51 protein-coding genes and 1 tRNA gene are annotated in these 45,773 nt (G+C 57.4%); 51 read left to right on the top strand and 1 reads right to left on the bottom strand.

Annotated features, from left to right (window positions below):
* The 44 genes from ACO6VD_RS19670 to bfr form a co-directional block, all read left to right on the top strand.
* A partial coding sequence (locus ACO6VD_RS19670; protein ID WP_422421412.1) for an elongation factor Tu occupies positions 1-822 on the top strand: 822 nt, incomplete at its 5' end.
* Positions 823-875: 53 nt separating this feature from the next.
* Positions 876-951 (top strand) — tRNA-Trp (locus ACO6VD_RS19665).
* 45 nt (positions 952-996) lie between these two features.
* Entirely contained in the window at positions 997-1,365 is a 369-nt protein-coding gene (gene secE, locus ACO6VD_RS19660) for a preprotein translocase subunit SecE (protein WP_038606143.1), read from the top strand.
* Between the two features lie 9 nt (positions 1,366-1,374).
* A complete protein-coding gene (nusG, locus tag ACO6VD_RS19655) occupies positions 1,375-1,908 on the top strand; it encodes a transcription termination/antitermination protein NusG (RefSeq protein WP_010220294.1) in 534 nt (177 codons plus the stop codon).
* Between the two features lie 119 nt (positions 1,909-2,027).
* Entirely contained in the window at positions 2,028-2,459 is a 432-nt protein-coding gene (gene rplK / locus ACO6VD_RS19650) for a 50S ribosomal protein L11 (RefSeq protein WP_010220295.1), read from the top strand.
* Complete coding sequence (rplA, locus tag ACO6VD_RS19645; RefSeq protein ID WP_400171204.1) at positions 2,459-3,154, top strand: 50S ribosomal protein L1; 696 nt, start codon at positions 2,459-2,461, stop codon at positions 3,152-3,154. Before rplK ends, rplA begins: the two co-directional genes overlap by 1 nt.
* Before the next feature lie 200 nt (positions 3,155-3,354).
* A complete protein-coding gene (gene rplJ / locus ACO6VD_RS19640) occupies positions 3,355-3,855 on the top strand; it encodes a 50S ribosomal protein L10 (protein WP_045190247.1) in 501 nt (166 codons plus the stop codon).
* Positions 3,856-3,933: 78 nt separating this feature from the next.
* Positions 3,934-4,299: a 50S ribosomal protein L7/L12 gene (rplL, locus tag ACO6VD_RS19635; RefSeq protein ID WP_043861936.1), complete on the top strand. Its 366-nt coding sequence runs from the start codon at positions 3,934-3,936 to the stop codon at positions 4,297-4,299.
* Positions 4,300-4,518: 219 nt separating this feature from the next.
* Positions 4,519-8,592 carry a DNA-directed RNA polymerase subunit beta gene (gene rpoB, locus ACO6VD_RS19630; protein WP_422421408.1) on the top strand — a complete coding sequence of 1,358 codons (4,074 nt, stop codon included), beginning with the start codon at positions 4,519-4,521 and terminating at the stop codon, positions 8,590-8,592.
* Positions 8,593-8,656: 64 nt separating this feature from the next.
* Complete coding sequence (gene rpoC / locus ACO6VD_RS19625; RefSeq protein ID WP_400171206.1) at positions 8,657-12,856, top strand: DNA-directed RNA polymerase subunit beta'; 4,200 nt, start codon at positions 8,657-8,659, stop codon at positions 12,854-12,856.
* A 210-nt stretch (positions 12,857-13,066) separates the two neighbouring features.
* Complete coding sequence (rpsL, locus tag ACO6VD_RS19620) at positions 13,067-13,438, top strand: 30S ribosomal protein S12 (protein WP_003186084.1); 372 nt, start codon at positions 13,067-13,069, stop codon at positions 13,436-13,438.
* Between the two features lie 120 nt (positions 13,439-13,558).
* Positions 13,559-14,029, top strand: a complete 471-nt coding sequence (rpsG, locus tag ACO6VD_RS19615) for a 30S ribosomal protein S7 (protein WP_008089143.1) — start codon at positions 13,559-13,561, stop codon at positions 14,027-14,029.
* Between the two features lie 30 nt (positions 14,030-14,059).
* A complete protein-coding gene (gene fusA / locus ACO6VD_RS19610) occupies positions 14,060-16,207 on the top strand; it encodes an elongation factor G (RefSeq protein ID WP_422421405.1) in 2,148 nt (715 codons plus the stop codon).
* Positions 16,208-16,237: 30 nt separating this feature from the next.
* Positions 16,238-17,431 (top strand): elongation factor Tu, encoded by a 1,194-nt coding sequence (gene tuf / locus ACO6VD_RS19605; RefSeq protein WP_422417083.1) that lies wholly within the window; start codon positions 16,238-16,240, stop codon positions 17,429-17,431.
* Positions 17,432-17,574: 143 nt separating this feature from the next.
* Complete coding sequence (gene rpsJ, locus ACO6VD_RS19600) at positions 17,575-17,886, top strand: 30S ribosomal protein S10 (protein WP_003186070.1); 312 nt, start codon at positions 17,575-17,577, stop codon at positions 17,884-17,886.
* 80 nt (positions 17,887-17,966) lie between these two features.
* Positions 17,967-18,602 (top strand): 50S ribosomal protein L3, encoded by a 636-nt coding sequence (gene rplC / locus ACO6VD_RS19595; RefSeq protein ID WP_043861931.1) that lies wholly within the window; start codon positions 17,967-17,969, stop codon positions 18,600-18,602.
* A 12-nt stretch (positions 18,603-18,614) separates the two neighbouring features.
* Positions 18,615-19,217 (top strand): 50S ribosomal protein L4, encoded by a 603-nt coding sequence (gene rplD / locus ACO6VD_RS19590; protein ID WP_010220305.1) that lies wholly within the window; start codon positions 18,615-18,617, stop codon positions 19,215-19,217.
* Positions 19,214-19,513 carry a 50S ribosomal protein L23 gene (gene rplW / locus ACO6VD_RS19585; RefSeq protein WP_010220306.1) on the top strand — a complete coding sequence of 100 codons (300 nt, stop codon included), beginning with the start codon at positions 19,214-19,216 and terminating at the stop codon, positions 19,511-19,513. Before rplD ends, rplW begins: the two co-directional genes overlap by 4 nt.
* Positions 19,514-19,527: 14 nt before the next feature.
* Complete coding sequence (gene rplB / locus ACO6VD_RS19580) at positions 19,528-20,352, top strand: 50S ribosomal protein L2 (RefSeq protein WP_400171208.1); 825 nt, start codon at positions 19,528-19,530, stop codon at positions 20,350-20,352.
* A gap of 16 nt (positions 20,353-20,368) precedes the next feature.
* Positions 20,369-20,644 carry a 30S ribosomal protein S19 gene (rpsS, locus tag ACO6VD_RS19575; RefSeq protein WP_002555486.1) on the top strand — a complete coding sequence of 92 codons (276 nt, stop codon included), beginning with the start codon at positions 20,369-20,371 and terminating at the stop codon, positions 20,642-20,644.
* Positions 20,645-20,655: 11 nt separating this feature from the next.
* Entirely contained in the window at positions 20,656-20,988 is a 333-nt protein-coding gene (gene rplV / locus ACO6VD_RS19570; protein ID WP_003103908.1) for a 50S ribosomal protein L22, read from the top strand.
* A 13-nt stretch (positions 20,989-21,001) separates the two neighbouring features.
* Complete coding sequence (gene rpsC / locus ACO6VD_RS19565) at positions 21,002-21,688, top strand: 30S ribosomal protein S3 (protein ID WP_010220308.1); 687 nt, start codon at positions 21,002-21,004, stop codon at positions 21,686-21,688.
* Between the two features lie 12 nt (positions 21,689-21,700).
* Positions 21,701-22,114, top strand: coding sequence for a 50S ribosomal protein L16 (gene rplP, locus ACO6VD_RS19560; protein WP_003255479.1), 414 nt, complete (start codon positions 21,701-21,703; stop codon positions 22,112-22,114).
* The gene (gene rpmC, locus ACO6VD_RS19555) at positions 22,114-22,305 is read left to right on the top strand and encodes a 50S ribosomal protein L29 (protein WP_002555481.1); all 192 of its coding nucleotides are present in this window, start codon (positions 22,114-22,116) and stop codon (positions 22,303-22,305) included. The genes rplP and rpmC overlap by 1 nt, the downstream gene beginning before the upstream one ends.
* Positions 22,306-22,307: 2 nt before the next feature.
* On the top strand, positions 22,308-22,574 hold the full coding sequence (gene rpsQ / locus ACO6VD_RS19550; RefSeq protein ID WP_028944481.1) for a 30S ribosomal protein S17: 267 nt from the start codon (positions 22,308-22,310) through the stop codon (positions 22,572-22,574).
* 23 nt (positions 22,575-22,597) lie between these two features.
* Complete coding sequence (rplN, locus tag ACO6VD_RS19545) at positions 22,598-22,966, top strand: 50S ribosomal protein L14 (protein ID WP_002555479.1); 369 nt, start codon at positions 22,598-22,600, stop codon at positions 22,964-22,966.
* Between the two features lie 11 nt (positions 22,967-22,977).
* Positions 22,978-23,292 carry a 50S ribosomal protein L24 gene (gene rplX, locus ACO6VD_RS19540; RefSeq protein ID WP_009397501.1) on the top strand — a complete coding sequence of 105 codons (315 nt, stop codon included), beginning with the start codon at positions 22,978-22,980 and terminating at the stop codon, positions 23,290-23,292.
* 20 nt (positions 23,293-23,312) lie between these two features.
* On the top strand, positions 23,313-23,852 hold the full coding sequence (rplE, locus tag ACO6VD_RS19535; RefSeq protein WP_028944480.1) for a 50S ribosomal protein L5: 540 nt from the start codon (positions 23,313-23,315) through the stop codon (positions 23,850-23,852).
* 13 nt (positions 23,853-23,865) lie between these two features.
* Positions 23,866-24,171: a 30S ribosomal protein S14 gene (rpsN, locus tag ACO6VD_RS19530; RefSeq protein ID WP_203479709.1), complete on the top strand. Its 306-nt coding sequence runs from the start codon at positions 23,866-23,868 to the stop codon at positions 24,169-24,171.
* 209 nt (positions 24,172-24,380) lie between these two features.
* A complete protein-coding gene (gene rpsH, locus ACO6VD_RS19525) occupies positions 24,381-24,773 on the top strand; it encodes a 30S ribosomal protein S8 (protein ID WP_010220313.1) in 393 nt (130 codons plus the stop codon).
* 12 nt (positions 24,774-24,785) lie between these two features.
* Positions 24,786-25,319, top strand: a complete 534-nt coding sequence (gene rplF / locus ACO6VD_RS19520; RefSeq protein WP_038606175.1) for a 50S ribosomal protein L6 — start codon at positions 24,786-24,788, stop codon at positions 25,317-25,319.
* Positions 25,320-25,329: 10 nt separating this feature from the next.
* Positions 25,330-25,680, top strand: coding sequence for a 50S ribosomal protein L18 (rplR, locus tag ACO6VD_RS19515; protein ID WP_038606178.1), 351 nt, complete (start codon positions 25,330-25,332; stop codon positions 25,678-25,680).
* A gap of 3 nt (positions 25,681-25,683) precedes the next feature.
* Positions 25,684-26,184, top strand: a complete 501-nt coding sequence (rpsE, locus tag ACO6VD_RS19510; RefSeq protein WP_010220316.1) for a 30S ribosomal protein S5 — start codon at positions 25,684-25,686, stop codon at positions 26,182-26,184.
* Positions 26,185-26,186: 2 nt separating this feature from the next.
* A complete protein-coding gene (gene rpmD, locus ACO6VD_RS19505; RefSeq protein WP_038606181.1) occupies positions 26,187-26,363 on the top strand; it encodes a 50S ribosomal protein L30 in 177 nt (58 codons plus the stop codon).
* Positions 26,364-26,366: 3 nt separating this feature from the next.
* Positions 26,367-26,801: a 50S ribosomal protein L15 gene (rplO, locus tag ACO6VD_RS19500; RefSeq protein ID WP_010220318.1), complete on the top strand. Its 435-nt coding sequence runs from the start codon at positions 26,367-26,369 to the stop codon at positions 26,799-26,801.
* Complete coding sequence (gene secY, locus ACO6VD_RS19495; RefSeq protein WP_010220319.1) at positions 26,802-28,133, top strand: preprotein translocase subunit SecY; 1,332 nt, start codon at positions 26,802-26,804, stop codon at positions 28,131-28,133.
* A 28-nt stretch (positions 28,134-28,161) separates the two neighbouring features.
* Positions 28,162-28,278 carry a 50S ribosomal protein L36 gene (rpmJ, locus tag ACO6VD_RS19490; protein WP_002555468.1) on the top strand — a complete coding sequence of 39 codons (117 nt, stop codon included), beginning with the start codon at positions 28,162-28,164 and terminating at the stop codon, positions 28,276-28,278.
* Positions 28,279-28,409: 131 nt separating this feature from the next.
* Complete coding sequence (rpsM, locus tag ACO6VD_RS19485) at positions 28,410-28,766, top strand: 30S ribosomal protein S13 (protein ID WP_010220320.1); 357 nt, start codon at positions 28,410-28,412, stop codon at positions 28,764-28,766.
* A gap of 30 nt (positions 28,767-28,796) precedes the next feature.
* Positions 28,797-29,186, top strand: a complete 390-nt coding sequence (rpsK, locus tag ACO6VD_RS19480; RefSeq protein WP_002555466.1) for a 30S ribosomal protein S11 — start codon at positions 28,797-28,799, stop codon at positions 29,184-29,186.
* Positions 29,187-29,201: 15 nt separating this feature from the next.
* On the top strand, positions 29,202-29,822 hold the full coding sequence (gene rpsD, locus ACO6VD_RS19475) for a 30S ribosomal protein S4 (RefSeq protein WP_400171209.1): 621 nt from the start codon (positions 29,202-29,204) through the stop codon (positions 29,820-29,822).
* Between the two features lie 22 nt (positions 29,823-29,844).
* A complete protein-coding gene (locus ACO6VD_RS19470) occupies positions 29,845-30,846 on the top strand; it encodes a DNA-directed RNA polymerase subunit alpha (protein ID WP_003186012.1) in 1,002 nt (333 codons plus the stop codon).
* Between the two features lie 42 nt (positions 30,847-30,888).
* Positions 30,889-31,275 (top strand): 50S ribosomal protein L17, encoded by a 387-nt coding sequence (rplQ, locus tag ACO6VD_RS19465; protein ID WP_002555463.1) that lies wholly within the window; start codon positions 30,889-30,891, stop codon positions 31,273-31,275.
* Between the two features lie 182 nt (positions 31,276-31,457).
* Positions 31,458-32,906 carry a catalase gene (locus ACO6VD_RS19460; RefSeq protein WP_422421396.1) on the top strand — a complete coding sequence of 483 codons (1,449 nt, stop codon included), beginning with the start codon at positions 31,458-31,460 and terminating at the stop codon, positions 32,904-32,906.
* A 155-nt stretch (positions 32,907-33,061) separates the two neighbouring features.
* Positions 33,062-33,526 carry a bacterioferritin gene (gene bfr / locus ACO6VD_RS19455; protein ID WP_400171211.1) on the top strand — a complete coding sequence of 155 codons (465 nt, stop codon included), beginning with the start codon at positions 33,062-33,064 and terminating at the stop codon, positions 33,524-33,526.
* A 139-nt stretch (positions 33,527-33,665) separates the two neighbouring features.
* Here bfr and uvrA read toward each other — a convergent pair whose 3' ends face one another.
* A complete protein-coding gene (gene uvrA, locus ACO6VD_RS19450) occupies positions 33,666-36,500 on the bottom strand; it encodes an excinuclease ABC subunit UvrA (protein WP_400171212.1) in 2,835 nt (944 codons plus the stop codon).
* Between the two features lie 129 nt (positions 36,501-36,629).
* On the opposite strand from uvrA, the gene ACO6VD_RS19445 reads away from it, so the two are divergent.
* From ACO6VD_RS19445 to fdhE, 7 genes are all read left to right on the top strand, one after another.
* On the top strand, positions 36,630-38,024 hold the full coding sequence (locus tag ACO6VD_RS19445; RefSeq protein ID WP_422421394.1) for an MFS transporter: 1,395 nt from the start codon (positions 36,630-36,632) through the stop codon (positions 38,022-38,024).
* A 9-nt stretch (positions 38,025-38,033) separates the two neighbouring features.
* Positions 38,034-38,552, top strand: coding sequence for a single-stranded DNA-binding protein (locus ACO6VD_RS19440; RefSeq protein ID WP_038606199.1), 519 nt, complete (start codon positions 38,034-38,036; stop codon positions 38,550-38,552).
* A 366-nt stretch (positions 38,553-38,918) separates the two neighbouring features.
* The gene (locus ACO6VD_RS19435) at positions 38,919-39,365 is read left to right on the top strand and encodes a hypothetical protein (RefSeq protein ID WP_422421391.1); all 447 of its coding nucleotides are present in this window, start codon (positions 38,919-38,921) and stop codon (positions 39,363-39,365) included.
* A 705-nt stretch (positions 39,366-40,070) separates the two neighbouring features.
* A complete protein-coding gene (gene fdnG / locus ACO6VD_RS19430) occupies positions 40,071-43,136 on the top strand; it encodes a formate dehydrogenase-N subunit alpha (protein ID WP_422421390.1) in 3,066 nt (1,021 codons plus the stop codon).
* The gene (fdxH, locus tag ACO6VD_RS19425; RefSeq protein WP_422421388.1) at positions 43,136-44,086 is read left to right on the top strand and encodes a formate dehydrogenase subunit beta; all 951 of its coding nucleotides are present in this window, start codon (positions 43,136-43,138) and stop codon (positions 44,084-44,086) included. The genes fdnG and fdxH overlap by 1 nt, the downstream gene beginning before the upstream one ends.
* Positions 44,083-44,736, top strand: coding sequence for a formate dehydrogenase subunit gamma (locus ACO6VD_RS19420; protein ID WP_400171219.1), 654 nt, complete (start codon positions 44,083-44,085; stop codon positions 44,734-44,736). The genes fdxH and ACO6VD_RS19420 overlap by 4 nt, the downstream gene beginning before the upstream one ends.
* A gap of 4 nt (positions 44,737-44,740) precedes the next feature.
* Positions 44,741-45,667, top strand: a complete 927-nt coding sequence (gene fdhE, locus ACO6VD_RS19415; RefSeq protein ID WP_422421387.1) for a formate dehydrogenase accessory protein FdhE — start codon at positions 44,741-44,743, stop codon at positions 45,665-45,667.
* The last annotated feature ends 106 nt before the right edge of the window (positions 45,668-45,773 follow it).

Below are 45,773 nucleotides of genomic sequence, written 5' to 3'. Positions count from 1 at the left end.
CAGGTTGGCGTTCCGTACATCGTGGTCTTCCTGAACAAGGCTGACCTGGTAGACGACGCTGAGCTGCTGGAACTGGTCGAGATGGAAGTTCGCGACCTGCTGTCCACCTACGACTTCCCAGGCGACGACACCCCGATCATCATCGGTTCGGCTCGTATGGCGCTGGAAGGCAAAGACGACAACGAGATGGGCACCACTGCCGTCAAGAAACTGGTTGAAACTCTGGACAGCTACATCCCAGAGCCAGAGCGTGCTATCGACAAGCCGTTCCTGATGCCAATCGAAGACGTATTCTCGATCTCGGGTCGTGGTACCGTTGTTACCGGTCGTATCGAGCGTGGTATCGTCCGCGTTCAGGATCCGCTGGAAATCGTTGGTCTGCGTGACACCACCACCACTACCTGTACTGGTGTTGAGATGTTCCGCAAGCTGCTCGACGAAGGTCGTGCTGGCGAGAACTGCGGCGTTCTGCTGCGTGGCACCAAGCGTGACGACGTTGAGCGTGGTCAGGTTCTGGTCAAGCCAGGTTCGGTTAAGCCGCACACCAAGTTCACCGCAGAAGTTTACGTTCTGAGCAAAGAAGAAGGCGGCCGTCATACTCCGTTCTTCAAAGGCTACCGTCCACAGTTCTACTTCCGTACTACTGACGTGACCGGTAACTGCGAGCTGCCAGAAGGCGTTGAAATGGTAATGCCAGGTGACAACATCCAGATGACTGTCACTCTGATCAAAACCATCGCAATGGAAGATGGTCTGCGCTTCGCTATCCGTGAAGGCGGTCGTACCGTCGGTGCTGGTGTAGTAGCAAAGATTATCGAATAAGTAGTTGATTTCTCTCGATCAGGTCGGCATAATGGCCGGCCTGATAAGCTTTTAGGTCAGTAGCTCAATTGGCAGAGCGACGGTCTCCAAAACCGTAGGTTGGGGGTTCGATTCCCTCCTGACCTGCCAGATTCACCTCGTGTGTCTGGCTTTCTTTTCACAGGATCTTCCTAGATGACTCCCAAGGCTGAAGCCCAAGACTCTCGTTTTGATCTGCTCAAGTGGCTGGCTGTTGTCGCTTTGGTGGTCGTTGGTGTTGTAGGTAATCTTTATTACTCCGCTTCGCCGATTCTGTATCGCGTACTCGCGCTGCTGGTCCTGGCTGCTGTTGCTGGCTTCATCGCCCTGCAGACTGCTAAAGGCAAGTCGTTCTTTACGCTGGTAAAGGAAGCTCGCACCGAGATCCGTAAAGTCGTATGGCCAACCCGTCAAGAGACCATGCAAACCACGCTCATCGTAGTGGCGGTTGTGTTGGTGATGGCGCTGCTGCTGTGGGGTCTCGACTCCCTGCTCGGTTGGTTGATTTCCTTGATTGTTGGCTAAGGGTGTCCCGTGGCTAAGCGTTGGTATGTTGTGCATGCTTACTCGGGTTACGAGAAGCATGTAATGCGCTCGCTGATCGAGCGCGTAAAGCTGGCTGGCATGGAAGACGGCTTCGGCGAGATTCTGGTCCCCACTGAAGAAGTGGTTGAGATGCGCAATGGCCAGAAGCGCAAAAGCGAACGCAAGTTCTTCCCAGGCTATGTTCTGGTGCAGATGGACATGAACGAAGGTACTTGGCACTTGGTCAAGGATACCCCTCGCGTCATGGGCTTCATTGGTGGTACTGCAGACAAGCCTGCGCCGATCACCGATAAAGAAGCAGAAGCCATTCTGCGTCGCGTTGCCGATGGCAGCGACAAGCCTAAGCCGAAGACGTTGTTTGAACCAGGTGAAGTGGTTCGCGTCATCGATGGCCCGTTTGCTGATTTCAACGGTACCGTTGAAGAAGTTAACTACGAGAAGAGCCGGATCCAAGTGGCCGTGCTTATTTTCGGTCGCTCTACCCCGGTAGAGCTCGAGTTCAGCCAGGTCGAAAAGGTCTAGCCGAACAAAGCATCCCATACCCCGCAGCCCTATGTGCTGCGGGGTTTTGTCGTCACTGGGATAAAACGCAAGTAATCCGGGGAGCCTTCTGGCGTTCGTACCCGATATTGGAGTAGCTCATGGCTAAGAAGATTCAGGCTTACATCAAGCTGCAAGTAAAGGCCGGCCAGGCCAACCCAAGCCCACCCGTTGGTCCAGCACTGGGTCAACACGGTGTGAACATCATGGAATTCTGCAAGGCCTTCAACGCCCGTACTCAGGGTCAAGAAGCCGGCCTGCCGACTCCTGTGATCATCACTGTTTACAGTGACCGCAGCTTCACCTTCGAAACCAAAAGCACCCCTGCTTCGGTTCTGCTGAAGAAAGCAGCTGGCCTGACCAGCGGTTCTGCACGTCCGAACACCGTTAAAGTCGGTACTGTGACCCGTGCTCAGCTGGAAGAGATCGCAAAAACCAAAAATGCTGATCTGACCGCTGCTGACATGGATGCGGCCGTGCGTACCATCGCCGGTTCCGCTCGCAGCATGGGCCTCAACGTGGAGGGTGTGTAATGGCTAAGCTGACCAAGCGCCAAAAGGCCATTGCTTCGAAACTCGAAGCTGGCAAAGTCTACAACTTCGAAGAAGCAGCAGTGCTGCTGGCCGAACTGTCCACCGTGAAGTTCAGCGAATCCTTCGACGTTGCTGTCAACCTCGGTGTTGACCCACGTAAATCCGACCAGGTCGTTCGTAGCGCTACCGTGCTGCCTCACGGCACTGGCAAGACCGTACGTGTTGCTGTCTTCACCCAGGGTCCAGCTGCTGAGGCCGCTCTGGCTGCCGGCGCTGACCGTGTAGGTATGGACGATCTGGCTGCCGAAATGAAAGGCGGCGACCTGAACTATGACGTGGTTATTGCTTCCCCGGACGCAATGCGTGTTGTAGGTCAGCTGGGTCAGGTTCTGGGTCCTCGCGGCCTGATGCCTAACCCGAAAGTCGGTACCGTAACTCCAGACGTAGCCACCGCGGTTAAAAACGCCAAGGCTGGTCAGGTTCGTTATCGCACCGACAAAAACGGCATCATCCACACCTCCGTTGGCAAAGTTGGCTTTGAAGCTGGCAAGCTGAAGGAAAACGTTGAAGCCCTGATCGCTGATCTGAAGCGTATCAAGCCAGCTTCTTCGAAAGGTATCTACGTTAAGCGCGTTACCCTGAGCACCACTATGGGCCCAGGTCTGGTCATCGACCAAGGCTCGCTGAACGCGTAAGACAAAAGCCGACGCGAGTAATCGCGTCCGCTTGAAAAAATTGGGGTCCCTGCCTGGCGGGGGCTATCCAAGACCGTAGGCGACGCAAGTCTTAAACCACAAGCCTACGCAGATGGTGCCCCTGGTTCCTTGCCGAATCAGACACCAAAACGACATCCGGCTCCGGCTGGATGAAACGGTAACAAGCAGGAGTTTTACCCGTGGCAATTAAACTCGAAGACAAGAAGGCCATCGTCGCTGAAGTCAACGAGGCTGCCAAAGTCGCTCTGTCTGCTGTCGTGGCTGATGCCCGTGGCGTGACTGTAGGCGCAATGACCGGACTCCGTAAAGAGGCTCGTGAAGCTGGCGTTTACGTACGTGTTGTACGTAACACCCTGCTCAAGCGCGCTGTTGCTGACACTGAATTCAGTGTCCTCAACGACGCCTTCACCGGCCCTACCCTGATCGCGTTCTCCAACGAACACCCGGGCGCTGCTGCCCGTCTGTTCGCAGAATTCGCCAAGGGTCAGAGCAAGTTCGAGATCAAGGCAGCTGCGTTCGACGGCAAGTTCCTTGCCGCAAACCAGATCGACGTGTTGGCTTCCCTGCCGACCCGCGACGAGGCCATTGCAAAGCTGATGAGCGTGATCCAAGGCGCTACCAGCAAGCTGGCTCGTACTTTGGCAGCCGTTCGCGACCAGAAAGAAGCTGCTGCAGCCTAAGGCGCAGAAAGCACTTTCGAAATCATACGTTTAATTTGATGGCTGCGTAGGCTGTCACCCCAATACAGGATTTAAGTCATGTCTCTGACTAACGAGCAAATCATCGAAGCAATCGGCCAGAAAACCGTTCTGGAAGTTGTTGAGCTGATCAAAGCAATGGAAGAAACCTTCGGCGTTACCGCTGCTGTTGCCGCTGCTGGCCCAGCTGCTGCCGCTGCCGTTGTTGAAGAACAAACCGAGTTCAACGTTGTTCTGGTTGCCGCTGGCGACAAGAAAGTAAACGTGATCAAGGCTGTTCGTGAACTGACCGGCCTGGGCCTGAAAGAAGCCAAGGAAAAGGTTGATACCGCTCCTCAGGTTGTTGCTGAAGGCGTTTCGAAAGAAGCCGCTGACAAAGCTAAAGCTGACCTGGAAGCAGCAGGCGCTACCGTCGAACTGAAGTAATTTCGACTGTGCGTCTCCAGCCCGAGCGATAAGCGAAAGGCTGATGGCTGGTGGCTCTTGCCACCGGCCTTTTTCCGTTATTGGCGGCCGACCAGGTCGGCGCCGGTAACGAGCGGTAACCACCGATGACGGTGGCGCAAACCATGGGGTTTGCACGATTTTCTGGCTGCTCCCGTCGGGAGGAGCCAAACAAGCAGGTGACCAAGCTGGGGAACGCTGATGGCTTACTCATACACTGAGAAAAAACGTATCCGCAAGGACTTTAGCAAGTTGCCGGACGTCATGGATGTGCCTTACCTCCTGGCCATCCAGCTGGATTCGTATCGTGAATTCTTGCAAGCGGGAGCGACCAAAGATCAGTTCCGCGACGTGGGCCTGCATGCGGCCTTCAAATCGGTTTTCCCGATCATCAGCTACTCCGGCAATGCTGCCCTGGAGTACGTTGGCTATCGTCTGGGCGAACCGGCTTTTGATGTCAAAGAATGCGTACTGCGTGGCGTGACCTATGCGGTTCCGCTGCGGGTAAAAGTCCGCCTGATCATTTTCGACAAAGAATCGTCGAACAAAGCGATCAAGGACATCAAAGAGCAAGAAGTCTACATGGGTGAAATCCCCCTGATGACTGAAAACGGTACCTTCGTAATCAACGGTACCGAGCGTGTTATCGTTTCCCAGCTGCACCGTTCGCCGGGCGTGTTCTTCGACCACGACCGCGGCAAGACGCACAGCTCTGGCAAACTGCTGTACTCGGCGCGGATCATTCCTTACCGCGGCTCGTGGCTGGACTTCGAATTCGATCCGAAAGACTGTGTATTCGTCCGTATCGACCGTCGTCGCAAGCTGCCTGCTTCGGTACTGCTGCGCGCGCTGGGCTACAGCACTGAAGAAGTGCTCGACGCGTTCTACACCACCAACGTATTCCATGTCTCGGGCGAGAAGCTCAGCCTGGAGCTGGTGCCTCAGCGCCTGCGTGGTGAGATTGCAGTCATGGATATCCATGACGAAACCGGCAAAGTCATTGTCGAGCAAGGCCGCCGTATCACCGCTCGCCACATCAACCAGCTGGAAAAAGCTGGCGTCAAGCAGCTGGACGTTCCTATGGAATACGTCCTGGGCCGTACTACCGCCAAGGCGATCGTGCACCCAGCTACCGGCGAGATCCTGGCTGAGTGCAACACCGAGTTGAGCACCGACGTCCTGGTGAAAATTGCCAAGGCTCAGGTTGTTCGCATCGAAACGTTGTACACCAACGACATCGACTGCGGTCCGTTCATCTCTGACACCCTGAAGATCGACTCCACCAGCAACCAACTGGAAGCGCTGGTCGAGATCTATCGCATGATGCGTCCTGGCGAGCCGCCAACCAAGGATGCTGCCGAGACCCTGTTCAACAACCTGTTCTTCAGCGCCGAGCGGTACGACCTGTCCGCCGTGGGCCGCATGAAGTTCAACCGTCGTATCGGTCGTACCGAGATCGAAGGTTCGGGCGTGCTGAGCAAGGAAGATATCGTCGAGGTTCTCAAGACCCTGGTCGACATCCGTAACGGCAAAGGCATCGTCGACGACATCGACCACCTGGGTAACCGTCGCGTACGTTGCGTCGGCGAGATGGCCGAGAACCAGTTCCGCGTTGGCCTGGTGCGTGTTGAGCGCGCGGTCAAAGAGCGTCTGTCGATGGCTGAAAGCGAAGGCCTGATGCCGCAAGACCTGATCAACGCCAAGCCGGTTGCGGCGGCGGTGAAAGAGTTCTTCGGTTCCAGCCAGCTTTCCCAGTTCATGGACCAGAACAACCCGCTGTCCGAGATCACCCACAAGCGTCGTGTCTCCGCACTCGGCCCTGGTGGTCTGACCCGTGAGCGCGCCGGCTTCGAAGTCCGTGACGTACACCCGACCCACTACGGCCGTGTGTGCCCGATCGAGACCCCTGAAGGTCCGAACATCGGTCTGATCAACTCCCTGGCTGCGTACGCTCGCACCAACCAGTACGGCTTCCTGGAAAGCCCGTACCGCGTGGTGAAAGAGGGCGTGGTTACCGACGACATCGTGTTCCTGTCGGCGATCGAAGAAGCTGATCACGTCATCGCTCAGGCTTCGGCTACGATGGACGAGAAAAAGCACCTGATCGACGAGCTGGTAGCTGTTCGTCACCTGAACGAATTCACCGTCAAGGCGCCGGAAGACGTCACCCTGATGGACGTTTCGCCGAAGCAGGTAGTTTCGGTTGCAGCGTCGCTGATTCCGTTCCTCGAGCACGACGACGCCAACCGTGCGTTGATGGGTTCGAACATGCAGCGTCAGGCTGTACCAACCCTGCGTGCCGACAAGCCGCTGGTCGGTACCGGTATGGAGCGCAACGTTGCGCGTGACTCCGGCGTTTGCGTCGTGGCTCGCCGTGGCGGTGTGATCGACTCCGTCGATGCCAGCCGTATCGTTGTTCGCGTTGCCGATGACGAAGTTGAAACCGGTGAAGCCGGTGTCGACATCTACAACCTGACCAAGTACACCCGTTCGAACCAGAACACCTGCATCAACCAGCGTCCGCTGGTAAGCAAAGGTGATGTGGTTCAGCGTAGCGACATCATGGCCGACGGCCCGTCCACCGACATGGGTGAACTGGCGCTGGGTCAGAACATGCGCATCGCGTTCATGGCATGGAACGGCTTCAACTTCGAAGACTCCATCTGCCTGTCCGAGCGTGTGGTTCAGGAAGACCGCTTCACCACGATCCACATCCAGGAACTGACCTGTGTGGCTCGTGACACCAAGCTTGGCCCAGAAGAGATCACCGCGGACATTCCGAACGTCGGTGAAGCTGCGCTGAACAAGCTGGACGAAGCCGGTATCGTTTACGTTGGTGCTGAAGTTGGCGCTGGTGACATTCTGGTCGGCAAGGTCACGCCAAAAGGCGAAACCCAGCTGACTCCAGAAGAGAAGCTGCTGCGCGCGATCTTCGGTGAGAAGGCCAGCGACGTTAAAGACACTTCCCTGCGCGTGCCCACCGGCACTAAAGGTACTGTCATCGACGTACAGGTCTTCACCCGTGACGGCGTTGAGCGCGACAGCCGTGCGCTGTCCATCGAGAAGATGCAGCTCGACGAGATCCGCAAGGACCTGAACGAAGAGTTCCGTATCGTTGAAGGCGCAACCTTCGAACGTCTGCGTTCTGCCCTGAACGGCCAGGTCGTCGATGGTGGTGCAGGCCTGAAGAAAGGCACTGTGATCACCAACGAAGTGCTGGACGGTCTGGAGCACGGCCAGTGGTTCAAACTGCGCATGGCCGAAGACGCGCTGAACGAGCAACTCGAGAAGGCTCAGGCCTACATCGTTGATCGTCGCCGTCTGCTGGACGACAAGTTCGAAGACAAGAAGCGCAAGCTGCAGCAGGGCGATGACCTGGCACCGGGCGTACTGAAGATCGTCAAGGTCTACCTGGCAATCCGTCGCCGCATCCAGCCGGGCGACAAGATGGCCGGCCGTCACGGTAACAAAGGTGTGGTCTCGGTAATCATGCCGGTCGAAGACATGCCGCACGACGCCAACGGTACGCCGGTTGACGTGGTACTCAACCCACTGGGTGTACCATCGCGTATGAACGTCGGTCAGATCCTCGAAACCCACCTGGGCCTGGCGGCCAAAGGTCTGGGCGAGAAGATCAACCGCATGCTCGAAGAGCAGCGCAAGGTCATCGAGCTGCGCAAGTTCCTCACCGAGATCTACAACGAGATCGGTGGTCGTCAGGAAAGCCTGGAAGACTTCTCCGACCAGGAAATCCTGGATCTGGCGAAGAACCTCAAAGGCGGTGTGCCAATGGCCACTCCAGTCTTCGACGGCGCCAAGGAAAGCGAGATCAAGGCCATGCTGAAACTGGCAGACATGCCAGAAAGCGGTCAGATGCAGCTGTTCGACGGCCGTACCGGTAACAAGTTCGAGCGTCCAGTGACCGTTGGTTACATGTACATGCTCAAGCTGAACCACTTGGTGGACGACAAGATGCACGCGCGTTCCACTGGTTCTTACAGCCTGGTTACCCAGCAGCCGCTGGGTGGTAAGGCGCAGTTCGGTGGTCAGCGTTTCGGGGAGATGGAAGTGTGGGCGCTGGAAGCATACGGCGCGGCATACACCCTGCAAGAAATGCTCACAGTGAAGTCGGACGACGTGAACGGTCGGACCAAGATGTACAAAAACATCGTGGACGGCGATCACCGTATGGAGCCGGGCATGCCCGAGTCCTTCAACGTGTTGATCAAAGAGATCCGTTCGCTCGGTATCGATATCGATCTGGAAACCGAATAACACGTGACGCGAATCGGGAGCGTGGCTGAAAAGCCCGCTCCCTGCTCCGCCAGGAGGAAAGGCCTTGAAAGACCTACTGAATTTGCTGAAAAACCAGGGTCAAGTCGAAGAGTTCGACGCCATCCGTATCGGATTGGCCTCGCCTGAGATGATCCGTTCGTGGTCGTTCGGTGAAGTTAAAAAACCGGAAACCATCAACTACCGTACGTTCAAGCCTGAGCGTGACGGCCTGTTCTGCGCCAAGATCTTTGGCCCAGTCAAGGACTACGAGTGCCTGTGCGGTAAGTACAAGCGCCTGAAACACCGTGGCGTGATCTGTGAGAAGTGCGGCGTTGAAGTCGCCCTGGCCAAAGTTCGTCGTGAGCGCATGGCGCACATCGAACTGGCCTCTCCAGTTGCCCACATCTGGTTCCTGAAATCGCTGCCGTCCCGTATCGGCTTGCTGATGGACATGACCCTGCGTGATATCGAGCGCGTTCTCTACTTCGAGAGCTATGTCGTTATCGACCCAGGCATGACCACTCTGGAAAAAGGCCAGCTGCTCAACGACGAGCAGTACTTCGAAGCGCTGGAAGAGTTCGGCGATGACTTCGACGCCCGCATGGGTGCCGAGGCTGTCCGCGAGCTGCTGCACGCTATCGACCTGGAGCACGAGATTGGCCGCCTGCGCGAAGAGATTCCGCAGACCAACTCGGAAACCAAGATCAAGAAGCTGTCCAAGCGTCTGAAACTGATGGAAGCCTTCCAGGGCTCGGGCAACCTGCCTGAGTGGATGGTCCTGACCGTTCTGCCGGTTCTGCCGCCAGACCTGCGTCCGTTGGTTCCGCTGGACGGCGGTCGCTTCGCGACTTCCGACCTGAACGATCTGTATCGTCGGGTGATCAACCGTAACAACCGTCTGAAGCGCCTGCTCGACCTGTCCGCGCCGGACATCATCGTGCGCAACGAAAAGCGCATGCTGCAGGAAGCGGTCGACGCCTTGCTGGACAACGGCCGTCGCGGCCGTGCCATCACTGGTTCGAACAAGCGTCCTCTGAAGTCCCTGGCCGACATGATCAAGGGTAAGCAAGGTCGTTTCCGTCAGAACTTGCTCGGTAAGCGTGTTGACTACTCTGGCCGTTCGGTAATTACCGTAGGTCCGACCCTGCGTCTGCACCAGTGCGGTCTGCCGAAGAAGATGGCTCTAGAGCTGTTCAAGCCGTTCATTTTCGGCAAGCTGGAGATGCGTGGTCTGGCGACCACCATCAAGGCTGCCAAGAAGATGGTCGAGCGCGAGTTGCCAGAGGTGTGGGACGTTCTCGCCGAAGTGATTCGCGAACACCCCGTACTGCTCAACCGTGCGCCGACCCTTCACCGTCTGGGCATCCAGGCGTTTGAACCGGTACTGATCGAAGGTAAGGCTATCCAGCTGCACCCGCTGGTCTGTGCTGCGTACAACGCCGACTTCGACGGTGACCAAATGGCCGTTCACGTACCGCTGACGCTGGAAGCCCAGCTCGAAGCGCGTGCGCTGATGATGTCGACCAACAACATTCTGTCGCCAGCCAACGGTGAGCCAATCATCGTTCCGTCGCAGGACGTTGTACTGGGTCTGTACTACATGACCCGTGAAGCCATCAACGCCAAGGGCGAGGGTCGCGTATTCGCCGACCTGCAGGAAGTCGACCGCGTATTCCGCGCCGGCGAAGCTGCCCTGCATGCCAAGATCAAGGTTCGTATCAACGAAACCGTTAACGATCGTGATGGCGGCAGCGTCAAGAACACCCGTATCGTCGACACCACTGTCGGCCGTGCTCTGCTGTTCCAGGTTGTTCCACCAGGACTGTCGTACGACGTGGTCAACCAGCCAATGAAGAAAAAGGCGATCTCCAAGCTGATCAACCAGTGCTACCGCGTGGTTGGTCTGAAAGAGACCGTGATCTTCGCTGACCAGCTGATGTACACCGGTTTTGCCTACTCGACCATCTCCGGCGTTTCCATCGGTGTTAACGACTTCGTTATCCCGGATGAAAAAGCCCGCATCATCGGTGCTGCCACCGACGAAGTGAAAGAGATCGAGAGCCAGTACGCCTCCGGCCTGGTAACCCAGGGCGAGAAGTACAACAAAGTCATCGACTTGTGGTCCAAGGCGAACGACGAAGTGTCCAAGGCGATGATGACCAACCTCTCGAAAGAGAAGGTCATCGACCGCGAAGGCAACGAAGTCGAGCAAGAGTCCTTCAACTCGATGTACATGATGGCTGACTCCGGTGCCCGGGGTTCGGCAGCTCAGATTCGTCAGCTGGCCGGTATGCGTGGTCTGATGGCCAAGCCGGACGGCTCGATCATCGAGACGCCGATCACCGCGAACTTCCGTGAAGGTCTGAGCGTACTCCAGTACTTCATCTCGACTCACGGTGCTCGTAAAGGTCTTGCGGATACCGCGTTGAAAACCGCGAACTCCGGTTACCTGACCCGTCGTCTGGTTGACGTTGCCCAGGATCTGGTCGTTACCGAGATCGACTGCGGCACCGAGCAAGGCCTGCTGATGACGCCGCACATTGAAGGCGGCGACGTTGTAGAGCCACTGGGTGAGCGTGTACTGGGTCGTGTTATTGCCCGTGACGTGTTCAAGCCAGGCACCGACGACGTTATCGTTCCGGCCGGCACCCTGGTCGACGAGAAGTGGGTTGAATTCATCGAGCTGAACAGCATCGACGAAGTGATCGTACGTTCGCCGATCAGCTGCGAAACCCGCTACGGTATCTGCGCCAAGTGCTACGGTCGTGACCTGGCTCGCGGTCACCAGGTGAACATCGGTGAAGCTGTCGGCGTTATCGCTGCCCAGTCGATCGGTGAGCCGGGTACCCAGCTGACCATGCGTACGTTCCACATCGGTGGTGCTGCAAGCCGGACCTCGGCTGCCGACAGCGTCCAGGTGAAGAACGGCGGTATGGTACGTCTGCACAACCTGAAGCAGGTTGAGCGTGCCGACGGTAACCTGGTTGCCGTATCGCGTTCCGGTGAGTTGGCGATTGCCGACGAATTCGGTCGTGAGCGCGAGCGTTACAAGCTGCCGTACGGTGCTGTGATTTCGGTCAAGGAAGGCGACAAGGTCGACGCTGGCGCAATCGTCGCCAAGTGGGACCCGCACACCCACCCGATCGTTACCGAAATGAAAGGTACCGTGACCTTCGTGGGCATGGAAGAAGGCATCACCATCAAGCGTCAGACTGACGAATTGACTGGTTTGACCAACATTGAAGTTCTGGACGTTAAAGACCGTCCGGCTGCAGGTAAGGAAATCCGTCCTGCAATCAAGATGGTCGACGCCAATGGCAAGGATCTGCTGCTGCCAGGTACCGACGTACCGGCTCAGTACTTCCTGCCGGCTAACGCCCTGGTCGGCGTGGCCGACGGTGCACAGATCGGTGTTGGTGACGTTATCGCGCGTATCCCGCAAGAAACGTCGAAAACCCGTGACATCACCGGTGGTCTGCCACGGGTTGCCGACTTGTTCGAAGCCCGTCGTCCGAAAGAAGCCTCGATTCTGGCTGAAGTCAGCGGCACCATCGCGTTCGGTAAAGAGACCAAAGGCAAGCGCCGTCTGGTTATCACCCCGAACGACGGTAGCGATCCGTACGAAGAGCTGATTCCGAAGTGGCGCCACCTGAACGTCTTCGAAGGCGAACAAGTGAACCGCGGCGAAGTTATCTCCGACGGTCCAAGCGATCCGCACGACATCCTGCGTCTGCTGGGTGTAAGCGCGCTGGCCAAGTACATCGTCAACGAGATTCAGGACGTTTACCGTCTGCAAGGCGTGAAGATCAACGACAAGCACATCGAAACCATCCTGCGCCAGATGCTGCGCAAGGTCGAGATTGCCGAGTCGGGCGATTCCAGCTTCATCAAGGGCGACCAGATGGAACTGACTCACGTACTGGTAGAAAACGAGCGTCTGAACGCGGAAGACAAATTCGTCTCCAAATTCACTCGTGTGCTGCTGGGTATCACCAAGGCCTCGCTGTCCACCGAATCGTTCATCTCGGCGGCTTCCTTCCAGGAAACCACCCGCGTACTGACCGAAGCGGCGGTAACCGGCAAGCGCGATTACCTGCGCGGTCTGAAAGAAAACGTGGTCGTGGGTCGTCTGATCCCGGCCGGTACCGGTCTGGCCTACCACAGCGAGCGCAAGCGTCGCCGTGATGCCGACAAGCCGCTGCGCGTAAGTGCCAGTGAGGTGGAAGCCGCACTGACTGAAGCGCTGAACTCCAGCGGTAACTGAAAGTAGGACAGGGCCCTGGCTGACCCGATCCGGTCATTGGCGACATAAAATGTTGCCGATGACTGGAGGAGGGAGGCTGGGGCCTCGTCTTGACTGGGGACAAGATCCTCTTTAGACTCTTGTACCCCTAAATTTGGTGGGACTCCGTCCTGCCAATTTTTGCTTTTCTTGCAAGACAATAGCGTCGCAAGACAACAGTGGAGCTAGTAGATGGCAACTATCAACCAGCTGGTACGTCAGCCGCGTAAGCGTATCGTCGAGAAATCCGACGTTCCTGCGCTGCAGAACTGCCCGCAACGTCGTGGCGTGTGCACCCGTGTGTACACCACCACGCCGAAAAAACCTAACTCGGCACTGCGTAAAGTATGCCGTGTGCGTCTGACCAACGGTTTCGAGGTTTCCTCGTACATCGGCGGTGAAGGCCACAACCTGCAAGAGCACAGCGTCGTACTGATCCGTGGCGGTCGTGTAAAAGACTTGCCAGGTGTTCGTTACCACACCGTTCGCGGCTCCCTGGATACCTCCGGTGTTAAAGGTCGTAACCAAGGTCGTTCGAAGTACGGTACCAAGCGTCCGAAATAATCGGCCGTTTGTTGCAGTTTGCAGTTATCAATTTTATTGAGTCGATAAGAGTAAGGTCGGGCACGCACCCTATGGGTCCACTGTCCCGGGCTAACCTGAAGACCGTTTGAGGGCTTATCAATGCCAAGACGTCGTGTAGCAGCCAAGCGTGAGATTCTGGACGATCCAAAATACGGAAGCCAGATCCTCGCCAAGTTCATGAACCACGTAATGGAAAGCGGCAAAAAAGCCGTTGCCGAGCGTATCGTTTACGGTGCACTGGACAAGGTTAAAGAACGCAAGAACAGCGATCCCCTGGAAATCTTCGAGAAAGCTCTCGACGCCATCGCTCCGCTGGTCGAAGTTAAGTCGCGCCGTGTTGGCGGTGCCACTTACCAGGTTCCTGTTGAAGTTCGTCCATCCCGTCGTAACGCCCTGGCAATGCGCTGGTTGGTAGACTACGCCCGCAAGCGTGGCGAGAAGTCCATGGCCCTGCGCCTGGCTGGCGAGCTGCTGGATGCTGCTGAAGGCAAAGGTGCTGCAGTCAAGAAGCGTGAAGACGTACACCGTATGGCCGAAGCCAACAAAGCGTTCTCGCACTACCGCTTCTAATTCAGGCATCACTATTTTTGCGAGGGCTCTATGGCTCGTACTACACCAATCAACCGCTACCGTAACATTGGTATCTGCGCGCACGTTGATGCGGGCAAGACTACCACTACCGAGCGGATCCTGTTCTACACAGGTCTGAGCCACAAAATGGGCGAGGTGCATGATGGCGCCGCGACCACCGACTGGATGGTGCAGGAGCAGGAGCGGGGTATTACCATTACCTCCGCTGCTGTAACCACCTTCTGGGAAGGTTCCCGTGGCCAGTACGGCAAATACCGCGTAAACGTCATCGATACCCCCGGCCACGTTGACTTCACCATTGAAGTAGAACGTTCGCTGCGCGTACTCGACGGCGCGGTCGTTGTATTCTGCGGTACTTCCGGCGTTGAGCCGCAGTCCGAAACCGTATGGCGTCAAGCCAACAAGTACGGCGTTCCACGTGTTGTTTACGTGAACAAGATGGACCGTGCTGGCGCTGACTTCCTGCGCGTCGTAGGTCAGATCAAGAACCGTCTGGGTCACACCCCGGTTCCTGTTCAGCTGGCCATCGGTTCGGAAGATAACTTCCAGGGTCAGGTTGATCTGATCAAAATGAAGGCTATCTACTGGAACGACGACGACAAAGGCACCACCTATCGCGAGGAAGAAATTCCTGCCGATATGCTGGAGCTGGCTGAAGAGTGGCGCGCCAACATGGTCGAAGCCGCTGCCGAAGCCAACGAAGAGCTGATGAACAAGTACCTTGAAGAGGGTGAGCTGTCGGTCGAAGAAATCAAAGCCGGTCTGCGTGCGCGCACCCTGGCCAGCGAGATCGTTCCGGCTGTCTGCGGTTCTTCCTTCAAGAACAAGGGCGTTCCTCTGGTTCTCGATGCTGTTATCGACTTCCTGCCTGCTCCTACCGAGATTCCTGCGATCAAGGGTATCCACCCTGACCTGATCGAGAAGCCGAAGGATGAGCTGGTCGAGGCTGACTACGACGAGCGTCATGCAGACGACAGCGAGCCGTTCTCGGCGCTGGCGTTCAAGATTGCTACTGACCCGTTCGTGGGTACCCTGACTTTCGTGCGCGTTTACTCGGGCATGCTGCAGTCCGGCGACTCCGTGATCAACTCGGTCAAGGGCAAGAAAGAGCGCGTTGGTCGTATGGTGCAGATGCACGCCAACCAGCGTGAAGAAATCAAAGAAGTACTGGCAGGCGATATCGCTGCTCTGATCGGCATGAAGGATGTCACCACTGGTGACACCCTGTGCAACGCCGACAAGCCGATCATCCTCGAGCGTATGGACTTCCCTGAGCCTGTGATCTCGGTAGCTGTTGAGCCGAAGACCAAGCAGGACCAGGAAAAGATGGGTATCGCACTGGGCAAGCTGGCTCAGGAAGACCCGTCGTTCCGCGTTAAAACTGATGAAGAAACCGGCCAGACCATCATTTCGGGTATGGGCGAGCTTCACCTGGACATCCTCGTTGACCGCATGAAGCGCGAATTCAACGTTGAAGCCAACATCGGTAAGCCGCAGGTTTCGTACCGCGAGCAGATCACCAAGGACAACGTCGAGATCGAAGGTAAGTTCGTTCGTCAGTCCGGTGGTCGCGGTCAGTTCGGTCACTGCTGGATTCGCTTCTCGCAGCCATCAGTGGATGCCCAAGGCAACATCACCGAAGGCCTGGAATTCACCAACGAAGTTGTAGGTGGTGTGGTTCCTAAGGAATACATCCCGGCGATCCAGAAAGGTATCGAAGAGCAGATGAAGAACGGCATCGTTGCCGGCTATCCGCTGATCGGCCTGAAGGCAACCGTGTTTGATGGTTCCTACCACGACGTCGACTCGAACGAGATGGCGTTCAAGGTAGCCGCTTCCATGGCGACCAAGCAACTCGCAGCCAAAGGCGGCGGTAAGGTGCTTGAGCCGATCATGAAGGTAGAAGTTGTGACCCCTGAGGACTACATGGGTGACGTGATGGGTGACCTGAACCGTCGTCGTGGTCTGATCCAGGGTATGGAAGATTCGGTGTCCGGCAAGGTTGTCCGTGCTGAAGTTCCGCTCGGAGAGATGTTCGGTTATGCGACCGACGTTCGTTCCATGTCTCAGGGTCGCGCGAGCTACTCCATGGAATTCTCCAAATACGCCGAAGCTCCGTCGAATATCGTCGAAGCACTCGTTAAAAAACAAGGCTAATCCAGCCCTTTAGGCAAGAGGTTCACTGTCGTGGCTAAAGAAAAATTTGATCGTTCCCTTCCGCACGTCAACGTTGGCACCATCGGTCACGTTGACCACGGTAAAACCACTCTGACCGCAGCTCTGACTCGCGTCTGCTCCGAAGTTTTCGGTTCGGCCGTTGTTGACTTCGACAAGATCGACTCGGCTCCAGAAGAGAAAGCTCGCGGTATCACCATCAACACCGCGCACGTCGAGTACAACTCGAAGATCCGTCACTACGCTCACGTTGACTGCCCAGGTCACGCTGACTACGTGAAGAACATGATCACCGGTGCTGCGCAGATGGACGGCGCTATCCTGGTTTGTTCGGCCGCTGATGGTCCGATGCCACAAACCCGTGAGCACATCCTGCTGTCCCGTCAGGTTGGCGTTCCGTACATCGTGGTCTTCCTGAACAAGGCTGACCTGGTAGACGACGCTGAGCTGCTGGAACTGGTCGAGATGGAAGTTCGCGACCTGCTGTCCACCTACGACTTCCCAGGCGACGACACCCCGATCATCATCGGTTCGGCTCGTATGGCGCTGGAAGGCAAAGACGACAACGAGATGGGCACCACTGCCGTCAAGAAACTGGTTGAAACTCTGGACAGCTACATCCCAGAGCCAGAGCGTGCTATCGACAAGCCGTTCCTGATGCCAATCGAAGACGTATTCTCGATCTCGGGTCGTGGTACCGTTGTTACCGGTCGTATCGAGCGTGGTATCGTCCGCGTTCAGGATCCGCTGGAAATCGTTGGTCTGCGTGACACCACCACCACTACCTGTACTGGTGTTGAGATGTTCCGCAAGCTGCTCGACGAAGGTCGTGCTGGCGAGAACTGCGGCGTTCTGCTGCGTGGCACCAAGCGTGACGACGTTGAGCGTGGTCAGGTTCTGGTCAAGCCAGGTTCGGTTAAGCCGCACACCAAGTTCACCGCAGAAGTTTACGTTCTGAGCAAAGAAGAAGGCGGCCGTCATACTCCGTTCTTCAAAGGCTACCGTCCACAGTTCTACTTCCGTACTACTGACGTGACCGGTAACTGCGAGCTGCCAGAAGGCGTTGAAATGGTAATGCCAGGCGACAACATCCAAATGGTTGTCACCCTGATCAAGACCATCGCAATGGAAGACGGCCTGCGTTTCGCTATCCGTGAAGGCGGTCGTACCGTCGGCGCTGGCGTCGTAGCCAAAATCATCGAGTAATCGTTGATCGCTTGAAAAAGGCCCCCGCTCAGCGGGGGCTTTTTTATTGGGTTGACACTCGGTGGGGCCCTCTATAGAATCACGCCTCCTTTTAACGGGCGTAGTGCGCCCGGTGGGAATAGCAGCCTGGAGTCTGAAATCCAATGCAAAATCAGCAAATCCGTATCAGGTTGAAGGCTTTTGACCATCGCCTGATCGACCAATCCACCCAGGAAATCGTGGAAACCGCGAAACGTACTGGTGCTCAAGTGCGTGGTCCAATTCCACTGCCTACCCGTAAAGAGCGGTTCACCGTTCTGGTCTCTCCGCACGTCAACAAAGACGCGCGTGACCAGTACGAGATCCGTACTCATAAGCGCGTTCTGGACATCGTCCAGCCAACGGATAAAACCGTTGATGCTCTTATGAAGCTTGATCTTGCGGCCGGTGTGGAAGTGCAGATCAGCCTCGGCTAAGACACGGTCTTAGTCGTGTAACGCTCTGAAATGGGCGGCCATAGCGGGTGAAAGCCCCGTACACTCATGAGGTTTACAACATGACTATTGGTGTAGTCGGTCGTAAATGCGGTATGACCCGTATTTTCACCGAAGAAGGTGTCTCCATTCCGGTCACGGTCATTGAGATCGAGCCGAATCGCGTCACCCAGTTCAAAACTGAAGAAACCGATGGCTATCGTGCAGTGCAAGTCACTGTCGGTGAACGTCGCGCTTCGCGTGTGACTGCTGCTCAAGCAGGTCACTTCGCTAAAGCGAACGTTGCCGCGGGTCGCGGCGTCTGGGAATTCCGCCTTGAAGAAGGCGAGTACCAGGCTGGCGACTTGATCAACGCTGAAATCTTCGCTGCTGGCCAAATGGTAGATGTTACCGGTCAGTCCAAGGGTAAAGGCTTTGCCGGTACCATCAAGCGTTGGAATTTCCGCGGTCAAGATAACACCCACGGTAACTCCGTCTCCCACCGCGTCCCGGGCTCTATCGGCCAGTGCCAGACTCCTGGTCGTGTATTCAAGGGCAAGAAAATGTCCGGTCACATGGGCGCCGAGCGCGTGACCGTTCAGTCCCTGGAAGTAGTGCGCGTCGACGCTGAACGCAATCTGTTGCTGGTCAAGGGTGCCGTTCCTGGCGCAACTGGCGGCAATCTGGTTGTGCGTCCGGCTGCCAAGGCTCGCGGTTAAGGGGAAGCTGACATGCAACTAAATGTAAATGACGCTCAAGCGATCGAAGTTTCCGAACTGACTTTCGGCGGCGAATTCAACGAGACGCTGGTTCACCAAGCAGTCGTGGCCTACATGGCCGGCGGCCGTCAGGGCACCAAGCAGCAGAAAACCCGTTCCGACGTTGCTGGTGGCGGTAAGCGCCCATGGCGTCAGAAAGGTACTGGCCGTGCTCGTGCCGGTACTATCCGTAGCCCAATCTGGCGTGGCGGCGGTACCACTTTCGCAGCTCGTCCTCAAGACCACTCGCAGAAGCTCAACAAGAAGATGTACCGCGCAGCAATGCGCTCCATCCTCGCCGAGCTGGTGCGTACCGACCGTCTGGTCGTGGTTCAGGACTTTGCTGTTGAAGCACCGAAAACCAAAGACCTGCTGAACAAGCTGAACGGCATGGGTCTGAGCGACGTACTGATCGTTTCTGACGCTGTTGATCAGAATCTGTACCTGGCTGCTCGTAACCTGCCGCACGTCGACGTACGTGACGTACAGGGTTCCGATCCGGTCAGTCTGATCGCATACGACAAAGTGTTGATCACTGTGTCGGCCGTGAAGAAATTCGAGGAGCTGCTGGGATGAACCAGGAACGCGTATTTAAAGTCCTCCTTGGCCCGCACGTTTCCGAGAAGGCTACCGTTCTGGCTGAGAAAAAAGGCCAGTTCGTATTCAAGGTTGCTACTGATGCAACCAAGCTGGAAATCAAGAAAGCTGTCGAAGGCCTGTTCGGCGTAAAAGTCGAAAACGTGTCGACCGTCAACGTTCTGGGTAAAACCAAGCGTACCGCACGTGGTCTGGGCAAGCGTAATGACTGGAAGAAGGCGATCGTCTCCCTTCAGCCAGGCCAAGATCTCGATTTCAGCAGCAGTGCTGAGTAAGGAAGGGGTGCATCATGGCAATCGTTAAATGCAAACCGACTTCCCCTGGCCGCCGTTTCGTGGTCAAGGTGGTCAACAAGGAGCTGCACAAAGGCGCTCCTCACGCACCGCTGCTCGAGAAAAAATCGAAGTCTGGTGGTCGTAACAACAATGGCCGCATCACTACTCGTCACGTAGGTGGTGGTCATAAGCAGCATTACCGTATGGTCGATTTCCGTCGCAACGACAAAGATGGCATCGTCGCCACTGTCGAGCGTATCGAATACGATCCAAACCGTACTGCTCACATCGCACTGCTCTGCTACGCAGACGGCGAGCGCCGCTACATCATCGCCCCTAAAGGCGTGAGTGCTGGCGACCAGCTGATCGCAGGTGCTCTGGCTCCAATCAAGCCAGGCAACTCCCTGCAACTGCGCAACATCCCAGTGGGTAGCACCATTCACGGCATCGAACTGAAGCCGGGCAAAGGTGCACAGATCGCTCGTTCCGCTGGTGCTTCGGCTCAGCTGATCGCTCGCGAAGGTGTCTATGTGACCCTGCGTCTGCGCTCTGGTGAAATGCGTAAAGTCCTGGCTGAATGCCGTGCGACCCTGGGCGAAGTCTCGAACTCCGAGCACAGCCTGCGTTCGCTGGGTAAAGCTGGTGCCAAACGCTGGCGTGGCGTTCGCCCAACCGTTCGTGGTGTTGCCATGAACCCGGTTGACCACCCACATGGTGGTGGTGAAGGTCGTACCTCCGGTGGTCGTCATCCGGTATCGCCATGGGGCTTCCCGACTAAGGGCGCGAAGACTCGTGGTAATAAGCGTACCGACAACATGATCGTCCGTCGTCGCAAGTAAATAGAGGGATACGACAGTGCCACGTTCTCTGAAAAAAGGTCCTTTTATCGATCTTCACCTACTGAAGAAGATCGAAGTGGCGGCGGAAAAGAACGATCGCAAACCAGTTAAGACCTGGTCGCGCCGTTCCATGATCCTGCCACAAATGGTCGGTCTGACCATCGCGGTTCACAACGGTCGCCAACATGTCCCAGTTCTCGTGAACGAAGACATGGTCGGCCATAAACTGGGCGAGTTTGCCGGTACCCGCACTTATCGTGGGCACGTGGCTGACAAGAAAGCCAAGCGTTAAGGGGTAGGGAAATGGAAGTAGCCGCTAAGTTGTCGGGCGCTCGAATCTCCGCCCAGAAAGCCCGCTTGGTCGCCGACCAGATCCGCGGGAAGAAGGTGGGCGAAGCGCTCAACCTGTTGGCCTTCAGCAGCAAAAAAGCCGCTGAAATCATGAAGAAAGTCCTCGAGTCGGCCGTAGCCAACGCCGAGCATAACGAAGGCGCAGACGTTGATGACCTGAAGGTCTCCACCGTTTTCGTCAACGAAGGGCGTTCGCTGAAGCGAATCATGCCGCGTGCCAAAGGCCGCGCTGATCGCATCGTCAAGCGGTCTTGCCATATCACTGTCAAGGTTGCGGACAAGTAACGGAGTCGATCAGATGGGTCAGAAAGTACATCCCACTGGCATTCGCCTGGGAATCGTCAAGGAGCACACCTCCGTCTGGTACGCAGACGGTCGGACTTATGCGGACTATTTGCTCGCAGATCTGAATGTGCGTGAGTACCTCCAAGACAAACTAAAAAGCGCGTCCGTTAGCCGTATCGATATCCATCGTCCGGCTCAAACTGCACGCATCACCATCCACACCGCTCGTCCAGGTATTGTTATCGGGAAGAAAGGTGAAGATGTTGAGAAACTGCGTCAGGACCTGACCAAGCAAATGGGTGTGCCTGTGCACATCAATATCGAAGAGATCCGCAAGCCGGAACTCGACGGTATGCTGGTTGCTCAGAGCGTAGCTCAGCAGCTGGAGCGTCGTGTGATGTTCCGTCGCGCCATGAAGCGCGCCGTACAGAACGCCATGCGCATTGGTGCCAAAGGCATCAAGATCCAGGTGAGCGGTCGTCTCGGTGGTGCTGAAATCGCACGTACTGAATGGTATCGCGAAGGTCGTGTGCCGCTGCACACCCTGCGTGCTGATATCGACTATGCCACTTACGAAGCTCACACCACTTACGGTGTGATCGGTGTGAAGGTTTGGATTTTCAAAGGCGAAGTTATTGGTGGTCGCCAAGAAGAACTGAAACCACAAGCACCAGCGCCTCGTAAAAAAGCTGCTAAGTAAGGGGTACGCCAAATGTTGCAACCAAAGCGTACAAAATTCCGCAAGCAGATGACCGGCCACAACCGTGGTCTGGCACTGCGCGGTAGCAAAGTCAGCTTCGGCGAGTTTGCTCTGAAAGCTGTTGCTCGCGGTCGTCTCACCGCCCGCCAGATTGAGTCGGCACGTCGTGCTCTGACCCGTCACGTAAAACGTGGCGGTAAAATCTGGATCCGTGTGTTCCCGGACAAGCCGATCTCCAAGAAGCCTCTCGAAGTGCGGATGGGTAAAGGTAAAGGTTCCGTGGAGTACTGGGTTGCCCAGATCCAGCCAGGCAAAGTCCTGTACGAGATCGAGGGTGTTTCTGAAGAGCTGGCGCGTGAGGCTTTCGCCTTGGCGGCTGCAAAGCTGCCTCTCGCCACCTCCTTTGTTAAGCGGACGGTGATGTGATGAAAGCGAATGAACTTCGTGAAAAATCAGCACAGCAGCTGAACGAGCAACTGCTCGGCTTGCTGCGCGACCAGTTCAATCTGCGTATGCAGAAAGCAACTGGCCAGTTGGGGCAGTCGCACCTGCTCTCGCAAGTTAAGCGTGACATCGCTCGCGTGAAAACTGTGCTCAACCAGCAGGCAGGTAAGTGATCATGGCTGAAGCTGAAAAAACCGTCCGTACGCTGACTGGCCGTGTCGTCAGCGACAAGATGGACAAAACCATCACCGTACTGATCGAGCGTCGCGTAAAGCACCCGATCTACGGTAAATACGTTAAGCGTTCGACTAAGCTGCACGCGCACGACGAAACCAATCAGTGCCACATCGGCGACAAGGTCTCCATCCGCGAGACCCGTCCGCTGGCCAAGACCAAAGCTTGGGCACTGGTTGAAGTTCTCGAACGCGCTGTTGAAGTCTAAGGGCTAAGGGTCGGAGAAATTTTATGATTCAGACTCAATCCATGCTCGATGTGGCCGATAACAGCGGCGCTCGTCGCGTCATGTGCATCAAGGTTCTCGGCGGTTCGCACCGCCGTTACGCCGGCATCGGTGACATCATCAAGGTAACCGTCAAGGAAGCAATTCCTCGCGGTAAAGTGAAGAAAGGCCAAGTGATGACTGCTGTTGTAGTCCGCACTCGCCACGGTGTCCGTCGTGCTGACGGCTCCATCATCCGCTTTGATGGCAATGCTGCTGTTCTGCTGAACAACAAGCAAGAGCCGATCGGCACCCGTATCTTTGGGCCAGTGACGCGTGAACTTCGTACTGAGAAGTTCATGAAGATCGTCTCGCTCGCCCCAGAAGTGCTGTAAGGAGATCCGACATGCAAAAGATTCGTCGTGACGACGAGATCATCGTGATCGCCGGCAAAGACAAAGGTAAGCGCGGTAAGGTGCTCAAGGTTCTCGCTGACGACCGTCTGGTCGTTGGTGGGATCAACCTGGTGAAGCGTCATACCAAGCCTAACCCGATGTCGGGCGTACAAGGCGGTATCGTCGAGAAAGAAGCGCCACTGCACGCTTCCAACGTCGCCATTTTCAACGGCGAAACCAACAAGGCTGACCGCGTTGGTTTCAAAGTAGAAGACGGCAAAAAAATTCGTGTCTTCAAGTCGACCCAAAAAGCGGTTGATGCTTGAACACTGCTAGGTAGAAGACCATGGCACGACTGAAAGAGATTTACCGGAAGGAAATTGCTCCGAAGCTTAAGGAAGAACTTAAGCTGGCGAACGTAATGGAAGTTCCGCGCGTTACCAAGATCACCCTGAACATGGGTCTGGGCGAAGCTGTCGGCGACAAAAAAGTCATCGAGCACGCTGTTGCTGACCTGGAGAAGATCACCGGTCAGAAAGCCGTTGTGACTTTCGCTCGGAAATCCATCGCGGGCTTCAAAGTCCGTGAGGGCTGGCCGATCGGCGTTAAAGTTACTCTGCGCCGTGATCGTATGTACGAGTTCCTGGACCGCCTGCTGGCGATCTCCCTGCCTCGGGTTCGCGACTTCCGCGGCCTGAATGCCAAGTCCTTCGATGGTCGTGGCAACTACAGCATGGGCGTGAAAGAGCAGATCATCTTCCCGGAAATCGACTACGACAAGATCGATGCTCTGCGCGGTCTGGACATTACCCTGACCACCACTGCCAAGAACGATGACGAAGGCCGCGCTCTGCTGCGTGCTTTCAAATTCCCGTTCCGCAACTGATTGGAGTAGGAAAATGGCCAAGAAGAGCATGAAAAACCGTGAGCTGAAGCGTCAGCTCACTGTTGCCAAGTACGCCAAGAAGCGTGCCGAGCTGAAAGCGATCATCGTAAATCTGGAAGCAACTCCAGAAGAGCGTTTTGCCGCTGTCGTAGCTCTGCAGAAGCAACCACGTGACGCCAGCGCTTCGCGCATGCGTAACCGTTGCCGCATCACCGGTCGTCCACACGGCGTTTACCGCAAGTTCGGCCTCGGCCGTAACAAGCTGCGTGAAGCAGCAATGCGCGGTGACGTTCCAGGTCTGGTTAAAGCCAGCTGGTAAGACGTACCGGCAGCGTCCAGGTGGCGGGGGAGCAATCTTCCGACCACCGGTGACTTTGCAACGAAACAAGCCCCTTCTGGGGCTTGTTTCGTTTCTGGGATCTGTCTAGAATGACCGGCTCTCCTGAGTCCGGGTTTTTTGACCTGGCGAACTCAGGTGACTGTAGTAGCCGAGAGGCTAATTTTTCTTGTATCAGGAGCGTCTAGCCCATGAGTATGCAGGACCCGTTAGCGGACATGCTAACTCGCATCCGTAATGCCCAGATGGCTGAAAAGTCCGTCGTAAGCATGCCTTCGTCGACTCTGAAGGTTGCGGTAGCCAAAGTTCTGAAAGACGAAGGTTACATCGCTGGCTATCAGGTCAGCAGCGAAGTAAAACCATCGCTTTCCATCGAGCTGAAATACTTCGAAGGCCGTCCGGTCATCGAGGAAGTCAAGCGCGTAAGTCGTCCAGGCCTGCGTCAGTACAAGTCCGTCGAAGAACTGCCGAAAGTACGTGGCGGTCTGGGCGTGTCTATTGTCTCCACCAACAAAGGTGTGATGACTGATCGTGCTGCGCGCGCTGCCGGTGTCGGCGGCGAAGTACTCTGCACAGTGTTCTAAGGGGGGATAAGCATGTCTCGCGTCGCTAAGAACCCCGTTAAGCTGCCAGCCGGTGTCGAAGTCAAATTCGTCGGCCAACAGCTTTCGGTGAAGGGTGCCAAGGGCACTCTCGAACTGAACGTTCACTCGTCCGTAGAAGTCGTTGAAGAAGCTGGTGAGCTGCGTTTCGCTGCTCGCAATGGCGATCAACAAACTCGCGCAATGGCCGGTACCACCCGTGCCCTGGTTAACAACATGGTCCAAGGCGTAAGCCAAGGCTTCGAGCGTAAGCTCCAGCTGGTCGGTGTTGGTTACAAAGCACAAGCCAAAGGCACCGTGCTGAACCTGGCGCTTGGCTTCTCGCATCCAGTGGATTACGAACTGCCAGCGGGTATCACCGCTGAGACCCCAAGCCAGACCGATATCCTGATCAAGGGCATCGACAAGCAGCTGGTAGGTCAGGTGGCCGCTGAAATCCGCGACTTCCGTCCACCAGAGCCGTACAAAGGCAAGGGTGTGCGTTACGCGGACGAAGTCGTCCGTCGTAAAGAAGCCAAGAAGAAGTAGGGCCTAGCAAATGACCGACAAAAAAGTTACTCGACTGCGTCGCGCTCGCAAAGCACGCCTGAAAATGCACGAACTCGAAGTCGTGCGTCTCTGCGTGTTCCGCTCCTCGCAGCACATCTATGCCCAGGTCCTTTCGGCCGACGGCAGCAAAGTCCTGGCCAGCGCCTCGACTTTGGACAAAGAACTGCGTGATGGCGCCACCGGCAACATCGACGCGGCCACTAAGGTTGGCAAGCTGGTAGCTGAGCGCGCGAAAGCCGCCGGTGTATCTCAAGTTGCCTTTGACCGTTCCGGCTTCAAGTACCACGGCCGCGTCAAGGCGCTGGCTGATGCTGCTCGTGAAGGCGGGCTGGAGTTCTAAGTTATGGCAAATAACGATCAAAAGCGCGACGAAGGCTACATCGAGAAGCTGGTTCAAGTTAACCGCGTTGCCAAAACCGTAAAAGGCGGCCGTATCTTCACTTTCACCGCGTTGACCGTGGTTGGTGATGGTAAAGGTCGTGTTGGTTTCGGCCGTGGCAAATCGCGCGAAGTACCTGCTGCGATCCAGAAAGCTATGGAAGCTGCTCGTCGCAACATGATTCAGGTTGACCTGAACGGCACCACTCTGCAGTACGCCACCAAGTCCGCCCATGGCGCGTCGAAGGTGTACATGCAGCCTGCCTCCGAAGGTACCGGTATCATCGCCGGTGGCGCAATGCGTGCCGTCCTGGAAGTTGCTGGCGTTCAGAACGTCCTGGCCAAGTGCTATGGCTCGACCAACCCTGTAAACGTGGTTCACGCCACTTTCAAGGGTCTGAAGGCTATGCAATCTCCTGAATCCATTGCTGCCAAGCGCGGCAAGAGCGTTGAGGAGATCCGTTGATCATGGCTACCGTTAAAGTAACGCTGATCAAAAGCACCGCCGGCCGTATCCCTAACCACAAACTGTGCGTTAAGGGTCTGGGTCTGCGCCGCATCGGTCACACTGTAGAAGTCCTGGATACTCCCGAGAATCGCGGGATGATCAACAAGGCTTACTACATGCTGCGCGTCGAGGGTTAATCGATGAAACTCAATGATCTGAGTCCAGCGCCGGGTTCCCGTCGCGAGAAGCATCGTCCGGGTCGTGGTATCGGTAGTGGTTTGGGTAAGACTGGTGGCCGTGGTCACAAAGGTCAAACCTCCCGCTCCGGTGGCACCATCGCTCCAGGCTTTGAAGGCGGTCAACAGCCGCTGCACCGTCGTCTGCCGAAATTCGGCTTCGTTTCCCTGAAAGCCATGGACCGCGCCGAAGTGCGTCTGTCCGAGCTGGCCAAAGTGGAAGGCGACGTTGTCACCGTGCAATCCTTGAAGGATGCCAACGTGATTAACCAGAACGTACAGCGTGTGAAAATCATGCTGTCGGGCGAAGTTACTCGCGCGGTCACCATCAAGGGTATCGCAGCCACCAAAGGTGCGCGTGCGGCTATCGAAGCAGCTGGCGGCAAGTTCGAGGAATAAATGGCTAAGCAAGGTGCTCTCTCTTCGCTCGGCAAAGGCGGGATGTCTGAACTTTGGGCTCGTCTGCGTTTTCTGTTCCTGGCGATCATCGTCTATCGGATAGGCGCACACATCCCAGTTCCAGGTATCAACCCGGACCGGCTGGCGGAACTGTTTCGACAGAATGAGGGGACCATTCTTAGCTTGTTCAACATGTTTTCCGGCGGCGCGCTGGAACGGATGAGCATCTTTGCACTGGGGATCATGCCGTACATTTCGGCATCGATCATCATGCAACTGATGACCGCCGTGAGCCCGCAGCTGGAGCAGTTGAAGAAGGAAGGTGAAGCTGGCCGTCGCAAGATCAGCCAGTACACCCGCTACGGCACCGTAATCCTGGCGCTGGTCCAGGCCATTGGCATGTCCATTGGTCTGGCCGGTCAGGGCGTGGCGTTTTCTGCTGACTTTGGCTTCCATTTCGTCGCGGTCTCCACGTTTGTGGCTGGCGCGATGTTCATGATGTGGCTGGGTGAGCAGATCACTGAGCGCGGTGTAGGCAACGGTATCTCGATGTTGATCTTCGCAGGTATCGTCGCCGGTCTTCCGAGAGCAATCGGGCAGTCTTTCGAGTCTGCACGTACGGGCGATATCAACATTTTCGCTCTGGTCGCTATCGGTTTGCTGGCAGTAGCGATTATCGGTTTCGTGGTGTTCATTGAGCGTGGTCAGCGTCGTATTGCTGTTCACTACGCCAAGCGTCAGCAGGGCCGCAAGGTCTTCGCTGCGCAGACTAGCCACTTGCCGCTGAAAGTGAACATGGCGGGCGTTATTCCTGCCATTTTCGCGAGCAGCATCTTGCTGTTCCCGGCTTCGCTGGGTGCCTGGTTCGGTCAGTCCGAAGGTATGGGCTGGTTGCAGGACATCTCGCAGTCGATCGCTCCTGGTCAGCCGTTGAATATTCTGCTGTTTAGTGCAGGGATTATTTTCTTCTGCTTCTTCTATACGGCGTTGATGTTCAATCCGAAAGACGTAGCGGAGAACCTGAAGAAGTCCGGTGCCTTTATTCCGGGCATCCGTCCAGGTGAGCAGTCGGCGCGCTACATTGATGGCGTTCTGACCCGCTTGACCATGTTCGGTGCTCTTTATATGACGGCCGTCTGTCTGCTTCCCCAGTTCCTGGTGGTTGCGGCAAACGTTCCGTTCTACCTTGGCGGGACCTCGTTGCTGATTGTGGTAGTGGTTGTGATGGACTTCATGTCCCAAGTACAATCGCACCTCGTTTCGCACCAGTACGAATCCCTGATGAAGAAAGCCAACCTGAAAGGCTACGGTGGCAGCGGTTTGCTGCGCTGATAGACCCTTAAGGTTCGAGGAGTTGGTGATGAAAGTTCGTGCATCGGTGAAAAAGCTGTGCCGTAACTGCAAGATTATTCGCCGCGAAGGTGTTGTTCGAGTAATTTGCAGTGCGGAACCACGTCACAAGCAGCGCCAAGGCTGAGTGTGATTTGCGCTACAAACCCAGCAGCTAGTGCGCTGCTGGGTTGATTATTTGTTTCTACAGCGATATTATCTCGCGCCCTATTTCTTGGCTTCCGGGGCGTAGGTAGCTGTCAATTGGAGTCCCACTGAATGGCCCGTATTGCAGGCGTCAACATTCCAGATAACAAGCACACTGTTATCTCGCTGACCTACATCTATGGTGTTGGTCGCACTACTGCACAGAAAATCTGTGCAGAGACTGGGGTCAACCCAGCCGCTAAGATCAAAGATCTGAGCGACGAGCAGGTTGAATCGCTGCGTACTGAAGTTGCGAAGTACATCACCGAAGGTGATCTGCGCCGTGACATCAACATGAAAATCAAGCGGTTGATGGACCTGGGTTGCTACCGCGGCCTGCGTCATCGTCGGGGTCTGCCAGTACGCGGTCAGCGTACCAAGACCAACGCGCGTACCCGTAAGGGCCCGCGTAAGCCGATCCGCAAGTAATCGCACCAGCGAATCGACAGGAATTTAGAAATGGCAAAACCTGCTGCTCGTCCTCGTAAAAAAGTCAAAAAGACAGTGGTTGATGGCATCGCCCACATCCACGCGTCTTTTAACAACACCATCGTGACCATCACCGATCGTCAAGGTAACGCTCTGTCCTGGGCTACCTCCGGCGGTTCGGGTTTCCGCGGTTCTCGCAAGTCCACCCCGTTCGCTGCTCAAGTAGCTGCTGAGCGTGCTGGTCAAGCTGCGCTGGAATATGGTCTGAAGAACCTCGACGTCAACGTCAAGGGTCCAGGTCCAGGTCGTGAGTCCGCTGTTCGTGCTTTGAACGGTTGTGGCTATAAGATCGCCAGCATCACCGACGTGACGCCAATCCCGCATAACGGGTGCCGTCCGCCGAAGAAGCGCCGCGTGTAATCAGGAGACAGATAAATGGCACGTTACATTGGTCCAAAATGCAAACTGTCTCGTCGTGAAGGCACCGATCTGTTCCTGAAGAGCGGCGTTCGCGCTCTGGAATCGAAGTGCAACATCGAAGCAGCCCCAGGTATCCACGGCCAGCGCCGTGGCCGTCAGTCCGACTACGGCACCCAGCTGCGCGAGAAACAAAAAGTACGTCGCATCTATGGCGTTCTCGAGCGTCAGTTCAGCGGTTACTACAAGGAAGCAGCCTCCAAGAAGGGTGCAACCGGCGAGAACCTGCTGCAGCTGCTCGAATGCCGTCTGGATAACGTCGTTTATCGTATGGGCTTTGGCGCTACTCGTGCCGAATCCCGTCAGCTGGTTTCGCACAAAGCGATCAGCATTAACGGCAAGACTGTAAACATTCCGTCCTACCAAGTTCGTCCGGGTGACGTGGTCGCGGTTCGCGAGAAGTCGATGAACCAGCTGCGCATTGTTCAAGCCCTTGAACTGTGCGCCCAGCGTGGCCGCGTTGAGTGGGTAGATGTGGATACTGCCAAGAAGTCGGGCGTTTTCAAGAACGTTCCAGCTCGCAGTGACCTGTCCGCCGACATCAACGAAAGCCTGATTGTCGAGCTCTACTCCAAGTAAGGGCTAGAAAATAGGTGCATCCATGCAGATTTCGGTAAATGAGTTCCTGACGCCCCGCCATATTGATGTGCAGGTCGTCAGTCCAACCCGCGCTAAAATCACGCTCGAGCCTCTCGAGCGTGGCTTTGGCCATACCCTGGGCAACGCGCTGCGCCGCATCCTGTTGTCCTCTATGCCTGGCTGTGCAGTAGTCGAGGCCGAGATTGACGGTGTACTCCATGAGTACTCGGCAATCGAAGGTGTACAGGAAGACGTCATTGAAATCCTGTTGAACCTGAAAGGCCTGGCTATCAAACTGCACGGTCGTGACGAAGTTACGCTGACCTTGTCGAAAAAGGGTTCGGGGGTGGTTACCGCTGCCGATATTCAGCTGGATCATGATGTCGAGATCGTTAACCCCGATCACGTAATCGCTAACCTGGCGTCTAACGGCGCCCTGAACATGAAGCTCACCGTAGCTCGTGGTCGTGGTTATGAGCCGGCCGATTCGCGTCAGAGCGATGAAGACGAAAGCCGCAGCATTGGTCGCTTGCAGCTCGACTCTTCGTTCAGCCCGGTTCGCCGTATCGCATACGTGGTGGAAAACGCCCGTGTCGAGCAGCGTACTAACCTGGACAAGCTGGTTATTGATCTGGAAACCAACGGTACCCTGGATCCTGAAGAGGCTATCCGTCGTGCTGCAACCATCCTGCAACAGCAGCTGGCTGCGTTCGTCGACCTCAAAGGTGACAGCGAACCTGTGGTAGTCGAACAGGAAGACGAGATCGATCCGATCCTGCTTCGTCCGGTTGACGATCTGGAATTGACCGTGCGTTCGGCCAACTGCCTTAAGGCGGAGAACATTTACTACATCGGCGATCTGATTCAGCGCACCGAAGTAGAACTGTTGAAGACTCCGAACCTGGGCAAGAAGTCCCTGACTGAAATCAAGGACGTTCTGGCCTCCCGTGGTCTGTCCCTCGGCATGCGCCTCGACAACTGGCCGCCTGCAAGTCTTAAGAAAGACGACAAGGCGACTGCCTGATCGTCGTAATCACCGAACGTAGTGTTTGGTAAGGAATGAATCATGCGTCATCGTAAAAGTGGACGTCACCTGAGCCGTACCAGCTCTCACCGCAAGGCTATGTTCCAGAACATGGCGGTGTCGCTGTTCGAGCACGAGCTGATCAAAACTACCCTGCCGAAAGCCAAGGAACTGCGCCGCGTTGCCGAGCCGCTGATCACCCTGGCCAAGGAAGACAGCGTAGCTAACCGTCGCCTGGCTTTCGACCGTACCCGTTCGAAAGAAATCGTTGGTAAGCTGTTCAACGATCTGGGCAAGCGCTATGCCACCCGTCAGGGCGGCTACCTGCGTATCCTCAAGTGCGGCTTCCGCGCTGGCGATAACGCACCAATGGCGTACGTCGAGCTGGTTGATCGTCCTGTCGGTGGCTCGGTAGAAGCTGCTGAATAAGACGTCAGTCTGAAACAAGAAACCGGGCCTAGTGCCCGGTTTTTTGTGCCTGCATACATTGTAATAATCTATTGATCTGAGTCAGTTAATGAATTTGTTGCTGTCATAGTTCTGGTCGATACTCAATCCAGGCCGATTAGCCGGCAGTTTGAGACCGAAAAGGACCGATAGGGAGATAGCGCATGAGCCAGACCAAGATACTGACCACCGCCAGCGGTGCACCGGTTGTCGACAACCAGAACTCACGCTCCGCAGGGCCGCGGGGGCCGTTGTTGCTGGATGACTTCCACCTGCTTGAGAAACTCGCCCACTTCAATCGCGAGAACATTCCTGAGCGTCGCGTGCACGCCAAAGGCTCGGGTGCCTATGGCACCTTCACGGTTACCCGGGATATTTCCGGGTACAGCTACGCCAAACTGTTCAGCACCGTCGGCAAACAGACCGAAACCTTCCTGCGCTTCTCTACTGTGGGTGGCGAGCGTGGTTCGGCAGATACCGAGCGTGATCCGCGCGGTTTCGCCCTGAAGTTCTACACCGAGGAAGGCAACTGGGACATCGTTGGTAACAACACCCCGGTGTTCTTCATTCGTGATCCGCTGAAATTCCCCGACTTTATCCACACCCAGAAACGTCTGCCGCAAAGCAACCTGAAAAGCGCGCAGATGATGTGGGACTTCTGGTCGCATTCGCCTGAAGCATTGCACCAGGTCACCATCCTGTTCTCGGACCGCGGCATTCCAGACGGTTACCGTCACATGCACGGCTTTGGCAGCCACACTTACAGCCTGATCAATGCCGACGGTCAGCGCACCTGGGTCAAATGGCACTTCAAGACCAAGCAGGGCATCAAGAACCTGGCGCCCGCCGACGCAGCGCGTCTGGCCGGGACTGATCCGGATTACGCCCAACGTGATCTGTTCGAGGCCATCGAGCGCGGCGACTTCCCGAAATGGGCAGTGTGCATCCAGGTGATGAGCGAGGAAGAAGCGGCCAGCCGCGACGAGAACCCCTTTGACGTGACCAAGACCTGGTCGCAGAAGGACTACCCGTTGATCGAGATCGGCGAGCTGGAGCTGAACCGCAACCCGCTGAACTACTTCGCGGAGGTCGAGCAAGCTGCATTCGGGCCGAGCAACATGATCCCAGGTGTCGGTCTGTCGCCTGATCGCATGCTCCAGGGCCGCGTGTTTGCCTACGCAGACGCACACCGCTACCGCGTCGGTACCAACCATCAGCAATTGCCAGTAAATGCCCCACGCAGCCCGGTGAACACCTACCAGCGTGATGGCAGCATGGCGTTTGGCAGCAACGGTGGTGCGGCGCCGAACTACGAGCCCAACAGCTACGGCAATGCGCCGAAGCAGGCGCCGCAGTTTGCCGAACCGGCGCTTGAGCTCAACGGTGTGGCTGATCGCTACGATCACCGCGAAGACACTGACTACTACAGCCACGCCGGTGCACTGTTCCGCTTGATGAACGCCGAGCAGAAAGCCCTGCTGATCAGCAACATTGCCGGTGCGATGGCGGGGGTTTCCGAGGATGTCGTCCAGCGTCAGTTGCAGCACTTTTTCAAGGCCGATCCGGCCTATGCAGAGGGGATTGCCAAGGCTTTGGGCATAAATCTCGCCTAAGTCGAAGTGATAAGAAGAACCGCCCTCATTTGGGCGGTTTTTCAATGAATATCACTACCGTTTACCCGCTTTTTTGCACTTTTTTGCCTAATTCCAAGTGACCTTACGATGATCCTGGTTCAAACTATGACTTTCACACAGGGAGAGGCAGGGCGATGCAAGGTCACCCGGACGTAATCGATTACCTCAACACGTTGCTGACGGGCGAACTGGCGGCACGTGACCAATATTTCATCCATTCGCGGATGTACGAAGACTGGGGCTTGAGCAAGCTCTACGAGCGTATCAACCACGAGATGGAAGAAGAAACCCAACACGCTGATGCCCTGATGCGTCGTATCCTCATGCTCGAAGGCACCCCACGCATGCGCCCGGATGATCTGGACGTTGGTGCGACTGTGCCAGACATGATCGCCGCCGACCTGCGCCTGGAGTACAAGGTACGCGCCGCGCTGTGCAAAGGTATCGAGCTGTGCGAACTGCACAAGGACTACATCAGTCGCGACATTCTGCGCCTGCAACTGGCCGACACCGAAGAAGATCACACCTACTGGCTGGAAAAGCAGCAGGGTCTGATCAAGTCCATCGGCCTGGAAAACTACCTGCAATCGCAGATGTAATTTCCCGGTACAAAAAGAAGCCCCGCCAGTGCGGGGCTTTTTTTGTTAGGTGATTCTCTCGGTGGGAGCGGGCTTGCCCCGCGATGCGATGTGATAGACACACCGTAATCGCGGGACAAGCCGGCTCCCACAGTGATCCTCAGGCCCGGTCACGCTCCAGCAGCGGCTTGAGGTAGTAGCCTGTGTAGGACTGCTTCATCTCGGCGACTTCTTCCGGTGTGCCGCAGCCAATGATCTGCCCACCCTTGGAGCCGCCCTCAGGTCCCAGGTCGACAATCCAGTCGGCAGTCTTGATCACGTCCAGGTTGTGCTCGATCACCACCACAGTGTTGCCGTGGTCGCGCAGACGGTGCAGTACATCGAGCAACTGCTGGATATCCGCAAAGTGCAGGCCGGTGGTCGGCTCGTCGAGGATGTACAGGGTCTTGCCGGTATCGCGCTTGGACAGCTCGCGAGACAATTTGACCCGCTGCGCTTCACCACCGGAGAGGGTGGTCGCCGACTGCCCCAGCTTGATGTACGACAGGCCGACATCCATCAGGGTTTGCAGCTTGCGCGCCAGGGCCGGCACCGCGTCGAAGAACTCGCGGGCTTCCTCGATGGTCATTTCCAGGACCTCGTGGATGTTCTTGCCCTTGTACTTGATCTCCAGGGTTTCGCGGTTGTAGCGCTTGCTCTTGCACACGTCACAGGGCACGTAGATATCTGGCAGGAAGTGCATTTCGACCTTGATCAGACCGTCACCCTGACACGCCTCGCAACGTCCGCCTTTGACGTTGAAGGAGAAACGCCCCGGACCGTAGCCACGGGAACGGGATTCCGGAACACCTGAGAACAGCTCACGGATCGGCGTGAACAGGCCGGTGTAGGTCGCCGGGTTCGAGCGTGGCGTACGGCCGATCGGGCTCTGATCGATGTCCACCACCTTGTCCAGGTGCTGCAGGCCGTCACAGCTGTCGTGTGGCGCCGCCTCCAGGGTACTGGCGCCATTCAGGGCCGTGGCACTGAGCGGGAACAGGGTGTTGTTGATCAGGGTCGATTTGCCCGAGCCGGACACGCCGGTCACACAGGTCAGCAGGCCGATCGGGATGTCCAGGTCGACATTCTGCAGGTTGTTGCCACGTGCACCCTTGAGCTTGAGCGAGAGCTTCTTGTTGCGCGGCGTGCGTTTGGCCGGTACGGCAATTTTCACCCGTCCGGACAGGTACTTGCCGGTCAGCGAGTCAGGATGGGCCATGACATCGGCTGGCGTGCCTTCGGCGACGATCTGACCGCCATGCACGCCGGCACCGGGGCCGATATCCACCACGTAGTCGGCCAGGCGAATGGCATCTTCGTCGTGTTCGACGACGATCACCGTGTTGCCGATGTCGCGCAGGTGGTTGAGGGTGGCCAGCAGGCGGTCGTTGTCGCGTTGGTGCAGGCCAATGGACGGCTCATCGAGGATGTACATCACCCCGACCAGGCCGGCGCCGATCTGGCTGGCCAGACGGATACGCTGGGCTTCACCACCGGACAGGGTATCGGCGCTACGGTCGAGGGTCAGGTAGTCGAGGCCGACATTGACCAGGAACTGCAGGCGCTCACAGATTTCCTTGAGAATCTTGTCGGCAATTTCACCGCGCCGCCCGGTCAGCTTCAGGCCGCCAAAGTAGGTGCTGGCATCACCGATTGGCAGGTTGGTGACAGCGGGCAGGGTCTTTTCGCCAACCCAGACGTGCCGCGCCTCACGGCGCAAACGCGTGCCACGGCAATCCGGGCAGGGTTGGGTGCTGAGGAACTTGGCCAGTTCTTCGCGCACGGTGGCCGACTCGGTCTCGCGGTAGCGACGCTCCAGGTTCGGCACGATGCCTTCGAACGGGTGCGAGCGCTTGACGATGTCGCCGCGGTCGTTGAGGTACTTGAAGTCAACGTTCTGTTTGCCACTGCCGTGCAGGATGACCTTCTGCTGTTCGGCCGGTAGTTCGCCGAAGGGCACTTCGAGGCTGAAGTCATAGTGCGCGGCCAGTGAGCCGAGCATCTGGAAGTAATAGACGTTACGCCGGTCCCAGCCGCGAATCGCACCTTCGGCCAGGGTCAGTTCGCTATTGACCAGGCGCTTGGTGTCGAAGAACTGTTTGACCCCCAGCCCGTCACAGGTCGGGCAGGCGCCGGCCGGGTTGTTGAAGGAGAACAGCTTGGGTTCCAGCTCGCTGATCGCATGGCCGCAAATAGGGCAGGCAAAGCGCGCCGAGAAGATCATCTCTTCGAACGGCTCGTCGTCCATCGAGCCCACCAGGGCAATGCCGTCGGCCAGCTTCAGCGCGGTCTCAAAGGATTCGGCCAGTCGTTGCTGTAGGTCTTCACGGACTTTGAAGCGGTCCACTACCACTTCGATGGTGTGCTTTTTCTGTTTATCCAGCTTGGGCAGCTCATCAAGCTCGAACAACTTGCCGTTGACCCGCGCGCGGACGAAACCTTGGGCGCGCAGCTCATCGAAGACCGCCAGGTGTTCGCCCTTGCGCTCGCGAATCACCGGGGCCAGCAGCATCAGTTTGCTGCCTTCGGGCTGGGCCAGCACCAGGTCGACCATCTGGCTGACGGTCTGCGCCTCCAGCGGGATGTCGTGGTCCGGGCAGCGTGGAGTACCGACGCGGGCGTAGAGCAGGCGCAGGTAGTCATAGATCTCGGTGATGGTGCCGACGGTCGAACGCGGGTTGTGCGAGGTCGACTTCTGCTCGATGGAAATCGCTGGCGACAGTCCTTCGATGGTGTCGACGTCAGGTTTTTCCATCATCGACAGGAACTGCCGGGCATACGCTGACAGCGACTCGACGTAGCGGCGCTGGCCTTCGGCGTACAGGGTATCGAAGGCCAGCGATGACTTGCCGGAACCGGACAGGCCGGTAATAACGATCAGCTTGTCCCGGGGCAAGGTCAGGTCGATGTTCTTCAGGTTGTGGGTCCGTGCCCCACGAATCAGGATCTTGTCCACTGCGGCCTCGCTTGGCGGGCATAAACGGTTGAGTATACGGCTCCCTGCCAGTACGCGGCAAAGCGTCACGTATATGCCGTTATGCGATGGGACTGGTAGAATCGCCGCCGGTTCACACGAGGTTTATCCATGCACGATCCCCACAGCGAACGCATGAGTGGCAGCGAAACCCGCGCCGCAGGCGGCCTGGCCATGGTGTTCGCCTTCCGTATGCTGGGCATGTTCATGGTCCTGCCGGTGCTGGCGACCTATGGCATGGACCTGGCTGGCGCCACCCCGGCGCTGATTGGCCTGGCCATTGGTGCCTATGGCCTGACCCAGGCATTCCTGCAGATTCCGTTCGGGGTCATTTCCGATCGCATTGGTCGCCGTCCGGTGATTTACCTGGGCCTGGTGATCTTTGCCCTGGGCAGCGTGCTGGCGGCTCAGGCCGACTCTATCTGGGGGGTGATTGCCGGACGTATCCTGCAAGGTGCCGGTGCTATTTCGGCGGCAGTGATGGCGCTGCTTTCGGACCTGACCCGCGAGCAACACCGGACCAAGGCCATGGCCATGATTGGCATGAGCATCGGTTTGTCGTTTGCCGTGGCCATGGTGGTCGGACCCTTGCTGACCCGTGCCTTCGGTTTGTCCGGGCTGTTCCTGGCCACGGCGGCCATGGCGGTGGTCGGTATGGCCCTGATCGCTTTCGTCGTGCCAGCGTCGCATGGGGCGTTGCAGCACCGTGAGTCTGGCGTCGCCAAGCAGGCCCTCGGGCCGACCTTGCGCCATCCCGACCTGCTGCGCCTGGATGTCGGCATCTTCGTCCTGCATGCGATCCTGATGGCCAGTTTCGTTGCCTTGCCGTTGGCGCTGGTCGAACGTGGCGGCCTGCCCAAGGAAGAGCATTGGTGGGTATACCTGACCGCCTTGCTGGTCTCATTTTTTGCAATGATCCCGTTCATCATCTACGGCGAAAAAAAGCGCAAGATGAAACGTGTCCTGCTGGGCGCGGTCAGTGTTTTAGTGCTGACCGAGCTGTATTTCTGGCTGTCGGCAGACAACTTGCACGAACTGGTGATAGGCACCGTGATATTCTTTACTGCCTTCAACCTGCTGGAGGCATCCTTGCCTTCGCTGGTGAGCAAGGTGTCGCCCGCCGGCGGCAAGGGCACGGCCATGGGGGTGTATTCCACCAGCCAGTTCCTTGGTGCCGCGCTGGGAGGAATTCTCGGTGGCTGGTTGTTCCAGCACGGTGGCTTGAACACAGTGTTCCTGGGCTGTGCAGCCCTGTGTGCAGTGTGGTGGATCGTTGCCTTGAGCATGCGTGAGCCACCGTACGTGACCAGCCTGCGCATGCCGTTGTCGGCCGAGGCGGTCCGCGAAGCGGGACTGACCGAACGGCTGTTGGCCGTACCGGGTGTGACCGACGCAGTGGTGGTGGCCGATGAGTCCGCCATCTATATCAAACTTGATACACAAATTTTGGATCGCACGACCCTGGAGCGCCTGGTAAACCCGGCCTCCGCAGCGTGCGAAGCCTAGGAGAACGTTATGGCCCGTGGGGTTAACAAAGTCATTCTGGTCGGTACTTGCGGTCAGGATCCCGAAGTCCGCTACCTGCCCAACGGTAACGCCGTGACCAACCTGAGCCTGGCTACCAGCGAGCAGTGGACCGACAAGCAAACTGGCCAGAAGGTCGAGCGCACCGAGTGGCACCGCGTTTCGATGTTCGGCAAGGTTGCCGAGATCGCCGGCGAGTACCTGCGCAAAGGTTCGCAGGTCTACATCGAAGGCAAGCTGCAGACCCGCGAGTGGGAAAAAGACGGCATCAAGCGTTACACCACCGAAATCATCGTCGACATGCAGGGCACCATGCAGCTGCTCGGCGGTCGTCCGCAGAACCAGGATGGTTCCCAGCCGCAGGGTGGTGGCAACAACTACAACCAGGCGCCACGCCAGCAGGCTCCACGCCCGCAGCAGTCGGCACCGCAGCAGCGCCCAGCGCCGCAACAGGCCGCGCCGCAGCCAGCTCCGGATTTCGACAGCTTTGATGACGATATTCCGTTCTGACGAGCACCTTAGCGAAAACTGTAAAGTTTTCCTTGAAGAACCCCGCGCTTGCGGGGTTTTTTCATTTTCAGCGTGTGAAAAATCCCGTCATGGTCTTCTATTTGTTTCACACCATGTGAAAACGTAAATTATGGAGGTGTGATGGATATATCCATGCGTAGGTTCATTGGGGCCGATGGCGAGCGGTATGCGGTACTGGTCGATACCCTCTTGAGAAAAATTCCGATTCAGTCGGTACGACTTCAGCACCTCTCCAAGCGCTCGTTTGAGTTCCGTTCGCATTTCAACAACTCGCAAAGGGAACGATGAAGCCGTGTCGAAGCGCTTAGTACTATGCTATATCTAGTATATTTCGGGGGCGCGGACATGTTTCTGACCTACCAGCAAGCGAAAGTCGATCAGTTTGGGCTTTTTGGAGATGACCCCACGACGTGGAGCTACGTAGAGCACAACATTCATCGCCCTTGGTTCTATGTGGTTACTACGGACCAAGACGAAGATTTTCCCCTGCATTCCATGTTGATGATCAGTAATGATCAGTTGCTGCGAGCACTCGTGGATAGTCAGAGGGATGGTTTGCTGCTGGAAAGCGTATTGCTCGTTAGCCCAGATCACGTTAACAAGTCTGGGCGATGGATGATGGAGCCTCTAGAAGCGATTACACGTTTTGAGTCTTCTGTGGGGGTTGCCTACGCTTACCAGGTTCTCGGTAATCGGACCTATCTCTACGGGGATACAGAGGTCGCTGCTCAGGAGGGCGCTCAATGCGAAACGTGGTTCAGCATATCCATGCTTTCTGGAGCCTCCCTGTAATATAGGGATTTAGCGCATTGGCCCTTAAATTCGATGTTACCTCAGGGTGATCGCTGTTCTTTTCAACGAGATCGGCGGTGCCATCGAAAAGGGCGCTGAGATAACAGCCAAGCAGTTTATTTTCACGAGCCTCCGGTCAGCGAGCGGCCTTTTGCCGCTTTTTCGCCATAGCCTGCGCCTAAATCATGCGGATGGCTGGTGGTGTTGCCGACTCCGTTGGGGGCAATAGAGAGGGCGGTATTGTGTTGGCTGAGTACGTGGTTGTAGCATGTCACAGTACCTGCTGAATTCATCAGGAAGGTAGCTGCCCTTTAGCAGCAGCGACGCGAATCATGATTGAGGTCGCGTCTGCAAACGTAAAGAATTTAGGTTCGTTGGGGCCTAAATTTGACAGGAATTTTTACGATTTCTGAGAAAGACCTTAGATATCATGGCTTTATCGCAAGCGTTAGGTTTCTAGGTGCTCATTACCTTTTTGATTCATACTGCTGACCGCTACATCCACAAAACGCCCGGTGCCTTGCACCGGGCGTTTTGCTTTATGCCTGATCAGGACGTGGCAATGTGCCGCCAGTCCGCTTTCATCGTGCCTCCGGAAATCTTGACTACAGTATCAACTGGTGACTGCTGTAAACGTCGCCACCGTGATCGTTCAAGAGACGCCGGCAACGTCCCGCGCGTCCACCACCTGATCAGGAGTGCACGATGGATCTCAACCGTCGGCAGTTCTTCAAGGTCGCCGCAATCGGCCTTGGAGGCTCGAGCCTGGCGGCGTTGGGCATGGCCCCGACGCCCGCCTTCGCCGAGCAGGTGCGTCACTTCAAGCTGGCGCATACCAAAGAAGCCCGTAACACCTGTCCTTACTGTTCGGTCGGCTGCGGCTTGATCATGTACAGCCAGGGTGATGCGGCCAAGAACGTCGCGCAGAACATCATCCATATCGAAGGCGACGCCGACCATCCAGTGAACCGCGGCACGCTGTGCCCGAAAGGCGCCGGCCTGCTCGATTTTATCCACAGCCCCAACCGCCTGCAGTATCCGCAGGTGCGCAAGCCGGGCAGCAAGGAATGGACCCGGGTGTCCTGGGATGAGGCGCTGGATCGCATTGCCGATCTGATGAAGACCGATCGCGACGCCAATTTCATCGAGAAGAACGTCCAGGGCCAGACGGTCAATCGCTGGCTGAGCGTAGGCTTTCTGGCCGCTTCGGCTTCCTCTAACGAAGCCGGCTACATGACCCACAAGGTCGTTCGCAGTCTGGGCATGCTGGGGTTCGATAACCAGGCACGTGTCTGACATGGCCCGACGGTGGCAAGTCTTGCCCCGACGTACGGCCGTGGAGCCATGACCAACCACTGGACCGATATCGCTAACGCGAATCTGATCCTGGTGATGGGTGGCAACGCTGCAGAAGCCCATCCCTGTGGCTTCAAATGGGTAACCGAGGCCAAAGCGCACAACAAGGCCCGGCTGATCGTGGTCGACCCGCGTTTTACCCGAACCGCTTCGGTGGCCGACTATTACGCGCCGATCCGCACCGGCACGGATATCGCCTTCATGGGCGGGCTGATCAATTACCTGCTGACTGAAGACAAGATTCAGCACGAGTACGTGCGTAACTACACCGACGTGTCGTTCATCGTCAAAGCCGGTTATGGCTTTGAGGATGGTCTGTTCAGCGGCTACGACGCCGACAAGCGCAGCTACACCGACAAGTCCGGTTGGGGCTATGAACTCGGTGAAGACGGTTTTGCCAAGGTCGATCCGACCCTGCAGGACCCACAGTGCGTCTACCAGCTGATGAAGCAGCACTACAGCCGCTACACCGCGGAGCTGGCCAGTCAGATCTGCGGCATGCCGGTCGATAGCATGCGCAAGGTCTGGGAAGAGATCGCCACCTGCTCGCAACCGGGCAAGACCATGACGATCCTCTATGCCCTGGGCTGGACCCAGCACTCGATCGGCTCGCAGATCATCCGCAGTGCGGCCATGGTCCAGTTGTTGCTGGGTAACGTCGGCATGCCGGGTGGCGGGGTCAACGCCCTGCGCGGTCACTCCAATATCCAGGGCCTGACCGACCTTGGCCTGTTGTCCAATCTGCTGCCGGGCTACCTGACATTACCGTCGGACGCTGAACAGGACTACGACACCTACATTGCCAAGCGCGCGCCCAAGCCGCTGCGGCCAGGGCAATTGTCCTACTGGCAGAACTACGGCAAGTTCCATGTCAGCCTGATGAAGGCCTGGTATGGCGCCAATGCCACGGCTGAAAACCATTGGGGCTTTGAGTACCTGCCGAAGCTGGATATTCCGGGCTACGACGTGTTGAAGATGTTCGACATGATGGCCAAAGACCAGGTCAACGGTTACTTCTGCCAGGGCTTCAACCCGATTGCCGCCTTGCCTGACAAGAACCGCGTCACCGCCGCGTTGAGCAAGCTCAAGTGGCTGGTGGTGATGGACCCGCTGGCCACCGAGACCTCGGAGTTCTGGCGCAACGCCGGGCCGTACAACGATGTCGATTCGGCGAATGTGCAAACCGAAGTCATCCGCTTGCCCACCACCTGCTTTGCCGAGGAAGACGGCTCGCTGGTCAACAGCAGCCGCTGGTTGCAATGGCACTGGAAAGGCGCCGAAGGCCCTGGCCAGGCGCGTACCGACGTGTGGATCATGAGTGCGCTGTTCCTGCGTCTGCGCGAGCGTTATCAACGCGAAGGCGGGGCCTGGGCCGAGTCGATCCTCAAGCTCAACTGGCCGTACAAAGTGCCCGATGAGCCGACACCGGAAGAAATCGCCAAGGAGTTCAACGGTTACGCCGTGGCGGATGTCACCGATGCCAGTGGCGCGACGATCAAGGCCGGGCAGCAGTTGGCCGGCTTCGCCCAGCTCAAGGACGATGGCAGTACCGCCTCCGGCTGCTGGATTTTCTGTGGCAGCTGGACCGAGCAGGGCAACCAGATGGCCCGGCGCGACAATGCCGATCCGTTCGGCATGAAGCAAAACCTCGGCTGGGCGTGGGCGTGGCCTGCGAACCGGCGGATTCTCTACAACCGCGCCTCGGCGGACGTGCAGGGCAAACCCTGGTCGCCGCACAAGCGTCTGGTGTGGTGGAACGGCAAGGCCTGGGGCGGTACCGACGTGCCGGACTTCAAGGCCGACGTGGCACCGGAAGCGGGGATGAACCCGTTCATCATGAACCCCGAAGGTGTGGCGCGCTTCTTTGCCCTGGACAAGATGGCCGAAGGGCCGTTCCCGGAACATTACGAGCCGTTCGAAACGCCTATCGGGGTCAACCCGTTGCACCCGAACAACAAGAAGGCCACCAGCAACCCGGCAGGCAGGGTGTTCGATTCGGTCTGGGGCACCCTGGGGCAAGCCAAGGACTTCCCTTATGCCGCCACGACCTACCGGTTGACCGAGCACTTCCACTTCTGGACCAAGCATTGTCCGATCAACGCGGTAACCCAGCCGGAGCAGTTCGTCGAAATCGGCGAAGTGCTGGCCAAGGAGAAGGGCATTGCCGCAGGCGACCGGGTGCGCGTCACCTGCAAGCGCGGGCATATCGAGGCGGTGGCAGTGGTGACCAAGCGGATTCGTCCGCTGCAAGTCAACAACCAGACCGTGCACCAAATCGGTATCCCGTTGCACTGGGGCTTTACCGGAGTGACCCGGCACGGCTACCTGACCAACACCCTGGTGCCGTTCCTCGGTGACGGTAATACCCAAACGCCGGAATCCAAGTCGTTCCTGGTCAACGTGGAGAAAATCTGATGGCTAGCCAAGACATCATCGCCCGTTCGGCCACCACCACGACGCCTTCGTCGATCCGGCATCAGGAGGAGGTCGCCAAGCTCATCGACACCACCAAGTGCATCGGCTGCAAGGCGTGCCAGGTGGCCTGTTCGGAATGGAACGAGTTGCGTGACGACGTGGGGCACAACTACGGCACCTACGATAACCCGCATGATCTGAGCGCACAGACCTGGACCCTGATGCGCTTTACCGAGCATGAAAACACCGAGGGCAACCTGGAGTGGCTGATCCGCAAGGATGGTTGCATGCACTGCGCCGATCCCGGTTGCCTGAAGGCCTGCCCGAGCCCGGGGGCGATCATCAAGCACGCCAACGGTATCGTCGACTTCAATCAGGACCACTGCATCGGTTGCGGCTACTGCATCACCGGTTGCCCGTTCAACATCCCGCGGATCTCGCAGAAGGACCACAAAGCCTACAAGTGCACCCTGTGTTCCGACCGCGTGTCGGTGGGACTGGAGCCGGCCTGTGTGAAGACCTGCCCGACCGGGGCGATCGTGTTCGGCACCAAGGAGGACATGAAGGAGCACGCCGCCGAGCGCATCGTCGACCTCAAATCGCGGGGCTTCGACAATGCCGGTCTGTATGACCCCGACGGCGTTGGCGGCACCCATGTGATGTACGTGCTGCACCACGCCGATCAGCCGAAGCTGTATGCCGGCCTGCCGGATCAACCGGTGATCAGCCCGCTGGTGGGGCTGTGGAAAGGGGTGAGCAAGCCGCTGGCGCTGCTGGCCATGGGCGCGGCGGTGCTGGCCGGGTTCTTCCACTATGTGCGCATCGGCCCCAACCGGGTCGAAGAGGACGAGCACCCGAGTGCGCCCGATACCAGCGTGCATGTGGTCGACCCGGCGGTGCATGTCTATGACCCGCACAAACCGGGTGGGCAAGGGGAGGAGCGGCCATGAAAGACAAACCCATCCTGCGCTACAACGCCAACGAGCGTACCAACCACTGGCTGGTGGCGATCCTCTTCATCATGGCCGCACTGTCGGGGCTGGCGCTGTTTCACCCGGCGCTGTTCTGGCTCAGCCATCTGTTCGGCGGCGGGCCGTGGACGCGCATCCTGCACCCGTTCATGGGTGTGTTGATGTTCGTGTTCTTTCTGTTCCTGGTGTTGCGCTTCTGGCGGGCGAATTTTTTTATCGCCAATGATCGCCTGTGGCTCAGGCGCATCGACCGGGTGATGCGCAACGAAGAGGAGGGCGTGCCGCCGATCGGCAAGTACAACCCCGGGCAGAAGCTGCTGTTCTGGACCCTGCTGCTGTGCATGCTGGTACTGTTGCTCAGTGGGGTGGTGATCTGGCGGGCCTGGTTCAGCCAGTACTTCGATATCGGCTCGATTCGCCTGGCGACCCTGCTGCACGCCCTGGCGGCGTTCGTGCTGGTGCTGAGCATCATTGTGCACATCTATGCCGGTGTCTGGATCAAGGGCTCGGTCGGCGCCATGCTGCATGGCTGGGTCAGTCGCGCCTGGGCGAAAAAGCACCATGAGCTATGGTATCGGGAAGTGACCCGCGAAGACCCACCGGACTCGCAGATCAGCAAAAAAGGATGACCACTTGAGCACCATTCTTGAACCAGGGCAGATCGAAGCGGCGGCCAGCACGCCGCCGTTTCTCTACTTGCCACCTGCGAACCTGTTCGCGTTGCGTGCGGCGCGTCTGGACACCCTCGCCGAGGGCAATGCGCTGGGCGACTACTTGCGCCTGATTGCCGGCCTGTGCCGCATTCAGCAAAGTCTGCTCGACCAGCCACCGGTGGCGGCACCGGCCGAGACGGAGCGCCAGCGTCTGTGTGTGGAACACGGATTGCCACCGCTGGCCGCCGAGAGCCTGGTGCGTGAAGGGCAGTGGCTGGCGTATCTCGATGCCTTGCTGCTGCGCTATCCAACACCTGTCAGCGCCGAGTTGCTGAACGCCGTACGCGATTTGCAGGCGTCCACTGTCGAGCAACGCAAACTCTGGGGCATCGCCTTGCTTACCGGGCAGTTCAGTGCGGTGCCGGCAGCGCTGGTGCCGTTTCTCGGTGCTGCCTTGCAGGTTGCCTGGAGCCATTGGTTACTGAGCCTTCCGAACACCGAACTCAAGGCCCGCGACAGCCTCTGTCAGTGCCCGGCTTGCGGGTCGCCGCCGATGGCCGGGGTGATCCGTCACCGTGGCAAGTACAACGGCCTGCGCTACCTGGTGTGCTCGCTGTGCGCCTGTGAGTGGCATGTGGTGCGGGTCAAGTGCGTCTACTGTGAGCAGAGCAAAGGGCTGACCTACTTCAACCTCGAGGATGATCGCCATGCTGCCGGCAAGGCGCCGTTGCGTGCCGAGTGCTGTCCGGGGTGCAAGAGCTATCTGAAGCAGCTCTACCTGGAATGCGACTCCGAGGCAGAAGCCTTGTCTGCTGACCTGGCGAGCCTGGCGCTGGACCTGCGCCTGGATCAGGAGGGCTATCAACGGCTGGCGCCGAACCTGATGCTAGCGCCGGGAGGGGAGTGAGCCCAGGGTCTACACTCAGGGTTTGTGTGGTATCAATCGCGGGGCAAGCCCGCTCCCACGGTGGGAGCGGGCTTGCCCCACAATGAGGCCACCCGGTCTAACACTC

Origin of the sequence: Pseudomonas sp. GZD-222 (genome assembly GCF_049310525.1) — a bacterium.
In the GTDB taxonomy this organism is placed as follows: domain Bacteria; phylum Pseudomonadota; class Gammaproteobacteria; order Pseudomonadales; family Pseudomonadaceae; genus Aquipseudomonas.
Note: the sequence above shows the minus strand (reverse complement) of the source record. Positions and strands in the feature narration are given on the sequence as shown.

What these genes read in the sequence shown, in the direction of transcription:
- secE (WP_038606143.1), top strand. Translation starts at nt 997, where the DNA reads ATGACTCCCAAGGCTGAAGCCCAAGACTCTCGTTTTGATCTGCTCAAG.
- rplK (WP_010220295.1), top strand. Translation starts at nt 2,028, where the DNA reads ATGGCTAAGAAGATTCAGGCTTACATCAAGCTGCAAGTAAAGGCCGGC.
- rplA (WP_400171204.1), top strand. Translation starts at nt 2,459, where the DNA reads ATGGCTAAGCTGACCAAGCGCCAAAAGGCCATTGCTTCGAAACTCGAA.
- rplL (WP_043861936.1), top strand. Translation starts at nt 3,934, where the DNA reads ATGTCTCTGACTAACGAGCAAATCATCGAAGCAATCGGCCAGAAAACC.
- rpoB (WP_422421408.1), top strand. Translation starts at nt 4,519, where the DNA reads ATGGCTTACTCATACACTGAGAAAAAACGTATCCGCAAGGACTTTAGC.
- rpsL (WP_003186084.1), top strand. Translation starts at nt 13,067, where the DNA reads ATGGCAACTATCAACCAGCTGGTACGTCAGCCGCGTAAGCGTATCGTC.
- rpsG (WP_008089143.1), top strand. Translation starts at nt 13,559, where the DNA reads ATGCCAAGACGTCGTGTAGCAGCCAAGCGTGAGATTCTGGACGATCCA.
- fusA (WP_422421405.1), top strand. Translation starts at nt 14,060, where the DNA reads ATGGCTCGTACTACACCAATCAACCGCTACCGTAACATTGGTATCTGC.
- rpsJ (WP_003186070.1), top strand. Translation starts at nt 17,575, where the DNA reads ATGCAAAATCAGCAAATCCGTATCAGGTTGAAGGCTTTTGACCATCGC.
- rplC (WP_043861931.1), top strand. Translation starts at nt 17,967, where the DNA reads ATGACTATTGGTGTAGTCGGTCGTAAATGCGGTATGACCCGTATTTTC.
- rplD (WP_010220305.1), top strand. Translation starts at nt 18,615, where the DNA reads ATGCAACTAAATGTAAATGACGCTCAAGCGATCGAAGTTTCCGAACTG.
- rplW (WP_010220306.1), top strand. Translation starts at nt 19,214, where the DNA reads ATGAACCAGGAACGCGTATTTAAAGTCCTCCTTGGCCCGCACGTTTCC.
- rplB (WP_400171208.1), top strand. Translation starts at nt 19,528, where the DNA reads ATGGCAATCGTTAAATGCAAACCGACTTCCCCTGGCCGCCGTTTCGTG.
- rplV (WP_003103908.1), top strand. Translation starts at nt 20,656, where the DNA reads ATGGAAGTAGCCGCTAAGTTGTCGGGCGCTCGAATCTCCGCCCAGAAA.
- rpsC (WP_010220308.1), top strand. Translation starts at nt 21,002, where the DNA reads ATGGGTCAGAAAGTACATCCCACTGGCATTCGCCTGGGAATCGTCAAG.
- rplP (WP_003255479.1), top strand. Translation starts at nt 21,701, where the DNA reads ATGTTGCAACCAAAGCGTACAAAATTCCGCAAGCAGATGACCGGCCAC.
- rpmC (WP_002555481.1), top strand. Translation starts at nt 22,114, where the DNA reads ATGAAAGCGAATGAACTTCGTGAAAAATCAGCACAGCAGCTGAACGAG.
- rpsQ (WP_028944481.1), top strand. Translation starts at nt 22,308, where the DNA reads ATGGCTGAAGCTGAAAAAACCGTCCGTACGCTGACTGGCCGTGTCGTC.
- rplN (WP_002555479.1), top strand. Translation starts at nt 22,598, where the DNA reads ATGATTCAGACTCAATCCATGCTCGATGTGGCCGATAACAGCGGCGCT.
- rplX (WP_009397501.1), top strand. Translation starts at nt 22,978, where the DNA reads ATGCAAAAGATTCGTCGTGACGACGAGATCATCGTGATCGCCGGCAAA.
- rplE (WP_028944480.1), top strand. Translation starts at nt 23,313, where the DNA reads ATGGCACGACTGAAAGAGATTTACCGGAAGGAAATTGCTCCGAAGCTT.
- rpsN (WP_203479709.1), top strand. Translation starts at nt 23,866, where the DNA reads ATGGCCAAGAAGAGCATGAAAAACCGTGAGCTGAAGCGTCAGCTCACT.
- rpsH (WP_010220313.1), top strand. Translation starts at nt 24,381, where the DNA reads ATGAGTATGCAGGACCCGTTAGCGGACATGCTAACTCGCATCCGTAAT.
- rplF (WP_038606175.1), top strand. Translation starts at nt 24,786, where the DNA reads ATGTCTCGCGTCGCTAAGAACCCCGTTAAGCTGCCAGCCGGTGTCGAA.
- rplR (WP_038606178.1), top strand. Translation starts at nt 25,330, where the DNA reads ATGACCGACAAAAAAGTTACTCGACTGCGTCGCGCTCGCAAAGCACGC.
- rpsE (WP_010220316.1), top strand. Translation starts at nt 25,684, where the DNA reads ATGGCAAATAACGATCAAAAGCGCGACGAAGGCTACATCGAGAAGCTG.
- rpmD (WP_038606181.1), top strand. Translation starts at nt 26,187, where the DNA reads ATGGCTACCGTTAAAGTAACGCTGATCAAAAGCACCGCCGGCCGTATC.
- rplO (WP_010220318.1), top strand. Translation starts at nt 26,367, where the DNA reads ATGAAACTCAATGATCTGAGTCCAGCGCCGGGTTCCCGTCGCGAGAAG.
- secY (WP_010220319.1), top strand. Translation starts at nt 26,802, where the DNA reads ATGGCTAAGCAAGGTGCTCTCTCTTCGCTCGGCAAAGGCGGGATGTCT.
- rpmJ (WP_002555468.1), top strand. Translation starts at nt 28,162, where the DNA reads ATGAAAGTTCGTGCATCGGTGAAAAAGCTGTGCCGTAACTGCAAGATT.
- rpsM (WP_010220320.1), top strand. Translation starts at nt 28,410, where the DNA reads ATGGCCCGTATTGCAGGCGTCAACATTCCAGATAACAAGCACACTGTT.
- rpsK (WP_002555466.1), top strand. Translation starts at nt 28,797, where the DNA reads ATGGCAAAACCTGCTGCTCGTCCTCGTAAAAAAGTCAAAAAGACAGTG.
- rpsD (WP_400171209.1), top strand. Translation starts at nt 29,202, where the DNA reads ATGGCACGTTACATTGGTCCAAAATGCAAACTGTCTCGTCGTGAAGGC.
- ACO6VD_RS19470 (WP_003186012.1), top strand. Translation starts at nt 29,845, where the DNA reads ATGCAGATTTCGGTAAATGAGTTCCTGACGCCCCGCCATATTGATGTG.
- rplQ (WP_002555463.1), top strand. Translation starts at nt 30,889, where the DNA reads ATGCGTCATCGTAAAAGTGGACGTCACCTGAGCCGTACCAGCTCTCAC.
- ACO6VD_RS19460 (WP_422421396.1), top strand. Translation starts at nt 31,458, where the DNA reads ATGAGCCAGACCAAGATACTGACCACCGCCAGCGGTGCACCGGTTGTC.
- bfr (WP_400171211.1), top strand. Translation starts at nt 33,062, where the DNA reads ATGCAAGGTCACCCGGACGTAATCGATTACCTCAACACGTTGCTGACG.
- ACO6VD_RS19445 (WP_422421394.1), top strand. Translation starts at nt 36,630, where the DNA reads ATGCACGATCCCCACAGCGAACGCATGAGTGGCAGCGAAACCCGCGCC.
- ACO6VD_RS19440 (WP_038606199.1), top strand. Translation starts at nt 38,034, where the DNA reads ATGGCCCGTGGGGTTAACAAAGTCATTCTGGTCGGTACTTGCGGTCAG.
- ACO6VD_RS19435 (WP_422421391.1), top strand. Translation starts at nt 38,919, where the DNA reads ATGTTTCTGACCTACCAGCAAGCGAAAGTCGATCAGTTTGGGCTTTTT.
- fdxH (WP_422421388.1), top strand. Translation starts at nt 43,136, where the DNA reads ATGGCTAGCCAAGACATCATCGCCCGTTCGGCCACCACCACGACGCCT.
- ACO6VD_RS19420 (WP_400171219.1), top strand. Translation starts at nt 44,083, where the DNA reads ATGAAAGACAAACCCATCCTGCGCTACAACGCCAACGAGCGTACCAAC.